This is a genomic window from Bacillus sp. B1-b2, assembly GCF_009183415.1.
Taxonomy (GTDB): Bacteria; Bacillota; Bacilli; order Bacillales; family Cytobacillaceae; genus Niallia.
Genome location: NZ_WEHU01000001.1, coordinates 114910 through 172580, shown reverse-complemented (window position 1 = coordinate 172580; position 57671 = coordinate 114910). Strand labels below are relative to the sequence as shown.

53 protein-coding genes and 1 other RNA gene (1 of these 54 running past the window's edge) are annotated in these 57671 nt (G+C 33.0%); 11 read left to right on the top strand and 43 right to left on the bottom strand.

The features are described from left to right. Positions 1 to 29: 29 nt before the first annotated feature. The 9 genes from F9279_RS00875 to F9279_RS00835 form a co-directional block, all read right to left on the bottom strand. Positions 30 to 611, bottom strand: coding sequence for a TerD family protein (locus tag F9279_RS00875; protein ID WP_152110748.1), 582 nt, complete (start codon positions 609 to 611; stop codon positions 30 to 32). Positions 612 to 690: 79 nt separating this feature from the next. Beyond that, positions 691 to 1290, bottom strand: a complete 600-nt coding sequence (locus tag F9279_RS00870) for a YpjP family protein (protein WP_152110747.1) — start codon at positions 1288 to 1290, stop codon at positions 691 to 693. A 145-nt stretch (positions 1291 to 1435) separates the two neighbouring features. Continuing rightward, a complete protein-coding gene (locus F9279_RS00865) occupies positions 1436 to 2212 on the bottom strand; it encodes a class I SAM-dependent methyltransferase (protein ID WP_152110746.1) in 777 nt (258 codons plus the stop codon). Positions 2213 to 2313: 101 nt separating this feature from the next. Further along, positions 2314 to 2748, bottom strand: a complete 435-nt coding sequence (locus F9279_RS00860; protein WP_152110745.1) for a BrxA/BrxB family bacilliredoxin — start codon at positions 2746 to 2748, stop codon at positions 2314 to 2316. Positions 2749 to 2822: 74 nt separating this feature from the next. Then, positions 2823 to 3950, bottom strand: a complete 1128-nt coding sequence (locus F9279_RS00855) for a conserved virulence factor C family protein (RefSeq protein ID WP_152110744.1) — start codon at positions 3948 to 3950, stop codon at positions 2823 to 2825. A 70-nt stretch (positions 3951 to 4020) separates the two neighbouring features. Continuing rightward, positions 4021 to 5907, bottom strand: a complete 1887-nt coding sequence (locus F9279_RS00850; RefSeq protein ID WP_152110743.1) for an ABC-F family ATP-binding cassette domain-containing protein — start codon at positions 5905 to 5907, stop codon at positions 4021 to 4023. Continuing rightward, a complete protein-coding gene (locus tag F9279_RS00845; RefSeq protein WP_152110742.1) occupies positions 5888 to 6544 on the bottom strand; it encodes an HD domain-containing protein in 657 nt (218 codons plus the stop codon). Before F9279_RS00845 ends, F9279_RS00850 begins: the two co-directional genes overlap by 20 nt. Positions 6545 to 6892: 348 nt before the next feature. After that, positions 6893 to 7744, bottom strand: a complete 852-nt coding sequence (locus tag F9279_RS00840) for an amidohydrolase family protein (RefSeq protein ID WP_152110741.1) — start codon at positions 7742 to 7744, stop codon at positions 6893 to 6895. A 15-nt stretch (positions 7745 to 7759) separates the two neighbouring features. Then, positions 7760 to 10831: a GNAT family N-acetyltransferase gene (locus F9279_RS00835; protein WP_152110740.1), complete on the bottom strand. Its 3072-nt coding sequence runs from the start codon at positions 10829 to 10831 to the stop codon at positions 7760 to 7762. Positions 10832 to 11141: 310 nt separating this feature from the next. Between F9279_RS00835 and F9279_RS00830 the strand changes: the two genes are divergently transcribed. Continuing rightward, positions 11142 to 11702, top strand: coding sequence for a helix-turn-helix domain-containing protein (locus F9279_RS00830; RefSeq protein WP_152110739.1), 561 nt, complete (start codon positions 11142 to 11144; stop codon positions 11700 to 11702). A gap of 129 nt (positions 11703 to 11831) precedes the next feature. Here F9279_RS00830 and F9279_RS00825 read toward each other — a convergent pair whose 3' ends face one another. The 3 genes from F9279_RS00825 to F9279_RS00815 are packed head-to-tail and all read right to left on the bottom strand — an operon-like array spanning position 11832 to position 14561. Further along, entirely contained in the window at positions 11832 to 12308 is a 477-nt protein-coding gene (locus F9279_RS00825; protein ID WP_152110738.1) for a glutathione peroxidase, read from the bottom strand. Positions 12309 to 12315: 7 nt separating this feature from the next. After that, positions 12316 to 12858, bottom strand: a complete 543-nt coding sequence (locus tag F9279_RS00820) for a hypothetical protein (RefSeq protein WP_152110737.1) — start codon at positions 12856 to 12858, stop codon at positions 12316 to 12318. 32 nt (positions 12859 to 12890) lie between these two features. Continuing rightward, entirely contained in the window at positions 12891 to 14561 is a 1671-nt protein-coding gene (locus F9279_RS00815; RefSeq protein WP_152110736.1) for a formate--tetrahydrofolate ligase, read from the bottom strand. A 292-nt stretch (positions 14562 to 14853) separates the two neighbouring features. Here F9279_RS00815 and metA point away from each other — a divergent pair, with 292 nt between their 5' ends. Next, complete coding sequence (gene metA, locus F9279_RS00810; protein WP_152110735.1) at positions 14854 to 15762, top strand: homoserine O-acetyltransferase MetA; 909 nt, start codon at positions 14854 to 14856, stop codon at positions 15760 to 15762. A 388-nt stretch (positions 15763 to 16150) separates the two neighbouring features. Here the strand turns inward: metA and metE are convergent, their stop codons facing one another. The 4 genes from metE to F9279_RS00790 all read right to left on the bottom strand — a co-directional run bounded on the left by metE (position 16151) and on the right by F9279_RS00790 (position 23661). Beyond that, positions 16151 to 18436 carry a 5-methyltetrahydropteroyltriglutamate--homocysteine S-methyltransferase gene (metE, locus tag F9279_RS00805; RefSeq protein ID WP_152110734.1) on the bottom strand — a complete coding sequence of 762 codons (2286 nt, stop codon included), beginning with the start codon at positions 18434 to 18436 and terminating at the stop codon, positions 16151 to 16153. Between the two features lie 61 nt (positions 18437 to 18497). Continuing rightward, on the bottom strand, positions 18498 to 20348 hold the full coding sequence (locus F9279_RS00800; protein WP_152110733.1) for a bifunctional homocysteine S-methyltransferase/methylenetetrahydrofolate reductase: 1851 nt from the start codon (positions 20346 to 20348) through the stop codon (positions 18498 to 18500). A gap of 581 nt (positions 20349 to 20929) precedes the next feature. Next, on the bottom strand, positions 20930 to 21634 hold the full coding sequence (locus F9279_RS00795; protein ID WP_152110732.1) for an AIM24 family protein: 705 nt from the start codon (positions 21632 to 21634) through the stop codon (positions 20930 to 20932). 86 nt (positions 21635 to 21720) lie between these two features. Beyond that, entirely contained in the window at positions 21721 to 23661 is a 1941-nt protein-coding gene (locus F9279_RS00790) for an NAD(P)/FAD-dependent oxidoreductase (protein WP_152110731.1), read from the bottom strand. Between the two features lie 312 nt (positions 23662 to 23973). On the opposite strand from F9279_RS00790, the gene F9279_RS00785 reads away from it, so the two are divergent. After that, positions 23974 to 24186, top strand: coding sequence for a DUF3892 domain-containing protein (locus tag F9279_RS00785; RefSeq protein WP_152110730.1), 213 nt, complete (start codon positions 23974 to 23976; stop codon positions 24184 to 24186). Between the two features lie 107 nt (positions 24187 to 24293). Here the strand turns inward: F9279_RS00785 and mntR are convergent, their stop codons facing one another. The 5 genes from mntR to F9279_RS00760 form a co-directional block, all read right to left on the bottom strand. Next, the gene (gene mntR / locus F9279_RS00780) at positions 24294 to 24719 is read right to left on the bottom strand and encodes a transcriptional regulator MntR (protein WP_152110729.1); all 426 of its coding nucleotides are present in this window, start codon (positions 24717 to 24719) and stop codon (positions 24294 to 24296) included. 209 nt (positions 24720 to 24928) lie between these two features. After that, a complete protein-coding gene (locus tag F9279_RS00775; protein ID WP_152110728.1) occupies positions 24929 to 27076 on the bottom strand; it encodes a type IA DNA topoisomerase in 2148 nt (715 codons plus the stop codon). 175 nt (positions 27077 to 27251) lie between these two features. Further along, complete coding sequence (locus F9279_RS00770) at positions 27252 to 28229, bottom strand: aromatic acid exporter family protein (RefSeq protein WP_152110727.1); 978 nt, start codon at positions 28227 to 28229, stop codon at positions 27252 to 27254. A 1-nt stretch (position 28230) separates the two neighbouring features. After that, positions 28231 to 28530 (bottom strand): hypothetical protein, encoded by a 300-nt coding sequence (locus tag F9279_RS00765; RefSeq protein WP_152110726.1) that lies wholly within the window; start codon positions 28528 to 28530, stop codon positions 28231 to 28233. Between the two features lie 303 nt (positions 28531 to 28833). Beyond that, on the bottom strand, positions 28834 to 29118 hold the full coding sequence (locus F9279_RS00760; protein WP_152110725.1) for a hypothetical protein: 285 nt from the start codon (positions 29116 to 29118) through the stop codon (positions 28834 to 28836). 594 nt (positions 29119 to 29712) lie between these two features. On the opposite strand from F9279_RS00760, the gene cspD reads away from it, so the two are divergent. Further along, the gene (gene cspD, locus F9279_RS00755; protein ID WP_009791749.1) at positions 29713 to 29913 is read left to right on the top strand and encodes a cold-shock protein CspD; all 201 of its coding nucleotides are present in this window, start codon (positions 29713 to 29715) and stop codon (positions 29911 to 29913) included. A gap of 69 nt (positions 29914 to 29982) precedes the next feature. Here cspD and F9279_RS00750 read toward each other — a convergent pair whose 3' ends face one another. Both F9279_RS00750 and F9279_RS00745 read right to left on the bottom strand, forming a co-directional pair. Beyond that, a complete protein-coding gene (locus F9279_RS00750) occupies positions 29983 to 30180 on the bottom strand; it encodes a zinc-finger domain-containing protein (RefSeq protein ID WP_152110724.1) in 198 nt (65 codons plus the stop codon). Between the two features lie 25 nt (positions 30181 to 30205). After that, a complete protein-coding gene (locus F9279_RS00745; RefSeq protein WP_152110723.1) occupies positions 30206 to 30865 on the bottom strand; it encodes a reverse transcriptase-like protein in 660 nt (219 codons plus the stop codon). A 143-nt stretch (positions 30866 to 31008) separates the two neighbouring features. Here F9279_RS00745 and F9279_RS00740 point away from each other — a divergent pair, with 143 nt between their 5' ends. Further along, complete coding sequence (locus F9279_RS00740) at positions 31009 to 31401, top strand: reverse transcriptase-like protein (protein WP_152110722.1); 393 nt, start codon at positions 31009 to 31011, stop codon at positions 31399 to 31401. A gap of 95 nt (positions 31402 to 31496) precedes the next feature. Here the strand turns inward: F9279_RS00740 and F9279_RS00735 are convergent, their stop codons facing one another. Further along, positions 31497 to 31766, bottom strand: a complete 270-nt coding sequence (locus F9279_RS00735; RefSeq protein WP_152110721.1) for a DUF6123 family protein — start codon at positions 31764 to 31766, stop codon at positions 31497 to 31499. A 70-nt stretch (positions 31767 to 31836) separates the two neighbouring features. Continuing rightward, positions 31837 to 32319 (bottom strand): divergent PAP2 family protein, encoded by a 483-nt coding sequence (locus F9279_RS00730; RefSeq protein WP_152110720.1) that lies wholly within the window; start codon positions 32317 to 32319, stop codon positions 31837 to 31839. A 107-nt stretch (positions 32320 to 32426) separates the two neighbouring features. Between F9279_RS00730 and sspL the strand changes: the two genes are divergently transcribed. After that, a complete protein-coding gene (gene sspL, locus F9279_RS00725; protein ID WP_193224374.1) occupies positions 32427 to 32573 on the top strand; it encodes a small, acid-soluble spore protein L in 147 nt (48 codons plus the stop codon). 315 nt (positions 32574 to 32888) lie between these two features. On the opposite strand, the gene F9279_RS00720 is transcribed toward sspL, so the two are convergent. Beyond that, positions 32889 to 33761, bottom strand: coding sequence for a 5'-3' exonuclease (locus tag F9279_RS00720; RefSeq protein WP_413463182.1), 873 nt, complete (start codon positions 33759 to 33761; stop codon positions 32889 to 32891). A 164-nt stretch (positions 33762 to 33925) separates the two neighbouring features. Then, a complete protein-coding gene (locus F9279_RS00715) occupies positions 33926 to 37489 on the bottom strand; it encodes a dynamin family protein (RefSeq protein WP_152110717.1) in 3564 nt (1187 codons plus the stop codon). Between the two features lie 1383 nt (positions 37490 to 38872). Between F9279_RS00715 and F9279_RS00710 the strand changes: the two genes are divergently transcribed. Continuing rightward, positions 38873 to 39328, top strand: a complete 456-nt coding sequence (locus tag F9279_RS00710; protein ID WP_152110716.1) for a chemotaxis protein CheX — start codon at positions 38873 to 38875, stop codon at positions 39326 to 39328. A 271-nt stretch (positions 39329 to 39599) separates the two neighbouring features. Here F9279_RS00710 and F9279_RS00705 read toward each other — a convergent pair whose 3' ends face one another. The 12 genes from F9279_RS00705 to F9279_RS00655 form a co-directional block, all read right to left on the bottom strand. Beyond that, on the bottom strand, positions 39600 to 41123 hold the full coding sequence (locus F9279_RS00705; protein WP_152110715.1) for a carboxypeptidase M32: 1524 nt from the start codon (positions 41121 to 41123) through the stop codon (positions 39600 to 39602). Positions 41124 to 41246: 123 nt separating this feature from the next. After that, a complete protein-coding gene (locus F9279_RS00700; protein WP_152110714.1) occupies positions 41247 to 43157 on the bottom strand; it encodes an ATP-dependent DNA helicase in 1911 nt (636 codons plus the stop codon). A 310-nt stretch (positions 43158 to 43467) separates the two neighbouring features. Then, positions 43468 to 43638: a hypothetical protein gene (locus F9279_RS24795; RefSeq protein ID WP_193224372.1), complete on the bottom strand. Its 171-nt coding sequence runs from the start codon at positions 43636 to 43638 to the stop codon at positions 43468 to 43470. A gap of 563 nt (positions 43639 to 44201) precedes the next feature. Then, positions 44202 to 44486 carry a hypothetical protein gene (locus F9279_RS00695; RefSeq protein ID WP_152110713.1) on the bottom strand — a complete coding sequence of 95 codons (285 nt, stop codon included), beginning with the start codon at positions 44484 to 44486 and terminating at the stop codon, positions 44202 to 44204. A 383-nt stretch (positions 44487 to 44869) separates the two neighbouring features. Further along, positions 44870 to 46003: a THUMP domain-containing class I SAM-dependent RNA methyltransferase gene (locus F9279_RS00690; protein ID WP_152110712.1), complete on the bottom strand. Its 1134-nt coding sequence runs from the start codon at positions 46001 to 46003 to the stop codon at positions 44870 to 44872. A gap of 213 nt (positions 46004 to 46216) precedes the next feature. After that, an RNA gene (gene rnpB, locus F9279_RS00685) (RNase P RNA component class B) lies at positions 46217 to 46596 on the bottom strand. Between the two features lie 105 nt (positions 46597 to 46701). Then, the gene (gene gpsB, locus F9279_RS00680; RefSeq protein WP_152110711.1) at positions 46702 to 47007 is read right to left on the bottom strand and encodes a cell division regulator GpsB; all 306 of its coding nucleotides are present in this window, start codon (positions 47005 to 47007) and stop codon (positions 46702 to 46704) included. Between the two features lie 68 nt (positions 47008 to 47075). Further along, entirely contained in the window at positions 47076 to 47633 is a 558-nt protein-coding gene (locus tag F9279_RS00675) for a DUF1273 domain-containing protein (RefSeq protein ID WP_152110710.1), read from the bottom strand. A 222-nt stretch (positions 47634 to 47855) separates the two neighbouring features. Next, complete coding sequence (locus F9279_RS00670; protein ID WP_152110709.1) at positions 47856 to 48209, bottom strand: CotD family spore coat protein; 354 nt, start codon at positions 48207 to 48209, stop codon at positions 47856 to 47858. Positions 48210 to 48529: 320 nt separating this feature from the next. Beyond that, positions 48530 to 49780 carry a ribonuclease H-like domain-containing protein gene (locus F9279_RS00665; protein WP_226793074.1) on the bottom strand — a complete coding sequence of 417 codons (1251 nt, stop codon included), beginning with the start codon at positions 49778 to 49780 and terminating at the stop codon, positions 48530 to 48532. A gap of 48 nt (positions 49781 to 49828) precedes the next feature. Further along, positions 49829 to 52102, bottom strand: coding sequence for a DEAD/DEAH box helicase (locus tag F9279_RS00660; RefSeq protein ID WP_152110707.1), 2274 nt, complete (start codon positions 52100 to 52102; stop codon positions 49829 to 49831). 82 nt (positions 52103 to 52184) lie between these two features. Beyond that, a complete protein-coding gene (locus tag F9279_RS00655; protein WP_152110706.1) occupies positions 52185 to 52973 on the bottom strand; it encodes an alpha/beta fold hydrolase in 789 nt (262 codons plus the stop codon). A 194-nt stretch (positions 52974 to 53167) separates the two neighbouring features. Here F9279_RS00655 and F9279_RS00650 point away from each other — a divergent pair, with 194 nt between their 5' ends. Together F9279_RS00650 and F9279_RS00645 are read left to right on the top strand one after the other, a co-directional pair. Next, positions 53168 to 53647: an Hsp20/alpha crystallin family protein gene (locus F9279_RS00650; protein ID WP_152110705.1), complete on the top strand. Its 480-nt coding sequence runs from the start codon at positions 53168 to 53170 to the stop codon at positions 53645 to 53647. 104 nt (positions 53648 to 53751) lie between these two features. Further along, positions 53752 to 53904 (top strand): YpzG family protein, encoded by a 153-nt coding sequence (locus tag F9279_RS00645; protein WP_152110704.1) that lies wholly within the window; start codon positions 53752 to 53754, stop codon positions 53902 to 53904. A 76-nt stretch (positions 53905 to 53980) separates the two neighbouring features. Here F9279_RS00645 and F9279_RS00640 read toward each other — a convergent pair whose 3' ends face one another. The 4 genes from F9279_RS00640 to F9279_RS00625 all read right to left on the bottom strand — a co-directional run bounded on the left by F9279_RS00640 (position 53981) and on the right by F9279_RS00625 (position 56522). Beyond that, on the bottom strand, positions 53981 to 54514 hold the full coding sequence (locus F9279_RS00640) for a YppG family protein (protein WP_152110703.1): 534 nt from the start codon (positions 54512 to 54514) through the stop codon (positions 53981 to 53983). Positions 54515 to 54724: 210 nt separating this feature from the next. Continuing rightward, positions 54725 to 55099 (bottom strand): YppE family protein, encoded by a 375-nt coding sequence (locus F9279_RS00635; RefSeq protein WP_193224371.1) that lies wholly within the window; start codon positions 55097 to 55099, stop codon positions 54725 to 54727. 50 nt (positions 55100 to 55149) lie between these two features. After that, positions 55150 to 55410, bottom strand: a complete 261-nt coding sequence (locus F9279_RS00630; protein ID WP_152110701.1) for a hypothetical protein — start codon at positions 55408 to 55410, stop codon at positions 55150 to 55152. Positions 55411 to 55547: 137 nt separating this feature from the next. Continuing rightward, positions 55548 to 56522 carry a DUF2515 family protein gene (locus F9279_RS00625; RefSeq protein ID WP_226793072.1) on the bottom strand — a complete coding sequence of 325 codons (975 nt, stop codon included), beginning with the start codon at positions 56520 to 56522 and terminating at the stop codon, positions 55548 to 55550. Positions 56523 to 56611: 89 nt separating this feature from the next. Here F9279_RS00625 and recU point away from each other — a divergent pair, with 89 nt between their 5' ends. Together recU and F9279_RS00615 are read left to right on the top strand one after the other, a co-directional pair. Beyond that, on the top strand, positions 56612 to 57220 hold the full coding sequence (gene recU, locus F9279_RS00620) for a Holliday junction resolvase RecU (protein ID WP_152110700.1): 609 nt from the start codon (positions 56612 to 56614) through the stop codon (positions 57218 to 57220). A gap of 40 nt (positions 57221 to 57260) precedes the next feature. After that, positions 57261 to 57671: the start of a penicillin-binding protein 1A gene (locus F9279_RS00615; RefSeq protein WP_152110699.1), read on the top strand. It continues 2238 nt past the right edge of the window; only the first 411 of its 2649 coding nucleotides appear in the window; the start codon lies at positions 57261 to 57263; its stop codon lies off the right edge, out of view.

The window sequence follows — 57671 nt, the reverse complement described above, 5'->3', positions numbered from 1 at the left end:
CCCCTAATGTGAAACGGACAACTCAAGCATTACCCAACGTCAAGACCAAAATCTTTCGCTAATGCAGCTAATCCACCTTGGTAGCCGCTACCAATTGCACTGAATTTCCATTCATTATTATGACGATATAATTCTCCTACAACTAAAGCTGTTTCAATTGAGAAATCTTCTCCTAAGTCATAGCGAATTAGTTCTTCATTTGTTTCTTCATTTAAAATACGAGCATATGAGTTAGATACTTGTCCAAAATTTTGATTTCGAGCATCACCATCATGAATAGTAATGGTAAAAGTAACTCGGTTAATATTAGAAGGAACAGACTTTAAGTCGATGACAACTTGCTCATCATCTCCATCACCAGCACCAGTTCTATTATCTCCATTATGAACTACAGCACCGTTACCACCTGTTGCATTATTATAAAATACAAAATCAGCGTCTGAGTTCACTTTACCATTTTCTCCAAGAAGAAAAACAGATGAATCTAAGTCAAAATCTTTTCCGCCATCGTATTTATTAACATCCCATCCTAGACCCACAACCACTTTTGATAATCCAGGATTACTCTTTGTTAAATCAACCTTTTGTCCTTTTGATAAACTAATAGCCATAATAATTCTACCTCCATAATATCTAGTATTTTTTATTTACGTCCTAGCATCAAAAAAAGTTTCAACTAAACTTAAAAAATTAGCTCATCCATTTAGGAGGAGTATTTTTGTCCCAGTATATGTCTCCAAGAACATAATGTGATTGAAACTCATCCTGATAGGTATGATAATGGAAGTTAAAATAATAACCTTCCTGAGGGGGACGATCCCTTCTCACATGAAAACGAATTATATCTTCATTTCCTTCTTTTGACACATGAAAGATTCTTTCACTTGTTCCTGCACTTGGTTGCTCTGTAATAGAAAGATAACTTAATTCTTCCTCTGGAAAAATACTAGTTACATCACTAATTGCTTTTTCTATTTCCGGTAGAATAAATAAACGAAATTCATCTTCAATTACAGGCTTAATTTTTGATCCAAACTTTAGATAGCTTTGTTCTTCTGCTTCTAACATCATTTTACTAATAAATTTTTCTCTATCAGTTAGCTCTTCTGTGTCTTCTGATATTGTATCTACTTCTGTTGCTTTGTTTAAAAATGATACTTCTCTTTCATCTCTTGGCTTTTTGTCATTATTATCATTGTTGTTGACAAAAGTTGTTGGTGATGGAGATACAAGACCAAATGTTAAAATAGATACAAAAACAACGAGACTTTTACGAATCCAATTAGGCATTATTTCACCTCTCTTTCTGAATCTCTAGTTGTTTTTTTAGAAAGTAATAACCTATTTTTTAAAAAACATGAAACCGATATAATAATTATATAATATTTCTGACTTATTCAACAGCAATATCCTATCAAATAAAGCTTAAATTTTCCTAAATTTCTTTCTCCCAGATTCCATAATGGAACTTTGCTGATTTACGTTTTAATTGTTTAAAACCAAATTCCTCAAATCTTTTACTTTTATAATGATCCTTTAATACAACCCTATTTTTTGTAACCCTTTTTGCATGAAAAATCATTTCTTTCGTCCACTCATCATATACAGCTAGTTGCTTTAAAGGCTGTAGTCCAACAGAATCTATGGATTCTTCAAACATTGGATCTATATATACACTATCAAAACTTCTATCACTCATACTTTTGAGCTCTTCTAGTGAATGATTATTTTTTACTGTGATCCTTCTCATTGCAGAGTCAATGGACTCTTCACCCGTATTCCACTCTTTTAAACCTGTTGCAACCAATGTAGCTATAATCGGATTTGCCTCTATTCCAATAACTTGACCCTTACTTCCAACGACAAAACTAGCAACAATACTATCAGATCCAAGCCCTAATGTACAATCAAGAAAACTACTTCCACTTCTTAAGTTAGTTGCTTCTACAAATGGATCAGACTCATTATTTAACAGTCTTTTTATACGAAACATGGCTGAATTTGGATGAAAGAAAAAAGGGGCGTTACTTTCGTATGAAAAAAACTCGAATTTTTCTTTCCCAATGACCAATACATCACTTTTAAATTTACTTTTTATAGCTTCTATGGATCTCTTATTACGTACCATATAAGTAGCTTGTAAATTGTTTGCAATTTCTTTTGCTAAATTTTGCATAAAATCATTCGTTCTATTTGATGTTGTAACAATCATAAATCTTCTCCCATTACATTACATTTTATCTACCCAATAAAAAATCTCTTAAGAAAGAATCAGAAATAAGTTTTCTCATTCTTTCTCTAAGAGATTTAATATTAACAATATAATTCAAAAGCAGAAACTAAGTTTTCCATAATTGCTTCCATCGAATTTCCTTCAATATCATAACGATGTATAAAATGAACTACTTTATTGTCCTTTATTAAAGCCATAGATGGTGAAGATGGCTCAATATCTCCAAAGAACTCTCTCATTTTTGCTGTTGCTTCTTTATCTTGACCAGCAAATACTGTTACTAATTGATCAGGCTTCTTATCTGCACCTAATACTGCTTGTGTTGCAGCAGGACGTGCTAAACCTGCAGCACAACCACACACTGAATTCACTACCACTAATGTCGTACCTTTATTTGTTTCAATAAATTGCTCTACATCTTCATCTGAAAGTAATTCTTGAAAACCTGCTTGTGTAAGTTCTGCTCTCATTGGTTTTACTACTTGTTTCATATATTCATCGTATGCCATTGACATAATAATTCCTCCTATTGCTGATTGATTTGCATTTACTATACCTAATTTTTTTACAGTCTGCAATGCTTTGAATTTTACTTACTTCTCGCTTCGGTCATTTGCTTCCAAACAGAACCCTTCGCTTCTTCGCCCAACTCTATTCTTTCCATCGCCATTTTCACCTGTAAGCTAACTTCGAATTCAGGATCATTCTCATGTTGTTTTAATGCAGTGAGTGCCGTTTCATCACCAACCTCATACAAAAACATAGCAGCTCTCCAGCGAACTAGTTTACTTTTATCTGATAAAGCTTCCATCATTTCATTCATAGCTTCAGGAAAACCTAAATCGGATAAGCAATCACCTGCAGTACGGCGAACCGTTACCGTTTTATCCTTTAATGCTTTATAAAGTGATGGAAGTACTCTAGTATCTTCAATCATTCCTAAATAAACAGTTGCTAGTCTTCTAATAGAAGGCTTTTCATCATCAAGCGCTTTCGTTAAGACAGGAATATCCTCTACTGTAGGATCTTCACTTTGTTCTAATCTTTGATATCTGATTTTCCAATCAGGAAAGTCAAGATCTTCTAGCTGAAGCTTTCTTTTTTCTCGCTTTAGTTTCGCTTCATCTTGTACATGGGGATTTTTCGCTTGGTTAATAATAGATTCTATTCTTGTATTTGGATAAGCAGCCGTTAACTCTTCTATCATATCACGGCCGATTTCTTCAAATTCTCCGTATCTAACACCAAAGTCCTTCCATTTTCTTGTCATAACCACATTATCTTCAGGAGTTCGTACAAGGGAGACTGCTTGTATAAAATGTTCTGGTAAACCAAAGCGTTTCTCCTCATTACTATCAGATAATTTAATCTGCATTGGAATTCCCTTGTACATTTGTACTTGTACCTTTATTTCTCCAAAGTGCTCGTTGACAAGTGATTCATTCTGTTTTTCGCTTTCATCCTCTCCGAAAGCGAGACGAACTTTAGATAGGAGCTCTTTCCAATCATATCGAGCATTTCGCTCTACAGCTAAAAAATCGGCTACATGGTACACACCCTTAATTCCTTCTATAGACAATATTCCTTGAATTAATTCTGGTGCTTCTTCTTTCTTCTCTACCTTATAGTTATTACTTTTTCCCATTGGTAGTTCTTGGTCTAAATTTATTTTCATGGTATTTGGACTTGGTGTAGGTTCAATTGATAGTATTTTCACTCTTTATACCCCCTTATATCTCCTTTTATCTTAACATGTCGTATTTCCAAAGGTATAGGAAGAAGTCTTCTTATTGATCTGCTATTTCAGAAAGATAACTCCATCTTTCAATTAAGTATTCTAATCTTTCATTTAACTCTTCCTGTTCTTTCATTAACGCATTTGCTTTTTCAAAATCACTACCTGACTGAGCTAACTCTCCTTCTATATCAGATAATCTTTGTTCTACTTTCTCTATATCTTCATCAATAGAAGCCCATTCTCTTTGTTCATTGTAGCTTAATTTGACCTTTTTTGTTTTCTCTTGAACGATTTCTTGTGGTTTTTCTTTTTTCACTTTCAATTGTTGTTGCTCTTCAGCACGCTCTACTTCAAGATATTCAGAGTAATTTCCATAATAGGAATCTATTACTCCATCTCCTTTTAAAATCAGCAGAGTTTGTGCCACTTTATCTAGGAAGTAACGATCATGAGAAACGGTAATAACAACTCCATTGAATTCTTCTAAATAATCCTCTAGCACCATTAATGTCTGTGTATCTAAATCATTTGTAGGTTCATCCAATAGCAATACATTCGGCTCACCCATTAAAATTTTTAATAAATAAAGCCTTCTTCTTTCTCCTCCAGAGAGCTTTCCAATAATAGTTCCGTGTGTATGCATAGGAAATAAGAAACGTTCGAGCATTTGAGCCGCTGATATTGTTTTTCCATCCGCTGTCTCTATTACTTCTGCTGTTTCTTTTAAATACTCTATCATTCTTTTGGTGAGATCCATTTCTTCATTCTCTTGTGTATAATAAGCAACCTTCACCGTTTGACCAATTATTCTTTCACCTGAATCAAGAGAAATGCTACCAGCCAAAATATTTAATAATGTAGACTTGCCTGTCCCATTTTTTCCAATGATGCCTATTCGATCTCCAGGCTTAACTAGTAAATCAAAGTTATTCAGAATGGTTTTGTCTTTAAAGTGTTTACTTGCATGAAGTAGCTCAAAAACTTGCTTCCCTAATCTACTGCCTTTTAGTGCCATATCAAGTTTTTCTTTTGATTTAACACTTGATAATTTCTCATCCAATGAATCAAAACGTTGAATGCGTGCTTTCTGTTTTGTTGACCGAGCCTTAGCACCCCTTCTCATCCATTCTAATTCTCTTCTGAATAAGTTTTGTTGTTTATCAATGGTTGCTGCTTCATTCTCTTCTCTTATAGCTTTCGCTTGCAAGAAATCAGCATAGTTCCCTTTATAGCTGTATAGATTACCACCATCTAATTCAAACATTCTATTTGTTACTTTATCTAAGAAATATCGATCATGTGTTACTAGTAAGAGAGCACCATTAAATCTTGTTAAATAGTCTTCTAGCCACTTAACCGCTTCAAAATCTAAGTGGTTGGTAGGCTCATCAAGTATTAGTAAATCTGGATCTTGAATAAGCACTTGTGCTAGTGCTACTCTTTTTTTCTGCCCTCCAGAAAGCTCTCCCATTTTCTTATCAAAGTTTTCAATACCAAGCTTCATTAAAATAGTTTTGGCGTTCGTATGTGCTTCCCAACCATTTAAGGCATCCATTCTTTTCTGGATAGAGAATAATGTTTCATGTAAGCTAGTATTTTCAGGATTGCTATTTACTTTCATTAATATTTCTTCATAATCTCTCATCAATGTAAGAACTGGAGCATCTCCTTCGAAAACTTGTTCTAGTACAGATAGGTCTTGATTCAATTCTGGACTTTGGGCAGAATAAGCAATTCGATAATCTTTAGGGGCGATAATTTCTCCTTCATCTGGTAAATCTAAACCTGCAACAATTTTTAAAAGAGAGGATTTTCCCGTTCCATTTATTCCAATTAACCCTACACGTTCTTTTTCGCTTATGGAAAAAGTAATATTTTGAAATAATTGTTTCTCTCCGTAGGTTTTTGTCATTTGTTCAATCGAAATACTTTTCATAATCCCCATTCCATTCCTTATAAAATTCTTCTAAATACATTTCCATGTATTGATGCCTTTTACTTGCTATCCTTTTAGCTGTTTCTGTATGTAAAAGATTTTGTAATTTTAATAATTTCTCGTAAAAATGATGAATAGAAGAAGACTTTTCGTTCCGATATTCTTCCACTGTCATGTTAGTTCTACTTTTTAATTCCGGGTCAAAGATTGGACTCCCTTTATGCCCGCCATAAGCAAACGTTCTAGCGATTCCAATTGCTCCAATGGCATCTAAGCGATCGGCATCTTGCACAATCTTTGCTTCTAGTGATTCTGGAGAGACTCCATTTCCACCTTTAAAACCTACTGTAGATATAATGGAAAGAATCTGTTCTTTTTCTTCCTTCCCTATAGAAAGTTGTTCTAGATATTGAATTAACTTTCTTTCTCCCGACTGCTTTGATTCGTTTAATTTTTCATCAGCAATATCATGTAACAATGCTGCTAGTTCTATCACTTTTATGTTTTCACTAGCTTCTTTCTCCCCGATAAAAATGGCAAGATTTCTTACTCTATTTATATGATACCAATCATGTCCAGTTGTATCGTGAGCTAATTGATTTTTAACAAATGCTTCCGTTTTTGCAATGATATTCATTTAATCACTTCCAATAGGTTCATTTACATATTGTAACATGAATTAGCAATTAGCCAACTATTTCGTTGTTTAGGTATAAAGCTTAATCATACAAAAAAGCCTCAAATTAGTAGGCGAAAGATATCATTGACATTCGCCTACTAATTTGAGGTTGTTATTGAAAGAATAATGTAAACTTTATTTCCTATTTATTTAGAAAACAGTAGTATTTGACTATCATTTAAACTCTTTCTTACATTTTCTCTTAAAAAATCAGGAGTGTTGGGCTCTGATTGGTGCTCTCTATTCCCTTTCCCTTTAAAAATCTGGCATAACTTGCTCTGAGTCTCCCAATTACAACCCTTTCTTCTATAAATAAGGTTTAATTTTAGGAAATACTTTCACAGCTGTGTTATAAAAAACGTCCTTGTGATATTCTTTTGGGATTAAATTTTTCACAAATTTAATATATGGTTTAAATGGGGCAAGGGGCCAGTCTGTTCCGAATATTAATTTATGATAAGAATTAGAATAGACAATGGCATGTCGTAAATGATTTAAAAAGACACCTTCTTGAGCTTCTTCTAATTCTTTTTTCGTTCCGACAATTAATCCAGAAAGATCCGCATATACATTGGAGTTTTTATAGATAATCTCCGCTCCTGTTAATGTCCACGGGTCACCGAAATGAGCCATCATAAAATTCACCTTGCGATATTTCACAGCAACCTCATCAATGGCAAGGGGATGAGAATATTTTAATAGTCCTCTTTCTGAATAGGTATCTCCTGTATGAAATACCACTGGCAGCTGATATTTTTCTGCTAATTGGTAAACAGGCTCATACACTTTGTCATAAGCATAAAATGGATAATATCCTAAATATATCTTCATTCCAACTACTTCTGGCTTTTGTATTTCCTCTTCTAATCTATTTATGGCTTCTTCATCCATATTATAGGGATTGATCCCTGCACAGTATACGACATTTTTCGGAAGATTATTAGAAAGATCTAAGCCCATTGGCGTTTGTGCTTCATTATCTGGAAAGCCCATTTTTGGTGTTTCCGTAACTCCCATTCCTATAGCTAAAACAATATTTGCTTTATTCATCTCTGCTACAAGTCCCTCATAACTATAATCTACATAGGAAAGATTTTTTCCCGTGTCTTTAAATGTTTCTATATTAGAGAAATGAATATGTGCATCAATAACCTTCATAAATACTCCTTGACTTTAGAATTTTATTCTTCTTAGTTTTCTTAAAGTAGCTGCATTAAATTCTTGATTATTAAATAATAAAAAATTAGGTTTCGTGTATATCCGATCATTATCTCTCACGCATTTCTCCATCGTAATCATTTGAATCGTCTCTTTGTTACTATAATATTCTGTGTTTTCCGCAGATTCATTTGTCATATAATACATTTTTTCTTGCTGAAGAGAAATAAAGTAGTCTGTTTCATCAGAAAAGTGCAGAGATTGCTCTTTCTCTGACGACAAATAAACTTGATTAATCATGCCATTTTTTAAATGCAACTCACATTTTTCATGGTCATTGCTAGTAAGGAAGAAATTAGTATGCCAAAGCTCTTCACTCATTCTTTTACCAGCATTTTCAATGACCTCTACATATGTGACGAAAACAGGCAGTCCTGGTAATGCTAAGAAATATTGTGCAAACCTTAGTCCCTTCCAGATTGGATGACTTTCAATGGTTGTTTCAATTCTTAGTCCAGACCAGATATTTTGGTGATTGTCTTTCCTTTCTACAAAATCACATGTACTAGTTTCTTTCAATAAGGAAAAAACATTTAAATCAGGCGGCCCCATTTTAATTCCACCACACCAAGGATTCCACCAGCTTTTAGCAGTCGGCTCTGGAAAAGCATGATCAAGCCATTCCATTCCATTTACCTGAAGAGAATAGACTCCAGGATAATAATCTGGTGAACCTTTAAAGGTCAATACTCCGTTGGATACAGAATAAACTTTCTTATTTTTCAGCTCAGAAATTTCTGTTTTGATTTGTCCTGATGGAACTAATATCAGATCTTCCGTCATTACTTTTTTTGTCGATAATAGCAGTTCTGTTCTCCACTTATTGACTGATTGTAATGGAAGCGAATTTTTATTAATAGAATAGGATGATGATCCATCTTCCATAGAAACAGAATGACGATCATTGACTTTCACATTATTTACATAATAATGTATCTCCCCATTTAATGATGTCTGTTTATGATGAAGCAGTTCAACATCTAAATTAGTTTCCTCCTGATAAATACAGTTATTATTATTCAAAGAAAGTGCAAGCTCATCTCTTAATTCCCTGTTACTCTTTTTTCCCTTATTAGCAAAGTGTTGGAAATCTTCCCATTTGCGGTATGCACCAATAGAAATATAAACAGGTGAATAGTTTTTCTCTCGCTTTTCAGGTTCCACATCTTCTTCTGAAACAATGTGAATACTCCATCTATCCATACTACATTTGCTATTTTCGTTCCAAGTAAAGCCAATCGGTTGTTTCACATCTTCAGAAAAGTACCAATTTCCATTGATGCTTCCTGATTGGATCTCTACAGGCTCTACTACATTCCATTTATCAAATGTCACAATATGATCATTCATTGGCATCACTACTTTTTTCCAATCATGATAGATGGTTTCCTGTAGGGAAAAATCTTGCTTTAAGGTCGTTTCACTCACTATTGTGATCCATCTCTTAATAAAACCTTCTGCATACAACTCCATATGTACAATAATATCTATACCTGCTAGTTCACTAGAGTGAAAGAATAATTTCATGGTAATGGTAGTATCTCCAGGTACTGCTTCTACTTTACAAGGCTTCAATTTTGATAATTCATTAGAATAAGGTTTCCCAAAAGATGGAGCATACATAACGAAAGACTCATCTAAGAGTGTCATCGAATTATCCCCTTTATCTACTGAAAGGGTATGAGTGCCATTGTATAAATTCCAATGTGTTTCATTTTCAACCATAAATCGATAGCCAATACCACTTAAGCCTATTGTTATTTGTTTTTGATAAGTTATTGCTGATTTACCTTCTCTTGCAATATCACATGCTAGCACAGCATCAAATTTTCCTAATTCCACCACAGTAGCAGGTATTCTCACCCATTTTTTTTCGTCTTTTGCTAGAGATATACTTATTTGTTCTTCATGAAAAGCTAGTTTATCGCTTTTCGGAAGACTTACGTTTAAATGAATGGCTTCCTCTAAGTTATTTTCTAATTCTAAATCTAAGTATGTGTTCATCTCTTTTGCAAGTATATGTTCCGGTTCTTTCACTGCCATAGAGACTGGTGATTTTGGTGATATCCCTAATTGTAACGGTGTTTTCACTCCATTTATCTCCACTTCTATTTGGATAAATGGATAGGTTTTTCCCTTTATCGGTTTATCGCCTTTTTGAATAGTAAATGGTTTTTCAAGTGTATATTTTTCCTCTATTAAGATAGACTCCGAAAAGTGGCATAAAACTCTATCTTGATTGTCGGCATCTATTTTGACTTGTAATGGCTCTGATGTTTTATTTTGTACTTGAACATAGACAAGTTGCTCAGTTTCTTCAATAAGCTCATGATTTTCTAGCAATAGCTCTAGTATAAAGTCCTTAGTCTCTATATAGCTAATGCCTCTTCCCGTTTTTTCAAATTTCACCGAAATTATATCTTGATCTTTCTTCCACCTATATGAATAGAATGTAAAGTTATTTTTTAATTCTCCATCGGGTTTTACTTCTATTTCTAATTGTAGATCACGATACCAATCTATGTTTTTTAAGTATTTCTTCAATAATGGATTTTTTAATACACTTGGCATAAAATTCATAAGATGCGTATACTGGTCGTCATCTTCCCAAAAGAAACCACATCTTTTATATAACGGAACTGCTTTTAAATTTCCAGCCCATGTGTATAAATCTAATCTCGGCCATTCTGAATGAATCGCTTGCTCAATTGCGTGTAATAAAAGTAGCTTCCCGACTTTTTTCCCATGATAATCTGGACGTACATTCAATAATGGAATATAAAGTGCACCGATATCTTCTTTATAGACAGCAAAACCGCAATAGCCTACAACTTCATTGCCTACCATAGCTAGAAATGTATCTAAATTGCCTGAAGCTTGTTGTTGATCTATTACTTGTTGCTTTGTTCTTCCCGTTCCACCCCATGCCTCTTTACTATCTGACCACATTTTTGCAACCGAATTTGCTAATCTGTCATGGTAGCTTACAATTTCAATAGTTTGTAATTCTTCTATTTTTGTTGACACTATGAACCATCTTCTCTCTTAATTTGATTTTGTTGTTCTTTCTTACTAAGAAACATTGAAAACATCTTTCCCCCTCCTTCATTCTTAAAAAAGGAATGTTTTTCCACATCCCTTTTTCATCGTATAACTATTAAGAATTTTTGTAAAGTTTCCTGTGTCTATTTTTAGAAATTTATACTATTTAACAAAACTAGACAAAGCTCGTCAAAGGAAATTGGGAATTTATATAGAAATGTAAAGAACAAGTAATGGAAAAACGTCCTTCTTGCCAATGGTAGATTGTAATAATTTCATGAGGGGTGTGTAAAAAATGGAAATGCAAGTGAAAGAAGCTTCTGTAATAGTAGAAGATAAATTAATGACGGTGAAAGAAGCTGCGGAGTTCATTAATGAAAGCCCAGGGGTTTTAAGGAATTGGTTAAGAGAATTAAAATCATTAATTCCTATTGTAATTGGGGAAAATGGGTATCGTTATTTTCACCAAGATGGTCTACAAATGCTAGTTCAAGTAAAAGAAATGCGAAATGCTAAGCAAATGTCCCTTAAACAAATTGAAGATGAATTAACAAACCCTCCAATTACTTCTCATTCTTCTGAAAACGATGCCACAGAAAAGATACTTTATGATTTAGAAAGTTTAAAAAAAGATTTGGAATTGCAGAAGAACTTCAATCAAGTGCTAGTTCAGCAAATAAAAAAACAACAAGAGCAAATGGACATACAAATAACAAAAATTCAGGAACAGCAAGCATACATTGCAAAATTGGAGTATACTTCTCAACAAGCCTTACTAGAAGAAGAATATAGGAATGTGATCAAACAACAGAAACAAAAAAGAACGAACTTCCTTCGCTTTCTATCTTATAGGTAAATATATTAAAAGTCAGGGAGGTAATTACTTCATCCCTGACTTTTTCATATTGCTAAATGGTGTGACACTTTTGTCGTAAAAAGTGTCTATAAAGAGTGTGCTGGTATTCAACCTTATTAGATGAAAGGTTTATAGTAATTTCTCTAAATCTTCTTTAATCTCTAAAGGATTGGTATTAGGAGCATATCTTTCTACTACATTACCTTCTCTGTCAATTAAAAATTTAGTGAAATTCCATTTAATTGCCTTCATCCCTAAGGCTCCTGGTGCTTCGCTAGTTAAATATTGATACAGTGGATCTGCATCTTTTCCATTCACATCTATTTTTGCAAACATAGGAAAAGTTATTCCAAAATTAATTTCACAAAAGGATTGGATTTCTTCATTAGATCCAGGATCTTGGTTCATAAATTGATTACTCGGAAATCCTAATACAGTAAAGCCTTTATCTTCGTACTCTTGATATAAAGCTTGTAGCTCTTTAAATTGGGGAGTAAATCCACATTTACTGGCAGTATTGACAATTAATAAAACCTTTCCTTCAAAATTTCTCAAAGGTTGCTTTTCATTGTTCATTGTTTGGACTTCAAAATCGTAAACACTCATACTTAACTCACCCTTCTATATGTAATAATGAATCCATTGTTGAAAGCTGTCTCAACGTGTCTTCCATATAATCTACCATTGTCAATAAATCCTCTAGCTGATCTTCATTGACAACTCGATTAAAATCAATAACAATATGATTTCTTATAATTTTATCAGATTGAAGGGGATTAGAGCGAACTTCTTGTACTATTTTCACCCCATCTCCCCATAATTCTTTTAACAATCTATTTATGCTTATATATATTTCTTGCTTATTAATATGACGCAAATTTAATTGTATTTTAATGGTTGCACCCATTGCTGAATTGCTATTTGGTAGTTCTAAAAGTTCAGAAGCAAGATTTTTTACATCAGCTGTTAAAATCAGTGTTAATTTAGCATTTTTTTGGTCCTTTAATGACATAGAAATGGTATATTCTCTTGCTAATTTAGAGCTATTAAAAAGATCATTTCGATCTAGTATATTTAAGTCACCCTCTAAATCCTTGTCATAAATTTGTCCCTCTAAAACCATTCTCATATTCTCAAATGCAGTTGGATCAAACATCGTACGTAATTTCCCCTTTTTTACCGAATTCTTTAAAATAAACCAACTGCTTTTCCCTGATCATCAACATCCATGTTCAATGCAGCAGGTTTTTTTGGAAGTCCAGGCATTGTCATCACATCATTTGTTAATGCAACTATAAATCCTGCTCCGATAGATGGCTTAAACTCCCGTATAGTAATACAAAATCCTTTTGGTCTACCAAGAAGAGATGGATCATCTGATAAAGAGTATTGTGTTTTAGCCATGCATATAGGTAAATTACCCCAACCAAAATGATTAAAATCGCTCATTTGTTTTTTAGCTTTTGTTGAAAATTCAACGGAGTCTGCACCATAAATCTTCCTTGCGATTGTCTGAATTTTATCTTCTATAGTATCTGTTAATTCATATAAAGGACGAAATTCGCTATCTTTTTCTTCTAGAATTTGCAAGACTTTTTCTGCTAATTCTATACCACCTTCTCCACCCTTTTCCCAAACTTCTGTTAATGCTACAGGCAAATTCTCTTCTTCACAAAGCGCGTGTAAAGCTGCTACTTCTTCTTCTGTATCCGTAACAAATTTATTGGTGGCTATTACAAAAGGCAGACCAAAATGTTTAATGTTTTCAATATGCTTCTTAAGGTTAGCAAATCCCGTTTTTAATGCATCGATATTTTCTTCTGCTAAGTTTGTTTTGGAAACTCCACCATGCATCTTTAATGCTCGAATGGTTGCGACAATTACTACTATCTCTGGATTAATATCTTCATTCCTAGATTTAATATTTAAAAATTTCTCTGCTCCTAAATCAGCTCCAAAGCCAGCTTCTGTTACTACATAATCAGCAAGCTTAGTAGCTGCAGTTGTTGCAATAACACTATTACATCCATGAGCAATATTTGCAAAAGGTCCACCGTGAATAATAGCAGGTGTATGTTCTATTGTTTGTACCAAATTTGGTTTAATCGCATCTTTTAGTAATAAAGTTAACGCACCTTCTACTTTAAGATCAGATACTGTTAATGGTTCTTTATGTATGTCGTAAGCAATTACCATTTTAGCTAAGCGTCTCTTTAAATCTGTAAGATCTGATGCAAGGCATAATACTGCCATAATTTCTGACGCAACTGTAATATCAAAACCATCTTCTCGAGGAACACCTTGAATTGGTCCACCTAATCCAATAATGACATTTCTTAATGCTCTGTCATTTAAATCAACTGCCCTTTTCCAGACAATTCTTCTGGAATCTATTTGACATTCATTTCCTTGCTGTATATGGTTATCAATTAAAGCAGCAAGTGCATTATTAGCAGTAGTAATAGCATGTAAGTCTCCAGTAAAGTGAAGATTTATATCCTCCATCGGTAGTATTTGAGCATGTCCACCACCACATGCTCCTCCCTTAATACCCATAGTTGGCCCTAAAGATGGTTCTCGCATTGCAATGATTGCTTTTTTGTTCAATTTATTAAGTGCATCACCTAAACCTACTGTTACTGTTGATTTTCCTTCTCCAGCGGGAGTTGGATTAATGGCAGTCACAAGAATTAATTTTCCAGACTTATTTTTCTTTAATTCCTTTAGCTTATCATTACTAATCTTAGCTTTATATTTTCCGTATAATTCTATATCATCTTCTGTTAAATTTAATTTATTTGCTATATGTATAATAGGTTTCATTTGTGCTTCTTGCGCTATTTGAATGTCAGATTTCATGTGATAACCTCCTTATTATCTCTATTTATGATGAATTTCCCCATCTATTGTACACTATTATTGATACAAAGGAATACAAGTATCACTTTTAAAAAGTCACTCAATCTAGGCATAAATTTTGAAATACTGCTAAAAAATCATTATCTTTTCATTATTCTAAACATTATAATTGCGACAAGGCTAAATCAACTTTATAATAACTGTATTATTGTAAGTTTTTTTGACAAGTCTACATACAACATAATTAAAATGGCGTTCATTATGCCATTTGATCAGGAGGAGATTTATTTTTATGCCTATTAAGATTCCTCATCTACTTCCAGCGAGAGAAATTTTAGAAGAAGAAAATATTTTTATTATGGACGAAGGAAGAGCTAAATCACAAGATATTCGCCCCTTAAATATCCTTATACTTAACCTCATGCCAGAAAAACAAAAAACAGAAGTACAAATACTACGATTATTAGGAAATACGCCATTACAAGTGAATATTTCTTTCCTGAGAACCGCGACCTACGAATCAAAAAATACTAGTCCTTTTCATTTGGAGCAGTTCTACACTAATTTTGAACAAGTTAAGAAAAATAAGTATGATGGTTTAATTATTACAGGAGCACCTGTTGAATTATTTGCTTTCGAAGAGGTGGACTATTGGAACGAACTGAAGGAGATTATGGAGTGGTCCAAATCTAATGTTACATCTACTTTACATATTTGCTGGGGTGCTCAGGCGGCTTTATATCATCATTATCAAATTGATAAACATGAGCTATATCAGAAATGCCATGGAATCTTTAAGCATTATGTTCTAAATGCCTCTGATAAATTAATGAGAGGTTTTGATGATACCTTTTTAGCACCACATTCTAGACATACTAATGTAGAATTAGAAGAAATTAACAATCATCCTAATTTAGAGATTCTTGCTGCTTCTGAGGATGCAGGTGCATTAATTATTTCAGGAAATAATGGTCGTCAAATCATGGTAACAGGACATTTGGAATATGATTCCACTACACTAGGCGAGGAATATAAACGAGATAGTGAAAAAGGATTGAAAGTTCATCTTCCACTTGATTATTTTCCTAATAACGATCCAAGTAATTTACCATTAAATAATTGGCGATCACATGCCCATTTATTATTTTCTAACTGGTTAAATTATTATGTATATCAAGAAACTCCATTTGAATGGAAATGAAGGAGGAAAGAAATAAAAATTCTTGAGGCTATTCTAAGGAATGAATAGAATGACTTCATGACCCAATCAAGTTTTCTCTGTGTCCATTCATGTGTATACTTTGCCTTGAATGAAAGGGCATTATAGCAAACCACACCATTTAATTAGTTTTTTTGAGGCTTACTATTCGCTTATCAAAGCCATTTCCTTTTAGCGAATAGTAAGCCTCTTCAAATGAATGAATTATTTTCTGATAAAAACAGGTGTTATTAGCTTTTTTTCCTTTTGTTCTGGGTAATTCTATGACCACCCAATTTCTTATGCATTTTTAGCAATCTTGCTAACGGTGTCTACTATAGTAACCTTTCACATGAGGGCATAGAACTTCTACTCTATGACAATAGAAAGATTATGTATTTAATACTTTAAGTTGAAACTCTCTAACTTCCGTCGCGACTTCAACCATTCGTTTTAAAGCAGCAATTGTTTCTGTTTCTTGTCTCGTCTTTAATCCGCAATCTGGATTGATCCAGAACTGATTAGCAGGGATTATTTTTAATGCTCGATTAATATTATCTGTTATTTCCTTTTTACTAGGAATGCGTGGACTATGAATATCATAAACACCCAGTCCAATTTCCTTGTTATACGTATATTCTTCGAAAGTAGAAATAAGTTCACCATGACTTCTTGATGTTTCAATAGAAATAACGTCTGCATCTAAACAACTGATAGCATGGAAGATATCTCCGAAACTGGAGTAGCACATATGGGTATGGATTTGCGTACTATTTTCCACAGATGAGGTAGAAAGTTTAAATGCAAGCACTGCCGCATCTAAGTATTCATCCCATTTTTCTTGTTTAAGTGGAAGCCCTTCTCGAAGTGCTGGTTCATCCACTTGAATTATTTTTATTCCATTTCTCTCTAATTCTTCTACTTCTTTTCGTAAGGCAATAGCTATTTGATTTAATACCTCAACTCTTGGTATATCATCCCTAACAAATGACCAATTTAATATGGTAACAGGACCTGTCAGCATTCCTTTAACGTGTTTGCTTGTTAGAGATTGTGCGTATACACTTTCCTTTACTGTCATTGGTTTATCAAATGAAACTTCCCCAAATATTAATGGTGGTTTTACACAACGAGAGCCATATGATTGAACCCAACCAAATTTCGTTACTAAAAAGCCATTTAGCTTCTCTCCAAAGTATTCGACCATATCCGTCCGTTCAAATTCTCCATGAACTAGTACATCCATTCCAATTTCCTCTTGAATGCTAATCCATTTCTCAATCTCCTTTTCAATGTATTGTTCATATTGTTGATCAGAAAGTTCTCCTTTCCTCCATTTCAACCTTTTATTTCTTATTTCTGTTGTTTGTGGCAAACTTCCAATGGTAGTAGTTGGTAATAATGGAAGTCCTAGTAGATTTTTTTGAATAATGTTTCTTTTTTCAAATGGTAATGTTCGGTCAGGATTTAGGCCCTCTGTACTCACTAGATTCTGTGTTTTTTTTCGGTATTTAGAATGATTTAGAACCTCAATGGCCTGTTTACTTTCTTGGATTTTATCAGCAATACTTTCTTTACCATTCCGGAGACCCTTTACAATGGTTGCAATTTCCTCTAATTTTTCATCTGCAAAAGATAATACATCTTTTATAATTGAATGTAATGTCTCTTCTGTTTTTTTCGTCACAGGAACATGGAGCAAGGAACAGGAAGATTGTACAATTAACCTATCATTATCAACGAATTGCTGAATGGTCTCTAATAAACGGAGCTGACTCTCCAAATCTTGACGCCATACATTTCGACCATCAATAACACCAACAGCAAGAACCTTATTTTTAGGGAACCCATATTTTCGCAGAATGTTAAGTGAATCTTCATGAACAAAATCAATACCTATTCCATCTACAGGTAATTGAATGACATTCTCATAAGAACTTATTGATTCAAAATATGTTTGGATAATAATTTTTATTTCTGGTACAGCAGCAGCTATTAACTCATAGGCCTGACTAATTGCTTGATAGTCCCCTTCAGATAAATCCTTTACAAAAATTGGCTCATCCACTTGAACCCAATTAACACCAGCCTCTTGTAATTCTTTCAATACTTGAATATATACTGGAAGAAATTTCTTAATTAAAAGAGCAAATTCTTCCTGTTCATAACCCTTTCCTAGCTTTAAGAAGGTAGCGATTCCTAACAAAACTGGTTTCCCTTCTATTCCGAGTTCATCTTTTGCTTCTTTATAAAAAGTTAGAGGACGATTTTCTACAAGAAACGGCTTTGCATCGTCTAATTCAGGAACAATATAGTGATAGTTCGTGTTAAACCATTTTGTCATCTCTGAAGCTACAGCATTCTTTGTTCCACGAGCAATGGAAAAATAGGTTTCTAAAGATGTATTGCCATCGTTGTTTTGAAATCGCTTTGGTACAATACCAAACATAACAGAAGTATCCAATACATGATCATATAAAGAAAAATCACCAACTGGAATTAAATCTATTCCTATTTCCTGTTGTTTCCTTAACCCCTCTAAACGTATTTTCTTTGTTTCTTTTAACAATTCTATTTCTGTGATTTCTCCACTCCAAAACTTTTCCAATGCTTTTTTCCATTCACGTTTCTCCCCAATTCTTGGATATCCAACATTTGAACTTAGTAGATTCTTCATTTTCATTCCTTCTTTCTATTATTTTTGATTAATAATCACTCACTGATAAAGATATCGTTTTCTAGGAAAAATCTGCTCTTACCAATTTTTCTATCTTAGTTGTTTTTTCTTGTGCATATTTAGCTAATTCAACTGTTAAGTCATAGCGCATAAAAGGCGTAATTAAATAAATTCCATTAAAAAATTCTATTGCTGTATTAATTAATTCCTTTGCAATCAATAATCCTTCCTGTACAGCTTGTTCTGGATTATTCGCAGTAGCTGCCATTCTTTTCCTAACATCATCTGTCAATTTGATACCAGGAACCTCATTGTGTAGAAACTCTGCGTTTCTTGTTGAAGTGAGCGGCATAATACCAATATATATAGGTGCGTTAATATGCTGAATGGCTTTTGCTATCTCCATTAACTTCTCTCTGCAAAAAATCGGTTGTGTAAGAATATAATCTGCCCCATATTCTATTTTTTTCTCCAGACGCTCAATACCTTTCTGAATATTGCGAATATTAGGATTGAAAGCTGTTGCTACATGGAAGTTTGTTTTTTGCTTCAATGACTTTCCAGAAAAAGAAATTCCTTCATTAAATTGTTTAATTAACTTAATTAGTTCAAAAGAGGTTACATCAAAAACGGATGTAGCTCCAGGAAAATCTCCTACTTTTGTTGGATCGCCTGTTATAGCCAATAAATCTCGTATCCCTAATGTATGTAATCCCATTAAATGGGATTGCAAGCCAATCAAATTGCGGTCTCTACATGTAACATGAACGATAGATGACAACCCAATTTCTCTTTTAACAGCTGCTGCCATTGTCAGATTACATATCCTTGGTGATGCAAGAGAATTATCCGCTAGTGTTAGCCCGTCAATTCCAGCATCTTTCAATGCTTTTGCTCCCTCAAAGAATTTATTCGTATTCAAATCTCTAGGTGTATCCAATTCAACGATGATTGATTTCTGCCCTTTAACTTTCTCAAATAATGTTCGTTCATTCTGTTGTTTTGTTTCAGTTATCACTAATTTCGGCCGTTTTTTTACTATCTTTTCCTTTATCGGGACTAATCCATTCACTCCTTCCGCTAGTGCTCTAATATGTTCTGGTGTCGTACCACAGCATCCCCCTATTAACCGAACACCCTCATTTCGAAAATGAAGAGCAAATTTTTCAAAATAATCAGGTTCTGATTTGTATTGAAGTCTGCCTTCTCTGTATTCCGGTAAGCTTGCATTAGGATATGCAGACAAATAAGCTTTTTTAGGAATCGGGACAGACTCTAGCGCTTTCAACACATGGTTCGGACCTAATCTACAATTCACTCCCACCACATCTGCACCAAGGTTTTCTAAACGTTCTAAAACGACTGATAACTCTAACCCGTTTTCTAATACTCCAGGTTCATGCATCGACACATTTGTGATAATAGGAATGTCTGTCTCTTCTCTAGCAATTCTTAAAACCGTTTCAAGCTCATTTATATCGTAATATGTTTCTAACAAAAGCCCGTCAACACCTTCAAGTAATAAACAATATAATTGTTCTCGGAAACTACGTTTAATTTCTTCGTTCATGTCAACACCCATGCCAGATCCATGAATACCACCAATCGTTCCCACCACATATGCATCTTTTTGCGCTGCTTTTCGAGCAATGCGAACTGCTTCACTATTAATTTTTTTCACACTATCTTCTAAACCATATCTTGCAAGTTTTATATAGTTTGCACCATACGTATTTGTCTGAATAACCGTTGAACCTGCTGAAAGATAAGATTGATGAACACGGAAAACCTCTTCAGGATGAGAGATATTCATCTTTTCAAAGCTACTATTAATCCCATATGAATATAGCAAAGTTCCCATGGCGCCATCACCAATCAAAATTCGTGTTTTCAAATCCTCTAATAATGTCATATACCTTTTCACCTTATTATTCATATTTTTATAACAATAAGCGGTCATCTCCGTAAGAAGATACTTCTAAAAGTTTCCATAAATCCCTCCCTTTAGAAATAGTGGTTTAAAAGCAGTGAGCGTAGGAATACATAGAGAACAAACCCTTTACCCTCCTTGTTAACATTCTGAGATAATATGAAATTCATTGTTTGGTATTTTTGTTATATTTAGGTAGTTGCTCGTTGTAGGTTAAGTATATCATTGAAAAATTGGTAAAGTGTAACACTTAATATTCATCACATGATATAGTTTTTTTCTATACCCTAAGTGAAGTTTAAAAATGTGAAGATACTATTCTACTTAAATTCTATGGGAAACTTAGTAACTATTTTATTATCTAGAGTTTTTTCACAATAGTACTTGACAGTATCTAGACACAAAAAAAGCGTTAGTCCTATTCGGATTAACGCTCTCCAATTCCTCTTATCCCCTTGAATGCACTTAGATTAAAGAGATCTACTTCTGTAATTAATATGTATTTCAGTAGGGATACTTTTCAAGGTTAAAGATAGGCTACATTCTAATCATTTATGATTACATTACCCGTTACTCGAACCATTATTACTGAAGTATACTTCTTCGAACGGTTGAATAATAACAAATCCTTCTCCCGCAAACTTCATTTGAATAGATTCTCCACTACTTCTACCAAAGAAGGATTTTAAGGTAACATCTGTTACAAACTCAGGTTGTAAATTTCCTGACCAAGCTACTGTTGCATTAGGATCTGTATATACTGGGTTAGATGAAGTTACTCTTAATGTTAGTGGCTCATAATGAGAAGTTATCGCAATCATACCTGTTCCAGATAGATGCACATTAAATAATCCTCCAGAAAGAATACCAGTAATTCTCTTCATTAATTTTATATCCCAATTAATAGAAGGTTCAAATGCTAATAAATCATTACCATTGACAAATAGGGATTCACCTTGTAATTGTAAAATAGAGATTTTCTTTCCTTGATCTGCAAGATACAGTTTTCCTTGTCCTTCTGCTTTCATTAAGGAAGTACCTTCTCCAGTAAATGCTTTCTTAAACATTTTGCCTATTCCATGTTCTAAGATACCTTCTCTTGTAAATTTTATCTTCCCTCTGTAAGAAACCATACTTCCAGCTTTTGCCCATATTGTTTTATCTAAATTAATTTCTAGTAATCTTTCTGTTTCGAGTTCAAAAAGGCCTTCCCCTTTATCCTGCTGCTCCGTCTTTTCAATGAAATCACTTAGCGAATATCTTCCCATTTAGCACTCCACCTTCCTTTTCCCTATATTATATATAGTATATTTAAGAAAATGAATACATCAAATATTAAAAAACTCCGAAAATTCTATAAAGACATTGCTGCGTAAAAACCAGTTCGCACTGCTTGACCTACTTTACCAATCGAAACTCCGTCGCCAATGCATCGTGTTTTTAATGGATAGAGTCTACTTATTTCGTCTACTACTCTTGTGTTTGGTTTCATTCCAAATGCATTTATAATAGTATCTGCTTTGATAAGTTGTTGCTCTCCTTCTTTTGTTTCTACCATGACTCCATTATCTTCAAATGCTAATACTTTATGGTTTGTTAACTGTTTAACACCAAACTCATCAAGCATTCTATTTAAGGATACAGCATTGATATATAAAATACCTGGTGCTAATGTGTCACCCATTTCAATAATACTTACATCTTTCCCTTCCATTGCCAGTTCTAATGCAAGATCACAACCAGTTAAGCCACCACCTGTGATAATAATATGATTTCCTTTTATTAGGTCTTTATCTAAATGAGATTCAATTGCTCCAACGACATTCTTTCTATTAATGCCAGGTATAGGTGGTACAATTGCTTCTGCACCAGGACCCACGATTATATGATCTGCTTCTTTTAATATGGGATGGTAACTTTCTATAATTGTATTGCGAACTAATTCTACACCTAATTTCTCTAATTGGATTTCATACCAACCTACTAATTCTCTTAATTTACTTTTAAATGGAGGCGTAGCAGCACTTGTTAGCTGTCCCCCTAAATTGGTTTCTTTTTCAAAAAGAGTTACTGAATGACCTTTTAAAGCCGCTACCCTAGCAGCTTCCATGCCTGAAGGTCCACCACCTACAATAACTAATTTTTTTGTATTATTTGTTTTATGTATAGCAAAACGATGTTCGAATCCAACTTGTGGATTAACAGAACAACTTATCTTTGTATTTCTCCCTATAATTCTACCAATACAATCTTCATTGCACCGAATACATGGACGGATATCTTCTCTCTGATTTAATAGTAATTTATTTGGTAAATCTGGATCAGCAATCAAAGGTCTTCCTAACATAGCAAAATCGGCATGACCAGATTCAATTAATTGAACCGCTGTTTCTGGTGTATGATTTCCAGCATTCATAATAGGAATAGAAACTGCTTTTCTAGCAGGCTCACAAACATATTCCATGCAAGCGTCTCCTAAGTATGCAGGTGGAAATATGTAATCAATTGTCTCATATGACCCTGCATCAATATCAAGGGCATCTACACCTGCTTTCTCTAATATTTTTAACATTTGCATACTCTCTTCTAATCCTCTACCACCTTCAAAACGATGATCTACTGAGATTCGGAATAAAATCGGCATATTAGGTCCAACTGCTTTGCGAATAGCCTTCACTATTTCTACTGGGAATCTCATTCTATTTTCCATGGAACCACCATATTCATCCTCCCTTTTGTTCCAAAGTGGGGACATAAATTGGTCAATTAAATATCCTGCATGTGCATGAACTTCAATTCCATCAAATCCAGATCTTTTTAATATTCCAGCTGAATGAGAGAATTGATCCATAATGATACTTATTTCTTCTTTTGTTAATGGATGACAAAGTAAAGTAGGATCCATTGTAGTTGGAATAGCAGATGCGGATACTGGTGGTTTACCAGCTCGATCTAATAAAGCATTTCTACCAGTACCACAGCTTAATTGACCTATTATTTTTGTTCCATATTTTTGAACAGATTCTGTTAATTCTGTTAACATAGGAATGACATAATCTTTTTCGACGACACCTTCTAATACACCCTGAGCAAGATCTTGTGTTAGAAATTGTGTTCCTGTAATAATTAAACCTACTCCTCCACGTGCTCTAGCTTCAAAGTAGTCTACTTCATCCATACTAATTCTTCCATCTGGTCCAGCAGAATTGGTTCCCATCGGAGACATTACCAGTCTGTTTTTCACTTTCAGATTACCGATCATAAAAGGGGTAAATAACACTTCGAATTTTTTCATCTTCCTATCCACTCCATACTTTCAGAAATTATAATTAATTTGCCAGTCATTCATTTTGTGATTAAATTCACATATTTACGCACCATTCTAATATAACACTTACCAAAATGATCACAATGCTTTTCACACAATCTTCTTAAACAGCATTCTAAGCTTGTTTATAATGACTTTTAAGACTCTTAGAAATTCAATGCTGTCTTTTTAAAACATTTCCGACCTATTTTCAGCATATTTTCAAACGGATGATATAGCTTCTTTTGGTAGATACTAATTTATAATTAAATATAGGAATAATAAAAAGGAGACTTTTAAATGGAACAAATTGTTGCTGTTGAAAGAAATATTTCAGGAGATATTATTAGTTTGAAAACATCTAATGGAAGAGTTATTTCTTATAGAAAAGCAATAATGGAGATTCAAACAGGAATGATCGAAGGAGTACAAGTGGAGGAAAATATTGATCAAGAAGGAATCTCACTAGCTATCATTGATACTTTCGAGAGCTTACCCACGATTTATAATTAAGTTTCATTAAAGAAATAAAATAAGAAGGATGAGGGTTTTTTTACAAATGATCTGCACTCAAATGATACAATTTCAGTGTATAACATTTGAAAAGAACCCTATTTACATTAATCTACTGTATCATTTTTTTGCTGAATTAATTTTAATTTCTTTGGAAGTTCTGGGTTCTCTTCAAAAAATTGAACTAAATCTCCAATTCTGTCTATAGAATCCCAGCTTAAATGATGTTCTATTCCTTCTACATCATTGTAGATATTTTCTTCCTTTACCCCAATTAGCCTTAATAGCTGCTCTAAAAGCTCATGGCGATAAACTAGACGCTTACCGATTTTTTTTCCTTTCGGAGTTAAGATTAACCCTCTATATTTTTCATAAACAAGGTATTCATCTTTGTCTAATTTTTGGACCATTTTTGTTACTGAGGAGGGATGAACAGATAAACTTTCTGCAATATCTGAAACACGTGCATATCCTTTATCTTCAATTAGGTTGTAAATACGTTCTATATAATCTTCCATACTTGGTGTCGGCAATCCAACCCCTCCTTTTCGGATTTTCTCTCTATTCTTTCCTCATAAGAGTAGATAAATGATAGATTTTCATTCTTTTGTGATAAAAAATGAAATAATTGCCATAAAGCATTTTACTATAATAAAAATAAGGAAACAAGACTTTTCATTTATCTAGCTCATTATATGCTTACTGTTATTTTTAATAGTTATTCTTTCATTTTAGCATATAATCAGTTAAATTCCATTTTCCAACTAAAATAATCATTTTCCTTATTTTTTTCATAAGTTAACATAGCATCAAACTTATTACCTTTCTTACTAACTAAACCTTTTACACTAGCTTTTCCATTTTTCAATAATGCTTTTACCATTGTTTTGGTAGGCTTCTTTTTCATCGTAGCTAAAAATTTATCATTTTTCCAGATCACATAGTTACAACCGTTTTTCCAGTTACTGCAGCCAAATCCCTTCAAGCCTTCTACAACCGCATGACCACAAAGGGGACACTTACCTAAAACTTCAGTAGTTTTTCTTTCTCTTACAACCTCTTGAATAATAACCTCTTGCTCTTGTTTAATGGTCTGCACAGACTTTGTTGTAAAATCAAAGATGATATTCATAAATTCTTGCTTCGTAAAGTTTCCTTTTTCCATATCAAAAAGCGCCTTTTCTAAACGACCAGTAAATTCTAAGTTAAATAAGTCCTTAATAGGAAAGGTTTGCACTAATTTTTTCCCTAGTTCTGTACAAACTAAGTTCTTATTTTGTGCTTCAATATAACCAATATCTTTTAATTTCTTAATTGTTTCTGCTCTGGTTGCTGGTGTTCCGATACTAAATCCACTTAAAATGGATATAACATCTTCTTCATTATCTAACTCCATATTTTTCCCACATGTTTCCATAAGTCGTAATAATGTTTTCTCAGTATGCTCTTTTGGAGGTTGAGTAGTATGAGATGTTACTTCTAATTGCTTACTGTACACTTCTTCATGTAAGGAAACTTCTGGTAGCAAAACATCTTTGGATTGAACATTCTCTATTTTCTTCCAGCCCTCTATTAATTGTACTTTTCCCTTTGTAGTAAATAAGTAATTTTCCCCTTCAAAAAGAATAATTGTTTCTAGTTTCGTTTCTTCATATTCTGCGATGGGCATGAATTGCATCAGTAGACGATTTTTTATAGCATCATACACCTGTTTTTCATCTTGTGTTAATTTCTTTGGAATAACATATGTAGGTATAATAGCACTATGACTTTCTACCTTCTTGTTATCAAACACTCTTTTGGAGGAAAAAAATTTAATTTCTTCTTTAAATGGGACAGTAGAAGACAAGAGATTAACAACTTTTTCCGTCTTAGAGATTAAACTCTCCTCTAAAGCAATACTGGCGGTCCTTGGATAGGTAATATATTTTTTTTCATATAAACTTTGAGCAACCTTTAATACCTTATCTGCTGTCCAGCCTTTATACTTACTTGTAATATACCCTTGTAGGTTAGAAAGATTGAAAAGAAAAGGAGGATATTCTTTCTTTTTTTGAACCTTTTTATCCGTAATCTTTGCAGTATGACCAACTAATTTTTCTTTTAGATCATTTAAATAAGCTTCATCTTTAAATTTTTCTTCCTTTTCCTCTACATACATTCCAGAATAAGTTTCCCCATTTTGAGTAAGAAAGCTTGCTTGTAATTTATAGTACGTTTCAGGAACAAAATGTTTAATTTCTTCGTCTCTATCATATATTATTTTTAATGTCGGCAGCAAAACACGCCCAATGTTCAGTGCTTTCCCACTACCTTTTTGGTATTTGAGTGTTGCCACTGAGGTTAAATTAATTCCAATCAGCCAATCCGCCCATTGTCTACTAACCCCTGCATCTTGCAGTGGGCGCAATTCTTGATTAAGTCTTACATGTTTTAGACCATTAATCACTTCTGTAGGTGTCCATTCATTTAGTAGTAAACGATAGACAGCCTTCTCTGTTCGTAAATTATAGATAATACTATCACCTATAAGTTGTCCCTCACGATCAAAATCACAAGCAGAAATAATGGTATCCACGTCTTTTCTCTTCATTAAACGATGGATAATTTTTAATTGTTTCTCAGCTCCTCTATCTGGTTTATCTCTATTTTTCGGGTCGCTTTTTACTTTATATTGAAATTTTTCTGGTATAAATGGAAAGTTATCCATCTTCCATTTTTGCATCTTTTCATCATATTCTTTTGCGTCTTTTAATTGAAGAAGATGACCAAATGCCCAAGTTACAATATAACCATTTCCTTCATAATAGCCATCTTGACGTTCTCTTATTTTCAATGCATCTGCAATATTTTTGGATACAGACGGTTTTTCAGCTAATATCAATTTCATCTATATCACCTATATTTTCATTTTTTTGTTCTACTTATTCTTTTTCAAATAACCATTATAATAGGAATTTATTGAAATGTATAGAAAACTTGTAAGGGGAATATAAGTCTAGAAGGAAAAATAAAACGAAGGTGGCTGTCCATTTTTCGTTCAGTCACCTTCGTAAGTCGGAGTGTTATGCCACTTTTAACGATTTCTTAATTCTTAAGTACTGCTCTATCTCTTTTATAACATAATAAATATGAGCTTGCTCTTCAAAGGCATTCCAATTAGTAGGTAATGACTCTTGCTTGATTGTATTCTCTAGATTTTGCAATTTATTCAAAAACAACATAGCAGTGTTTCCTGAGTGAACACATAAAGACAATTCCTCTAGAAAATCAGCCACCAATTTCTTTTGATTATCTAAGCCATGCACATGAACCATTTCATCAAACAATCTAGAAATAATCTCTAGTTGCTTTTCTCTAATCGTAAAATATTTATAATAATAATTTTCTTTTCGAATAAAATGGTTTTCAACATCTCTGAATGCTAGTGTTTTGGCAAACTGAACTTCTTTTGCTGTTCTCTTTAATTTGCTACCATAGTCTTCTTTCATTTCTTCTGTTCGAAGGATATAAACCATATCCATTAATAATTCTTGAAAATATCCTTCAATTTTCTTTTGATGATGCTTCATTTCTTTATCTAAGCTTGGCATATAGCTATTTACAAGAAGTGCTGCTCCAATCCCAATTACAATTAAGCCTAATTCATTCCAGACTACGGGCCATGTTAAAGAACTAGTTGAATAGATATGCAGAATGATAACTGTGCTTGTTACGACACCTTCGTTAACCTTTAATAACACAGTTGTTGGAATAAATAATAGCAATAACAATCCAATAGAGATAGGATTATACCCTATCACTTCAAAAAAAAGATAGGAAAAAGGAATCGCTAGCATACAAGCGACAAAACGTGATATGGCACTATGAATTGATTTTTTCTTAGAATTTTGTACACATAAAATGGTAATAATGGCTGAAGAAACAAAAAAATCTAACCGAAAAAACTGTGCAGCAGTAATACCAATACATACTGCTACAGCCGTTTTCACTGTTCGATAACCTATTTTATATTTTTTGATGTTATGCAGATACTGCTGCATATCAATCACAACCAGTAACTAATAAATCATCCTGTAAAGAAACCAACCTCGTATTAATAGAAATACTTTCACCAGGTTTTACCAACATTGATACAACTGAACCACTAAAAGGAACACTAAATTCTATAAGTTCTCCATGCTTTGTTCTAATTGTCATAATTGGTTCCCATTCATAGAAATAAGACTTCTCTGGAACAAAGATCTCATCTATTACTCCTTCAAAACTACTAAGAATCACTTGATCTTCTCTGGAAATTTCATAATACGGACTTTGACTGGGCTTTACAATGGTTTCGATCATTTTAAAAAATCTTCCCTTTTATATAGTTTTATTTTTAACCGATCCTTTGATCTTCAATTAATATTACTCGGCTAAATTTATAATCATGTTAATAAAAACACATTTTCTTCTATTTTTCAATGATTTATAGAGATCTTTTTTATATTTTTTCATTAGTACATTTCACAAAATATTTTCATTTACTTGCTTTTCCTTAAAAAAGGAAATAATAGTTGATAATTCTTCTCTTTTTAGCTTATTAAGTGAACTCCACTTCCCACTTCACTATCCTTCATACAATTTGACTAGCTTTTGGTCATAAGCTTAGAAATATTTAGTAATTTTATTTTCTTTTTGTATATACCATCTTTCTTTTTCAATAATATTAGAAACGGTTAATATAAGTGATGGAATTTTTTCTACATTAAATACAATTAATCCAATACTTTTTACTAAGATAACAAATGGTTCACCGTGTTTAAAGGTTGATAGCTCTTTTCCTAATTGTAGAATGCTTTTCACAATTGCCTGTTTACTTCCATCCTCTAACATAACATTTGGTGTAAAGCGTAAGATCCAATTTTCACTTTCAATCGAAAATCGATACATTTAGCCACCCTCTTATTTTCGTCACTATAAAGCGGTTCATTTCTATCTAATAAGTATGTTTCTTTGAACCTTTTTATGAAATATCTTATTGGAAGGATATTATTATATCCTCAGGCTGTCGAGAAACCCCTCTATGGAGTAAGGGAGAATACAAAGTTGTATATTTAAACACACTGCTGAATAAGGGGATGATTTCCGTTACAGGGGTTCGCTTTCCGTGGGGCTCGCGCTGATCCCACAGGAGTCTACCCCTTCCACTACAATCATCTGGATAAAAATTCTATTTCATCTTTCTAAATTACTTTTTCTACAAGCTGAGGATATTATTATACCCTCCAAGTTATACAATCTTTTATGTAAGTAATAAATGCGCTTTCTAAAATACAATCAATCTATGAAAACGGTTTATAAGTGATGATTTTTTTCTTGAAAAACGGAGTTGAAACCTTGACTCTATTGGGGTTATCGTGTATATTATAGACATCATTTAACAAAATTCAGAATAATTACTTTCTATTATTATTTTGTTCTATGAGAATATTTATTTTAGAGGCACGTTAGCTGTGTCTTGAAAGGTTTAGGAGGATATATAATATGCAAAACGGTAAAGTAAAATGGTTTAATAACGAAAAAGGCTTTGGATTTATTGAAGTAGAAGGTGGAGACGATGTATTCGTACATTTCACTGCTATTCAAGGTGATGGCTTCAAGTCATTAGAAGAAGGTCAAGAAGTTTCTTTCGAAATCGTTGAAGGAAATCGTGGACCTCAAGCAGCTAATGTTGTAAAGCTATAATATATACTTACTAATGTTCAGAGAATCTTTCTAGCTTCGTCTAGAAAGATTCTCTTTTATTTTTTGTCATTATTTCTTTTCTTTATAGGTTCCAGTTAATCGTTCACCATATTCTCTTAACTTAATTCCCACAGTACACTGAGAAATGCAAAAACGATGTGCATTTCTTTTACCAATATCTTCTTTATTTTGTTTATATAAGAAACAGTCATTACAGTAGTCCTTCATTAATTCATCTGCTTCATGAATTAGCTTTTTTCTTTCCAAACCGACCTCCCCCTTACCATACAAACTATATTAGTTGCATTTTACTATACATTCTTTTTCCTTCGAGAGCTTGTGTAGCAAGCTTATCAGCTTCTTTATTATCGTTCCTTCCAATCGCTGTATAAACCATGTTTAATTTCAATGCTTTAATTTTTTCTTCCATACGATCTAACCATCTATTCAAATCTTCTTCATAGCAGGGCCATTCGCCTTCTAATTGCTTTAGCACCACTTGTGAATCTCCCTTTACTTCACAAGTTATTCCGCGAACATTTAACTCTTCTAATAAGTTTAATGCATGGTACAAAGCAGCATACTCTGCTTCATTGTTCGAAATTATATCATGAAATAATTCATTAGCTCGAATTCGATATTTCTTTTTTCCTTGATTAAAGAAAAGGACAACACCTATTCCAGCAGTTTTTGTTTCTTTATGATAGCCTCCATCAAAATAAATCGTAAAATCATGAGGTTCTTCTTCTATTTCTTCATTCAGTTTCTTAAGCTCTTTTAAGCTCCAACTAACACCTTTTTCATCATAATAATTAATGTCTGTTCCTATATTTCTTTTTTCCAAATCATCGCCAACCAAAATAGCTATATCAGCTTGTAACCAATCAGATGTAAAATAAGTACTTTCTTTTGCTTTGTTTAATTTATACTTATATTCCAGTTTATACTTCATCTTAAACAACTCCTCTTGCCATAAGATTGTTAGAACATATAAAATGTAATGGATATATTATGGTTACCTAATAGTATTTTATATATATACATGAAGAAAGATTGTAATCACATTATTCTACCAGAATTTATTGGAGGTATAAAATGATTGAAGTTTACATAGATGGTGCAAGTGCTGGAAACCCTGGATTAAGTGGTGCAGGTATATTTATAAAAGGCCATGGTTCTGCTGAAAAATACTCTATCCCATTAGAAGAAATGAGCAATCATGAAGCAGAATATCATGCATTTATTAAAGGACTTGAAATCTGTTCATCAAAAGGCTATCGCACAGTTAGCTTTCGTACAGATTCCGAATTGGTTAATCGTGCAGTTGAAAAAGAATTTGTTAAAAATAAAAAATTCGCACCTTTATTGAAAGAAGCTTTAAATTTAATTCAGGAATTTGATTTATTTTTTATAAAATGGATTCCTAGCAGTGAAAATAAAACAGCTGATGATCTAGCAAGACAAGCTATCCAACAACAAAAAAAGTAAGATATATTAATATTCTTTCCAACCTAAAACAAAAATATCTCCATCCTTTTTTTAGTGCACTTAAACATAAAAATCCGCTTTACCGGAAAGCCACGTTAAAGCGGAAATAATGTATTTTTTTTTATGAATTTTATCGCTTCTTTTCTTGAAGTAAGTTTATGTTCAACAAAGGTCTCTAATAAGGAAACAAAAAAACTTCCATCAAAGCTTTGCTGTAACTTAAGTGTATACTCAATTGCTGTAACTATTATTTCATCAGAGGCATTTGTGTAAGCTCTACCGAAATAAATAAATCCAATCGCATCTTCACCTAATAAAAATCCTTTACTTTTTAGAAAGATGAGATATTCTTCTAGTTTATTCACGTTTCCCCTACATTCCCCTCTACCCTTTTACCTTAATGTTACTTTAACTTTGGAAGATTTACTACCATTTTTATTTAAAAAAGGAATGGTATTTGCTTTTTGGCTTTGTTAATAGATGGCCGATTAATCCAATAATAATCCCTAGAATGGCTCCTCCGAATACTTCTTCTGGCTGATGACCTAACATCTGCTTTAGTTTTTTAGGTTTTTCCGTATATTGAATGTTTTTATCTTTGTTAATTTTATCAACTAAGTCCCCCAGATTATTTACTTTTAATGTTAATTCTCCTGTTTGTCTTCTAATTCCTTGAGCATCATACATAACGATTAATCCAAATATTAACGATAGTGCAAAGTCGATTGTTGGTAGCCCTCTTTTTAATGCCACAAAGGTAGTTAAAGATGAAACTCCAGCAGAATGGGAGCTTGGCATGCCACCTGTTTGGAAAAATAAGCTGTTATCCCATTTTTTTGTTTTAAAAAAATGGAGTGGAATCTTAAAAAATTGCGCCAATCCAATACTAATTAGGGCAATATAAACACCTTTATTCATTTTATCACTCCTTATGAAATAGTGTTTTTCTGTTGGGATGATTTTATTCTTTTTTACTCATACTATCATTGACTCATTTTTTACCAATATGAATACATTAGAAAGGGATGATTTCTGTGAGCATTAAACATCATACTAACAAAGGAAAAGCAGCTGGAGGGGTTAACCCACAAGGCTATGGACAAGATGCTGATATTACGCCAGATCCTAAAAGCAAATTAGAGAATGCAGCTAAGAAGAAGAATACTAAATAATAATTATTTTTCTGTCCAGATAAAAGAGCCTAATGGATATTAGGCTCTCAGGCTGTCGAGAAAACCCTCTATGGAGTAAAGGGAGAATATAAAGTTGTATATTTAAACACGCTGCTGAATAGGGGGATGATTTCCGTTACAGGGGTTCGATTTCCGTGGGGCTCGAGCTGAACCGCGGTCTACACATGCGCTGTAGGGTCTCAGCTGTCTCGCAGATCCCACAGGAGTCTCTCCCCTGAAACGTAGATCATCTGGAAAAAAATTCTATTTGATCTTTCTAAATTACTTTTCCCACAAGTTTTCTATTAGTAAAAACTAAATCAAGCTTAGTTTTTCTTGTTTCTCTACGTAATGGTTAAAGTTTTTGAATTCTAATTCTACAAATTTTTCTTTTGCTTTTGTTGCATCTATCTCGAATAGGCTTGTTTCTAATAGATATTCAAGTGGAACATCGCATTTTATTTCTGCCAGTTGTCTACATAAATGTAACATTTCGAGATCAGTGGCTATTTTTGCTTGCTGTCCTTTTGTTAATAAGGACAGATTCTCTAGGATACCTTCTATGTCTTGATGTGCTTGTAATAGTTTTAGGGCTGTTTTTTCTCCTATTCCTTTTACTCCAGGATAATTATCGCTAGGATCACCCATTAATGCTTTTAGGTCGATCATTTGTTTCGCTGTAATTCCTTTTTCTTCTAAGAAACTAGTAGGAGTATGAACTAAATAATTACCATATCCCTTTTTTAATATAGCAACCGAGATATGATTATCTAATAATTGGAGAATATCTTGATCTCCTGTTAATATGGTTACATTTGCTTGCTCTTTCATCTTTTTAGCAATTGTACCAATACAATCATCTGCTTCAAAGCCTGACAACCCAATATTTGGTATTCCAAAACTTGTTACTACTTCTTTTACTAGCTCAAATTGCGGAATTAATTCTAATGGTGCATCTTGACGATTTGCTTTATATTGATCATACATACTTGTACGGAAAGTAGTACTTCCCATATCCCAACATACTGTAACATGTGTTGGATTAAAGTGATCTATTGCCGTAAAAAAATGCTTTACGAAGCCATGAATAGCATTTGTAGGTTGACCTTTTGAGTTAATCATAAACTGCCCTGTAACTGCAGTCGCAAAAAAAGCGCGAAATAATAGGGCCATTCCATCCACTAACATTAAATGTGCTTGTTCTTTTTGATTCAATTGTTTCTCCCCTTCCATAATCCACCCTCTATTATAGCAAAATTTTTCTCATTATTCGTTGGTAGCTTTTGCAACTTACCCATTTCTATATAATTTATTTCCTAATAAAATAACAATAATCCCCAGAGCATAACTTTCTATCTATACGATTCTATATTAGAAATAACATTTTCAAGTATGAGTATATTTTCTTCATCAGTAAATAAAGCCATTTTCCCTTCATAATAGTATTCTATTTGATTATTTAGCTTTTGAAGAATAGCAACCTTATTTTCTTGCACATATGATTGATAGATATCTTCCATTTTTAAGCTTATTTCTCTCATGTATTCTTTAGAATGTTCGTCTATAAGCCTTTCTAGATCTTCTATTAATATTTTTCGACCTTGTTGTTCAAAGAAGTTTTTTGGATTTTTAAAATGTTTATTTCCAAGCCTATAAACTTGCTCATCAAGCTGTTTAAATGGTGCATGATATTTAATTGAAAGATCCTGTTGGAAAGAATACCCTCTATGCAGTTTCATTTCAGTATTGACCTCTTCTAATATCTCCACAAGTTCATTCATCTCTTCATTAACAATTTTTTGTAAGAATTGATTAAGTCGAAGGGTAACCACGCGCAATTCTTGTTCAAATTCATAGTTTACTTGAATAAGGAAAGAAGTAATAGCATTAGACATTTCCTTTTTCTTATTCTCCCCTCTTAAAATGGATGGATGAAAGGCTTCTTTTATAATTTCTGTTAACCGGAAAAAAATTCTTTGTTTCACATAATAGAGTTGTTCTTCTACTTCTCTTTTTTGCTTTCCTTCTATACCAGATAACGGATTTTGATTAAGTAATGCCAAGATTGTTTTTTTCTCTTTATATATTCTGATTAATTCCTGCTTACTTTCATGCTTTTTAGTATGAACAGAGGAAAGCAGCTTATGTAATAACTCCACTGTATCAGAATAATCTCTAGAGGCTGAGCGAAGCATGAATTCCAGCCATTCATGTTCGATAAAATTAGATAATTCCTCTTTTGTCTTATCCATCCATTTACCATATATACTATGGTTATAGTAGAGACTTGACACAGGTAATATCCTTGGGCTATGAATACCATAGATTTGTAATTGTTCTCGTAAATACTGGATAACTGCAGATTGTTCCATCTCATTTTTCGCTAAATCAATAGCATTAATGACAAAGAAGATTTTGTCTTTTTCAAATGCTTCTTTTAGTCTTCCCAATTGTTGCAAAAATGCTTGGTCCGCTTTTGCAAATGCATGATTATAGTAGCTTACGTAGAAAATACAATCTGCTTTTTTCATAAATTCAAAGCTTAATTCTGTATGTCTACTATTAATGGAGTCCCCTCCAGGTGTATCAATTAAAGTGATCCCTTTTCTAGTGAGAGAACAATCATAATATACATCGATAGAAGCAATGAAACAGGAAGTTTGCTCAACTGAAACATAATCTGCTAATTTTTCTAAAGAGACTGTCCTTTCTGTTCCCAGTGATTTCCCATTAATGGAATAACCCGCTGAAAATGCTTGTAAATAGCGAAATTCATTTGCATATTTTTCAATGGGTTGTTGTTCACTAGTTTGAATAATTTGAATTGCTTCCTCTAAAGTGACGGCTTTTTTCTTTATCAACTGAAGATAGTCATTAATTTCATGAAGCATTTCTTCTTCCGATTTCCAATTAATAACAACAGTTTTATTAGGATGATCTATATCTACTGGGAGAATTCGATTAATGGTAGCAGTTGTTGGATTTGGTGATACTGGCAACAATGGAAACTCTAACAAAGCATTTGCAAAAGAAGATTTTCCTGCACTAAATGCACCAAATAAACAAATGGTATAAGAGCGATTCCTTATATCCTGAGCTTTGCTAGAAAGTTGATCAGCCACTTGGGCAAATCCTTTTAAAGGCGTAATTTGTTGGCTTAAGAACTGTAGTTTTTCGATAATATTATCTACACTTCCACTATGTTCAATAAACTGTTTCCTACCTTCTAACTCCCTTTTCTCTTCCTCTTTATTTTTACTCCTTTCTTTGTCAGCTTTACTTATACACTTATAGCTAATTTCTTCCTCTATTTCAAATAACTCCTCAACATATGGTTCTTCATCCAGAGCTTCTGTTTCATGCAACTTTTCAAGATTAATTTTCCAAGTAGAAAATTTGTCCAGAAGCTGTTCTCTTCTAATTTTAATAGCTACATAGAGTGAGACCTCTTCTTTTTCCTTTTCTATCTCCTTTTTATCTAAAGCCGCATTCTTTTGTCTTTTCTCTGTCCATTCTGAAAATATAGGCTGCATTTCTCTTTTGATTGATTGCTTTATTTTATTTTCAACTGATTCACAGTATAAGAGGACATAGTTTTCTGAAAATTGAGCATCCTTATTTACTAAATCTTTCAAGGTATGTACTTGAACAATAGAATCCAATTGCTGAAAATATTCCGCTCCTTGTTTGTTCCCATTTTTCTCTAAGAATTGGATAAGTGGAGATATTAACTGAAGGCGAACGATTTCTTTCAAGTGCTCAATAAACGTCGCCGTTCTTTTCTCTTTCTCTCTTACTACTTTTTGTTTAGAAGTAAAAATGCCTATTTTTACATTTTTTTGTTCGACTTCTAAATAAGCTTTTGCTACTTCACGCATTTGATATGGCATAATGTATGCATTCTTAATAATAGTATTCCACTCATCATCCAAGTTCTTTATGTATTGATTTTCCTCTTTATCTAACATTTCAAGACGTTGATTTAACATGTGTAGACGCTCTTCTAAAGAATTATATTGGTCCTGAGATAATTCCTGTAATTCAGAATCTTCATTAGCTATCTTGCCTTCGAATCTTTTCGTTAAAGTACGTTGATGATCTTTATAAATTTTTTGAAAAGAAGCTGCTAGAGTATGCACATAGATTTTCTCTTTATTTTTTCTTTTATCTTCCATATACGCTCTTATAGAATTCATTTCCTTGTTAAATGGACTTTCCACCATTGTGCTAGTGTAAATAATATCCTCTGGAAAGATTTCATAAGATGAGAAGGCATGATTAACACTTTCTTTGAAAGCAGATAGCGTAATTTCCTCTTCTCTATGCTTATCCATTTGATTAACAACTAATATAAACTTTTTTCCCGCAGCACTTAATTCCTTAGTAAATTGAAAATTAACCTCTGACTGAACATGATTATAATCCACTACATAGAAAATAAAATCTGCTAAATGAATACTTGATTCAGTCGCAAGTTCATGTGCGGAATCTGTACTATCTATCCCAGGTGTATCCATTAAAATGGAATCAACACTTAATGGAATATCCTCCAGCTGGATTTCTATTTGTCTTATATCTTCTGTATTATGTAATTCATTTATAACCGCATCCACATCCTTGCAGTTGGAAAAAACACTTGCTTTTCTATTTGGGAAAGATACTTTGATTTGGTTTTTTCCTTTTTTAATCTTAAAGATATTAGCTGTTGTTGGAATAGGACTTGTCGGCATAATGATTTGTTCTAAAAGTGCATTGATCATACTTGATTTTCCAGCAGAATAATGTCCAGTAAAGGTAAAAATCATTTCATCTTTTCTTGCTTTTTCATAAAGCTCTTTAAGTCTATTAGCTGATTGTAAATCTTCATACTTCTTGTAATAATGATAGAAATTGGACCACTTATTTGTAGATAACATATTAGAGGTTGATCTCCTTTTTTATGGGATAATACTATTTTAACTATTTTCTTAGTTTCTATAAAGAATAATTAACTGAAAAATGAAAGGGTTTTATATGTAATGACTTTTAAAAAGGACTATTATTTAAAACTCATATCAAATATTCCTTTTTGTTCGTCTTTTATATGAGGTTTATTATTTGCTGTTCTTAGGATGAAAGACCTGCCCCTTGTGTACCTGTAATTAAATGTAATTCATAATTCTTATAAATAGGGCGAGATAAATAGGAAGAGATTTATTCCTATTTCATTAATTACTTTTACTTTTCTATTATCTTCTTATTCACAAAGGGTCGAAGAAGATACTCAAGAATATTCAGGAATTATTGGAGATGGGAATATTCTGGGCTATGAGTATACAATGATTAAAAAAGAAGATTCTTATAATTGGAAGATTGGCTATCAAGGTGATTGTATCACTATCAAAGAAAATAAGGATAATAGAGAGGAATTAAGAAGTTATATGTTGGCAATAAATAATAATATAGCATTGTTTTTTCAACTAATCATATCGTCCTTCTTCTTAATAATTGTAATAGTTCTTTCTTTTTTCTTTATAGAAAAAAAGAAAGTTATTAAAAGATGGTGCCATTGTAGTGGAACTAGCCATATTAATTGCTACTTATTTAATTGTTGAAACATCTCTAGATATAAATGTTGCATGTAAAGAAATGAAGCTTTTCTATCTAAGGCTTATTAATAATAGTCTGAATAACAATATGTCTATAAAAAGCAAAAAAGCTGATTACCTTAGAACCTAAGTTCTTCTTCTCGGTAGTCAGCTTTTCTTGTTAGTCCTTATTTATGTGCGGAATTAGTTGTATGTTTTAATATGTAATTCATTACCAGAAAATAGCCAATTATCGTTAAACCTATTGGAATTGCGATCATTCTTAACACCAACCTTTGGATGAGAATAATTTTCAACCTCAATTATATATTATCATGAACGATAATCATTTTCAATGATAACAAAAAAACCTCTTCTAATGTTGCTGTTGACTCAAAATCATAGCAACATTAGAAGAGGGATAAGTTTTGAAGTTTGTTGTGCTACTTCATTATAATTCATAAATGAAAGAAATTCATTATCAATAATTACCAACAAATACGCCGTTACATATGGATACCAAAATTTTTTGAACTGTAAAATGTTATGTTTTCACTAAGATAGGAAAGAATGAATGTAAGTATTATTTTATACAATTACCCGTTATATTCACTCCTATTCATTTAGGAATTATTAACCATGTAAATTATCCCTATTTATTTCAAATTTATTTCCTAAATGGGTCTATTATATGATAAGATGTTTTTAAAGATAGGGATGGGGGAATGAAAGTTGACACTGACAAAAAGTACGACAGATATATTGAATGGAACTATCGAATCAGTAAAAAGTGTTATTCCATGCGAACTTCAAATAGATCAACCAATCTTAATTGCAGAACCATTTATGCAAAAATCAATCGGAGTATTAATAGGTCTCACAGGTGATTTCCGAGGAAGAATCATAATAGATGGTAGTGAGCAAGTTTTCGGTAAGATTGGAGAATTAATGTTTGGTATGTTTTTAGAAGGTGAAATGCTTGATTCCTTCTCAGGTGAATTAGGTAATATGATTGCAGGAAATCTTTCTACATTTGTTTCGCAAAATGGTGTTGATATTGATATAACACCACCAACTGTTTTAGTTGGTGAAACAAAAATGTACGGATTTGATAAAGCACTGTGCTTACCTGTTTCCCTTCAAAATATTGGATTACTATCAATTATTCTTATGCTTGAAAGAATTTAATGCTATTATATTTTTATTTTTATATAAAAACAGGCAAGAAGAACCAAATTGGCTCTTCTTACCTGTTTTATTTTATTTCTTCTCATTTTGACTTTGTACTTCAATTTTTATTTTATTTTCTACCTTCTTACCACACACTTCACAAATCATTACTTCCTTATACATTGTCAGACAATGACTGCAATAATAACTTTCCATATTCCATCACACCCACTTCTAAATAAACATATATTAGTATATTTAAAAAGGAGGATTTGGTGAAAAATTTTTATTAATCATTCAAATGGTAAACACCATTATATTTTTCTGTCAGATAGTCAATTAAATACTGAGCATTTAGTCCTTCTCCTGTTACCTCTGTTAGAATTTCAAGCGGTTTCTTCATTTTTCCATACTGATGCACTTTTTCATTAAACCACTGCTTTATTGGTAACAAATCTCCCTTTTCTAATAACTCTTGAAAAAGAGGAAGATCTTTCATAAGTGTTTGTTTAAATTGTGCAGCATACATATATCCTAATGCGTAGGAAGGGAAATATCCAAAGCTTCCTCCTGCCCAGTGAACATCTTGAAGCACTCCTTCCCCATCATGCTCTGGTTTAATACCTAAATATGCTTCATATTTCTCATTCCAAATTTGTGGCAAGTCCTTTACTTGATACTCTCCGTCAAATAATCCTTTTTCTATTTCATAACGAATCATGATATGTAATGGATAAGTAAGTTCATCAGCTTCTATACGGATAAGAGAAGGCTTCGATTCATTTATTGCTCGATAAAAATTCTCTACAGAAACAGTATCAAATTGACCATTACTATAGGATTTTAAAAGTTTGTAATTTTGTTCCCAGAATGCTTGATTTCTTCCTACAAAGTTTTCATAGAATAACGATTGTGATTCATGTATCCCCATAGAAGTTCCAGTTGCTAGTGGTGTTCCTACTAAATCAGCAGAAATATTTTGTTCATATAATGCATGACCAACTTCATGTATTGTTCCAAATACAGCTACTCTAAAATCCGACTCATCGTATTTGGTAGTAATACGCACATCTCCTGGATTAATACCTGTTGCGAATGGATGGACTGTTTCATCTAATCTGCCTGCTTGAAAATCATAACCTATTTGTTTTAAGACATCTAAGCTAAAGTTTTTTTGATTTTCTTTAGAAAAATGTTCATATAAAAAGGCAGTTTCCGGTTTATCAGATGACTTCGAAATCTTTTGTACTAATGGAACAATAGCTTCTCTAACCTTAGTAAAAACTTCATCTAGGATATCTACTGTAACACCTGGCTCATACATATCTAATAAAACATCATATTTTTTATCTTTATAGCCCCAATATTCAATAAATTGTTTTGTCATTTCTACTAGCTTTTCTAAATACGGCTGAAATAAAGAAAAATCAGCTTTTTCTTTTGCTTCTTCCCAAACACTTTCTGCCTTGGACTGAAGCATAACATATTCCTTATGTAGTGAAGCAGGTATTTTTTTATTTCTTGCAAAGTCCTTGCTCATTTCTTCAACTGTTTTTTTTGTGATTGCAGATAACTCAGTATTTATAGTAGGCTTTGAAAGCAATGTTAAAAAGGACTCTAATTCATCTGAAGTAGACATTGCAAACAACTCTGCTGATAATACACCAATAACTTCTGTTCGTTGATCCATACCTTTTTTTGGTGCACCCGTTCTTAAATCCCAATAAATAAGCGCTAATGCTTCGTTATATGCACCAATTTTCTTTACATACTCTAAAAAGTTCTGTTCCACTTCTTGAATATTCGTTGTCAATAAATTCACTCTCCTTTTTTCATTATCATACCATAATTAATTTCGTTTCATCATACAAAAATACCTCCCGATGATAGAAGGTATTTTCGAATAAATAATATTTCACTAAAACTCCTTTACTTGTTAAGGAGTAACTGGTATTGCATTAATTACAGCTTCTTTCACTATCTCTTGTTCCTCTTTATTCAATAACAAATGAATCGTCCCTTTGTCTTCATGTGTACGAATTAAACGGCCAATTCCCTGGCGTAATCTTAGAATCATGTAAGGCAAATCTACTTCCATAAAAGCATCTTTTGCATTCTCTCGTTTTGATTTATATACCGGATCATTCGGAGGGAATGGTAAAGAATAAATGAACACATTCTCTAATGAGCGACCTGGAACATCTAATCCTTCCCATAAATTCACTGCACAAAGAATAGACTCCTCTTCATTTTGAAACTTAGATACTAAAGTACTTATTTCTCCTTCTCCTTCAAAATAAATAGAGTATGGGAAGTCAGAAGGTAATTTATTTTTAAAGCTATTTAGATCTTCTTTACTATTGAACAGAACTAATGATCTTCCTTCAGCTGACAATAGGTTCTTGTAACAGTATTCTTGCTTTTCACTACTTGCATCTTTAGAGAAATAGTTTAGTTCTACTTTCATATTCTCTTCATAGTCAAATGGAGAATCTACAGAGCAAGATAAATAATCTTTGGCCCCAATACTATTCGCCATATAATCAAATGATTTGTTCTCAGAAAGTGTTGCAGAAGAGAAGATAATTGGTTTCTTTTGACTAAATACTTCATCTCTCATAATATCCTGAACTAATCTTGGCATGATGACAAGTGTTCTCTCACCTTTCTCTTCTTCAAACCAAGTAATTCCATTTGTGTCTTTTAGAAATAATCCTAGTGAATGAGAAATCTGTTCTAAATATTCTTCTACTACTTTTAAATCATACTCATTAATAACATACATTTCACTTTCGAAAACTAGTTCTTCTTCTAAATCAGAGATATAGCCTGCAAGTCTTTTCCCAGCAAGTATTACTTTGTCCGTTTTTGTAATTTCCTGCTTATCAGAGCCTTCTGTCTTATAAGAAGCAGTTGTTAATTCTGCAAAGAACTGTTCATTTTGATAAATCGTTTCTTCGATAATATTTAATGTTTTTTCTCTTACATCATTAGCCATTAAGCGGGTTAATAAATGTTCAAGGTTTTGTTCTGTTAAACGATACGTTAAGGCTTTTTGTGCCGCATATTCTAATAAATGCCCTTCATCAAAAACTACACATGCACTATCTGGTAATAACGGTAGTTGACCTTCTCTTTTTCTTGCATCCTTTGTCCATATATGCTCCATATAGAAATCGTGTGAGCAGATGATAAGATCCTTTGCATTACGGTAGTAATCTCGATGCAAGGTTTGACCACAACGGTGTCTTTTGTCACAAGTAAAGCAATCTTGTAGAGAATCCCATGCAACGCCTTCCCAATCCTCATCCTTTAAATTAGGATAATCTTTTCTGTCTCCGTATGGAGAAAAAGATTGCATAGATCCAGTTCCATGAACAAATTCAGGAAGACTATCATAAATTTCATTATATGTGTCTTCAAAAGTGATCTTTTGATCCAATTTTGTTAAACACACATATTGATTTCGTGATTTGGCTAAACGGACATCAATGTTTAAACCTAATGCTTTTTCCAGTTTAGCAATATCCCCTTCTTTTTTTACAAGCTGCTCAATTAATGTTTCATCTGAACAAGCAATAATAGCAGGCTTGTTCACATAGCGAGCATAACAAATGCTGTACAGTAAATACACAAATGTTTTTCCTGTACCAACACCAGCTTCAGCAAAAATTGTTTGCTTCTCTTTAAAAGCTTTCTCTAATTGATAAGCCATATAAACTTGCTCATCTCTTAGTTCATACCCTGCTTCTGGAAGGATATCGTAAAACACATCTCCTATCCATTCCCCTAATTTATCATAAAATGATTCTGTTTTTGATACTTCAAATGGCATGCTATTTTGCATGTTACCCCTCCGACTTTTAAAATAGATGACCACACTTCTAATCATTTTCAACTAATTCTATGGTTCACTGTAAATATCTATCATAGTCAATTTTCAACTTTTATTCAAGGAAAAAAGAAAATCCATAATGAAAAGTAGTAGCTTTTATTCCTTTTACCTATAAAATGTATAGTATTTAGTTGGATATGCTAGGGGGCTATTGAGTTTGGAGGAAAGAAGAGGTGACTTTTAGCTCCCGAGTGTCAGGAGCATAATCTCTTATCAGTCTAGAATTTTACATATTTTAATACAGGTTTTCATACCATTCATACTAGTATATCTTTTTAGAAAGTGAATATGTCATTGCCTGCTGTACGTTTTGCTGAGCAGAAAATAATTGTTCTCTTACATTGTCATTTGCATGTATGTCTGCGTTCACTAAGTTTAAGGAATTATTCAATGCATCCAGTATTTTAGAATAATCTATTGTATTATCTTTCATGTAACTTCCCCCCTAAAAATTAATTCATATTCATTATTTATATACAAAACCTAGTATTTTATGTTCCTAACTAATATATACTTCATAAAAAAATTATCTTTTCTACGTGTTCATGTGATACTTGTTTATTTCTACAAGAAGCAGAGTAACTTCCTATTTTTTTCTGTTGGTATTAATTAGTATGATATAAAAATAAAACCCTGCACTATGTGGGCGCAGGATGGAAAAATGTCTCCCTATAGTCCAGGGGTTCTCATTAGCTAAAATGGTCTGATCTAGTCTCTGTATTCTTTATAATTCTTTACCATTTGTTTGAATGACTTTCTTAAACTATTCAGCTTTTCTTTTCTTTCTGTGCATGGTTCCATTTCCACTATTAATTCCTGTACCTATACGTATGATCCGACATATCTGCAATCTTCAAATCCGAATTTATATTCCAATTTTTATAGATACACAATAGAAATTACCAATTATTTTTACTTTAATTACCTTTAAATCAACGTATATTAAAAAAAGACTATTCCTGTTTTTAGGATTAGTCTTTAAATAATTTAAGTTACTTAAGCGGTTAAATATTTCTTATCCATTTTAGCTGCTATAATAGCTAAAAACTTCTGAACTGTCATATTTTCTACCGCTTTTGTATACCAAGATAATTTAGATTCATAATTTTTCCCATCGAAGTGAACCCTTCGCGGTGTGTAGCTTTTCGTATTAGATGTTTCGTCGTATTCAAAATCAATAATTAAAAACTTCCCATCAATTGTTTCAAGTTTAACAACATATCTAGGGCGTGTGTAGTCCGGCTTATACTTAGTTCCAATAATTTTAGCTTTAGTTTTCATATCGTTCTCCTTTTTCGGTATTAACACCTACCATAAGTAATAGTAGAGATACAAAAAAATAACTAAAATTATTTAAAGTGTTAAAGATAAGTATATCACAGTCAATCTAATAAGTACATTTAGGCTAAATAATGGGTTTTATTATAATAAACACCCTATTCAAGTTGTATAAATTTATTACCTTAGTTTCTTTTATTAGTTTCTTATAATATTTTCTAAATCTTCATCTCTAAAGTTAACTCAAACATATATTTCATCCTCTGATTCTTTGAGGAACCCTATTAGATGGAATGGCACTTAAGGAATATTAGTACTCCCCAAGACTTTTTGCCAATCTTACTGCTACAAAAAACATCTAATTTCAAACTCTTGCTACACTAGGATTAATCCCTCTTCCTTCTACCCCAATACTGATAATAATCTGTACGAATAAAGCCATTAAATAGCTTACGTTTTTTGGTAGCGGGCTTGCCATAATGCGTCTCAAACTCTTCATCAGAAGTAAGCATGTAAATGGACCATGTATCTAAAGCTTCAAAAGCCTGTCCCATTTCCTTGTACATTCTTTGAACAGATGGCTTGTCTCCTAGGCGTTCTCCGTATGGAGGATTTCCAACGATTACACCATTTTCTCTCATAGTAGTAAAGTCTCTTACTTGCATTTGTTTAAATGTAATAATATCGCCTAATCCTGCTTCAAAAGCATTCTCTTCCGCAATTTTCACCATGCGATGATCAATATCAGAACCAATTATCTCTATAGGTTGGTCATAATTCGCCAAATCTTCAGCCTCTGTTCTTACTTGATCCCATATAGAGCTTGGCATCCAATCCCACTCTTCTGAAATAAATTCTCTATTGAAGCCTGGAGCAATATTTTGGCCAATTAGAGCTGCTTCAATTGGCAATGTACCAGAGCCACAGAAAGGGTCTACAAAAGGTCGATCTGCAGTCCAATTTGTTAACAAAATTAAGGATGCTGCAAGCGTCTCTTTAATTGGAGCTTCACCTTGTCCTACACGATATCCTCTTCGATGTAAGCCATGACCTGATGTATCAATGGTTAATGTCACGATATCTTTTAAGATAGAAACCTCAATTTTAAAACGAGCTCCGTTTTCTTCTAACCATCCTGATTTCTTATAATATGAGCTAACTCTATTTACAATTGCCTTTTTAACAATAGCTTGACAATCTGATACACTGAATAATTTTGATTTCACTGATTTACCTGATACAGGAAATTCTGCATTTTCTGGTAAAAAATCCTCCCAGTGGACTGCCTTTGTTTTTTCAAATAACTCATCAAAAGTGGTTGCTTTAAATTCTGCTACCTTAATTTTTATTCGGTCTGCTGTACGTAACCACATATTACTTCTAGCAATAGCAAGCTCGTCTCCCTTAAAATGAACTTTTCCATTATCAACCGTACATTCATACCCAAGTGATCTTACTTCCTTCGCAACAATTGCCTCAAGTCCCATTGCAGCTGTAGCGATTAGCTCAAACTTTTTCATATAATCTCCTTTTTCTTCCAATATCGTATTCTCATTGTAACCTTTTTTTCTTTGTACCATTCAGTATGTAACTACATAAAAAGGATGACTCAAAAAGTATGATGAATGACAGGATTATCAGAAATGGATCTTCTTGATCTTGTCAGACACTACCTTCCGTGCCACCCTTATATCGTTTAGATTAATTTAATTATCATGTTATAATCAAATACACTTTATAAGCCATGTTCTGTTCCTACGTACTCATGCGACCGAAGTCTCGTACAAAGGCGGTAACCATCTATCTACAGAATATTATTCTGTCCTTCTCTTCCGTTCATTTCCTCAGAGAAAGTTCCCCTACCATAATTTGGGTTTCTCGCTCGTGGGGTTTACCTCGTTCCACCCTTTTCATTTCTGAAAAGGCTCCGTCACTGTGGCACTTTCAAGGTATTCATACCATATCACAAGGACTTAGGTATTTTCCCTGCCGTCAGCATCACTGCTGCCCTAGCTTATTTTTTAACTAGGCACGAACACTACAAGCATCTCAGCTTGTGCGAGCATGGACTTTCCTCTACAAAACCAAAGTTTTGCAGCGATTACCAAAGTGTTATTTGATACAAAAATTATTATAATCGTTTTCCTTATGTATTGCAATGGTTAAATTAGGTAATGTTTAATAGAGCACCATCATTTTCTATTAGTTATAGGTTCACTTATTCGTAAAGTTTGCTTCCAAAAACATGTTTTTCTAAATTGGATAATCTTTTTAAGATATCAAAATTAGTTGTTCCAGCAGTATTAGTTGGAGCTGCTTGTCTACGAGTAGCTTCTTCTACTTGCTTCTTAAGTCGTAAATTCTCTTGTTGTAATTCTTCCACTTCTTGGTGAAAGGTTTCATAATCTTTAATAACCAAATCTAAAAATTTGTCTACTTCCTCTGGCTTATATCCTCTTACACCTGTCTTAAACTCTTTTTCCAATATATCCTTAGCTGTTAATTTAATTTTATCTGATAGCATTTCGCTCACCTCAGTCTATTCCCATTTCTTCATTTATTTTTTCAAAAATCAACGTTTTTGTCAATCATTCACTCATATTGATCTTTATAGGATTCTTCCTCGACAATATCCTGCAAATCAGAAAATTGTATTTTTCGAATGTCGTAAGGATAATTCTCCTTATATTTTTTTGCTAGATCATATAAATATTTAGGGCTTCCTACACTCTCTTCATCATAAAAGAGTAGCATAGCATCACTTTTTTTTACTAAAAAAACATTTTTATTTACAAATTGTTGTGGATTTTCATATGTTTTTTTCGAGATAGAGTCAACAAAGTCAGCTTGCATAAGAATTTCCTCATACCATTCCCTATTAGGCTCCTTCCAGGACTGTTCTTGCTCTAAAAAGGGTGTAACCACACCTAATTTGAGATTTGGATAAGCTTCTTGTAAATCAAAAACCACTTCTGCTGCCCATAGCTCCGTGCCAAGTTGGCCACTAATAATAACCCATTCTAATCCTTCTTCTATCATTTGCTCTAAATGTTTACGGATAGCTATTTTTATGTAAGTAACAGCTGGATCGTCTCTTTTAAATATTCCAATTTCAAAAGGCTTATATCCTGATATTACGGCCACTTTCATGTTTAGTAAATACTCCTTATTGGCACACTTTAGTTCATCTATTCACTCTATTACTAATGTATAGTATATGTTTAATAAGAGAAGAACATGAGTAACTTGTACCATTTTCTCTAACATATTGTAGCATAATTCATTCTTTATATCTCATATGAAGGTAATAGAGACAGTTAAAGTAGCTTCATATAAGAACAAGGACCTTCATAGAAGATCCTTGTTTTGTAGTTATCTTTTTCTAAAAGGCATTGCTCCTGGCATTCCAGGCATTCCAGTTTGGCCAGGGAAAATTTGTCCTGTTGCTGTGAATGGTGTACCACCAGTTGCTGGATACGGAGTTGGTGTAGGAGCAACTGGATATGGAGCTGGAGCTGGCCCCATATTTGCTTGTGTATTTGTTACCACATTTTCAACTGATTGAGTTTGTGGGAAGAAATGTTGGTGCTCATAATTCACATGATTAACTGTAGTTGTATGAGTTGGATGGATATGAGGCACGATATTGTTTGAAAAAGTATTATTCACACAACATTTTGTTGGATGAACCACTGCTGGTAAAACATTATTAGGTTTGCAATACATAAAGAAAATCTCCTCTCAAAATTTAGTTTAGTTATCTTACATTAACAACTTATGTTAGAAGAGATAATCTTGTACTAATACAAATACCTATTTTTCAAAGTTAACATTATTTTCCTATAAAAGGGCGTAGAAACTATCTTTTAATGTTGTAAATAAGACTATTGTTAAACACAGAAGCAAAAAAAACAAATACATTACTACCTTATACACGTAGTCCACTCCATTATAATAAATATATGATTTTGAACAAGATAGTCTACAACTCTTAATTATTCAAATTCATTCATTACTATTTTAATAGGGAACCATTAATTGTACAACTAGGTATTTATGGATATTGTTGCTCTTTTTATTAACTTTTTGTTATGAAGTCGTTCCATTCTTTTGTTTAACTCTAACATTTTCTTTTTATTTGGTGGTTGTCGTTCTAACAACTTTTGTGCTGCTAGGGTATAATCAAGGGCCTGTGCTATATTTTTCTCTTTATGTTCTGCAAACTTAGCAAGCTCGATATATGATTCTATAACAATAAAAGAATCCGTTTCAACCGTGTGATTCTTAACAATTCTTTTCCATGCTTCCACAGCATCTATTACATTTTTTTCTCTTTTAAACTGTTTAGCTAGTAAAAACTGTGCCATTAGCGTTTCTTCGGTATCTCTACTATTAATATTCAAAAAGGTTTCTTTTGCCATACCTACATTACCGGAATGAGAATACCACTTGCCGACCTCTAAGGCTTCTTTAGCACTCATAGCTTGGTCTTTGTGTAGCAATTGATAGCTAATATGTGTGTATAATGTGATTAAAGAAAGGATATCCCATTCATTATGCTTTAAAATTCCAATCATACCCTCCGTTTTCTTAGTCTCAACAAAATCATAATAAATCATAGGCGCTAAAAACCCTGGTATATCATCTATTCTCTTAACTTCTAAAATTTCTTCTTCTACTACTTGTAGCTTTACCCTTTCTAGTCGATGCTTCCACATCCGCCTTGCACCGTGATATAAATCAAAATGACCAAATTCGGGAAGCTTTGGTACATGTTCTTTGATTAAGGTGTGCCTTGTTCTCACTTGTGGCCAATCAAAAGCCTTTCCGTTATAGGTGACTAAAGTAGTATAATCTATGTTTTCTAAAAAGCTATGATATAAGGGTATCTCTGCTCCTGGATGTGGGAGTATATGCTGTTTAAGAACAATATGATCATCTATCAATTGTGCATAGCCTAAGATAAAGATAGAATTTCCTACTCCTCCTCCTAGACCCGTTGTTTCTGTATCAAAGAAAAATAGTTCTGATGCAGCATGACCTTTCGCAGATAGCGGATGCTCTCTTTTTTCAGCATTCCAATCTGTTACTACTTGACAAAATTCTCTTAACGGATATTTTCCATGTTTATAATCTAAAGGGTATTTGACTTCTCTTACAAGGCAATACTCCCCATCCAACCAATAGGGTATAACATTCTCTTTCTTCCATTCTTCTAAGAAAGGAATGTTCTTCGTTGTTTGTATATCTTCTACAATAGGCGGAAGAGATTCTTCTTTTTTTATATGATTTTTCATCCTATTTAATTTATTTTTAATAGACATCCTTGCTTGTCCCAACTTTCCTTATAGACTTACTTCTAGAAGTGAAAGGATTTTTAAACAATCTCGTTTACTGTTTACAGAATGACTTTCTGTTCCGATACAAGATGGGCAACCATGTTCACAGCTACAATGATTTATCATCTTTTTTGCTTCTCTTAGTACTACCGGCATTTCTTCATAGATTTTTTTACTAAGACCAATCCCTCCAGGATATTGATCATAGAAGAAGATGGTAGCTTTCTCATTATGCTCTGCCTTCACCTGTGGAACAACATGAATATCACTAGCATCCGCCATCACAAGTAACGGAGAAATATGTTTTAAAACATGTGCTGCTCCTACTAACCCTTGCTCTGTTTTTTCTTTGTCCCAATTTAAATCTTCTTGATTAAAGGATAACCATGCTGCGCTAGTATGAAGCTCTTCTTCTGGAAGTGTAATCGGTCCTGAGCCTATGTTTTCATGTGTCTCAAATTTGATTTTCTTAAAAATAGTACTCATTGCTATAATACTTACATCTCCAAAACCTGTCTCTATATGTCCATAACTTCTCTTATTATCCTCTTCTAGAACCTTAAGAGAAACAGCAAGATTTGCATCGGTATAGTAGTCTACACTAACTTCCCGAACATAAGCTTTTTTTTCTTCCCAATCCAGTTTTTCTACCTGATACTGCGTTCCTTGGTGTAAATAAATCGCCTCTTCATGAAGTAACGTCATTGCAGAGAAACGATCACTTTCACCTATTACTCTCGTTTTACTAACATCTGATATGTCTATAATAACGATATTTTCTTGTGAAGCGGAACGTAAGCTTATATTATGTGCTGGAAAGGAATCGTTCATCCAATACCATTTATCTCCATTTTGAAAGAGAATTCTTTCTTCTGATAAATATTCTAGGATTTCTGTAATTTCTACTGTTCCAAATAAGTCTCCTTCTTTAAATGGCAGCTCATATGCAGCACATTTCATATGATCTAGGAGAATGATTAAATTATCTGGATTAATACGGGCTGTTTCTGGATTTCTACTAAAGAAATAGTCAGGGTTAGATACCATATATTGATCAAGAGGGCTAGAGCTTGCTACCATAATGACAAGTGATTCATCATGACGTCTCCCAGCACGACCTGCTTGCTGCCAAGAGCTTGCAATACTTCCAGGATATCCTGTCATGACACAAGCTTGAAGTTGTCCAATGTCCACTCCTAACTCTAGAGCATTGGTGCTAACCACTCCATAAATATTCCCATTCCTTAAGCCTTGTTCAATTTCTCTTCTTTCCGTAGGTAAATAACCACCTCTATACCCTTTTATTGATTTGGAGCCAAGCTGAAATTTAACTAGTTCTTGCAAATAGGTTAAAAGTATTTCTACTCGAACTCGACTTTTAGCAAAAACAATTGTTTGGATTTTATTTTTCAATAAATCTCCAGCAATCTTTCTCACTTCAAGAGTAGCACTTCTTCTAATATTCAATGGTTTATTAATAATTGGTGGATTATAAAAAACAAAATGCTTTCTACCACTAGGAGCTCCATTATTATCTACTAGCTCAAACTGCATTTCTGTTAAATGTTCAGCAAGCTCTTTAGGATTGGCAATGGTTGCAGACGTACAAATAAAAGTAGGATTACTTCCATAAAATGCACATATTCTCTTTAATCTTCGTATAACATTTGCAACATGACTGCCGAACACCCCTCGATAAATATGCAGCTCATCAATAACAATATATTTTAGATTTTCAAATAAGGAGACCCACTTAGTATGGTGTGGAAGAATAGCTGAGTGAAGCATATCTGGATTTGTTATGACAATATGACCAGCTTTTCGTACTTTCTGACGAATAGATGCTGGCGTATCTCCATCATATGTATAGCTATTTATTTGTAGTTCCGCACTTTCAATCAGTTCATTTAACTCACTCTTTTGATCTTGTGCTAACGCTTTTGTTGGAAATATATATAATGCTCTTGCTAGATTATTTTCAGCTATTGTTTGTATGACAGGCAAGTTATAGCAAAGTGTCTTACCTGATGCTGTTGGTGTGACAGCAACAACACTTTTATTCTGTCTAATTGCTTTATATGACGTATATTGGTGTGTATATAAACTATTAATTCCTCTTTTTTGCAGAGCAGCTTTAATAGAAGCAGAAATATCATCTGGCAGAGGCACGTTTTTGGCTTCACGCTCTTCTATCGTATGCCAATAGGCTATCTGCTCTTTATATTCTTCTTTTTCCCGCCATTCGGTCATTAGTTGTTGAAGATTTTTACGCACTTTCAAATCAGTTCACCTCTTTAATATCTCCATTTTACCGAATGAACGTTCGATTTGAAAGGTTTTTTTCCTGATAATATTACCCAATTTACTTTATGTTTTTCTCAACAAAACTTTGTATAGTTCTTGCTAATTGTTCTGGTGCTTCTAGCATACTCATATGCCCTGCATCTAGCTCAACCTCTGTAATAGTACTTCCTGATGAAGATGTCACTCGATTAAGAGGAACAATTTTATCCTTTATTCCTTTTACTAATAATACGGGCACTTTAGAATCAGCAATTATTTTATTTCGATCAGGTCGTACTCTCATTGCAGCTTGTGTTTCCATTGCCGCTACCTGGTTCGTTTTGTACCCAATATCTTTCGCTTTTTCTATTTCTTTAGGTAATATGCTCTTGGAATCATCTGCAAATAAATTAGGAACTAAACCATCCACAAATGATTCTATACCGAAATCCTGTATTTTTTTAATCGCATGTAATCTTCCTTCTTTTCCTTCTTCTGTATCCTGAAATGCAGTGGAATGAATCAATCCAAAACCAGCTAGCTTTTCAGGATAAAGCTCTGCAAATGCTAACGATACATAACCACCTAATGAATGACCAAGCATCGTTACTTTTTCAATGGAAAGTTTCTCAAGTACTAAATGGATGTCTTTTGCTAAATCCTCTATTTTTATATCTCCTCCTTGAAAAGATGAATGTCCATGACCGCGCAGATCCATACAGAGTACATGATATTTCTCTGCTAACACTGGTACGATATAATCCCAGTAATCTACATTTCCACAGAATCCATGAAGCAATACAATAGTAGAGCCTTGTCCGCTTTCTTTATATGCTATGTGTTCTTTTCCTACTAATAATGTTTTCAATTCTCTTACCTCACTTTTATCTTATATCTTAATAGTTTAAAGGGAAGATAACCTAATGAGCAACTTTATTAAAGAAATAAGGATATAAAAAGAACAGAATACAAACACCTTCTTTCTTTATTGGGCATATAGTAAATCAAACTATCCTAGAAGCTTAGGTAATTTATTTAGTTTGTGTAAGGAGTGATTGTAGAATGTCATCAAATTTTCCGATAGACCCAAACAATAATAAGGAAAATAATCCTCAACCTTTCAATGGATTTATGCGACTAGTTAATCAGTTTTTTCAGGAAAAACCGGTTAAGAATTTTCTACAGCAAATGGACGAATTTTTTCAAAATCCTTTTCCTAATACGGGATTTCCAGTTACTGTTAATGAAACAGGAGATTTCACCATAATAAAAGCAGAACTAGCTGGGGTGAATAAGGAACAAATCCAATTAGATGTATATGACCATTACTTAACAATAAGTGTAAATTACCAGGAAGTAATGACAGAGGAAGATACCAATACTAATACTTTTCATACAAGTAAAACGTTCCGTAAAAACGCAAGAAGTATCTCCCTTTCTCATCGCATTGATGAAAAAAGTATAAAAGCTTCTTATCAAAATGGACTACTGACAATAATAATCCCTAGAGAAAAAGGCAAGAAAATTATCATAGAAGATTGATGGGTTTTGGCGAGTAATTTCTCTAAATATGAATATACTATGTAGTAGATGCTTTCATTGCATCTACTTTTTTCTTTTCAATCTTACGACTATGAGGTGATTAGATGAGTTATAAAGACCATTTAGATTCTCATTCTGAGCTATTCCATCACAATTGGACAAGACCGAAACGCTCAAAGTCACAGGTGAATGGGCATACACAAATTTCTAGGACAAATCTTATCCTTAGAAGTAATGCAAAAGCACATCGTTGGTAAGAAAAGAAAGAACCGAGACATATGCTAAAAAATGCACGGATTGAAAGCTCTATAGCTTCTAATCCGTGCATTTTTCTTATACTTTAAAGATTCCTCCAACACCCTTGACTAACCCAGTAACTTGATTCATTGCATTCATCATCATTCCTGCTGTATCCATCATTTTCGGAAAATCTAATGATCCATCCTGTGATTTAAAGGAATTCATAAAAGTTTTCATATTTCCTTGCTTTTTCGGCATAAATGACTGCTTAGGATAAGGATTCATATATCCTTGTTGCTGAGTATAGTTATGATTATATGTTGAATTCATTTGATCTGTCTGTTGGAAATTATTTAAAGGATTTTGAAATATGTTTTGTGAGCTACCTTTATAGGCATTTTGCGGATGAAAATAATTTCCTTCATAATTCCCTTGATATTGTTCCATGGACATACCGTATGGATATTGATGATTCATCCCCATTCCATTCCATTGCTGATGCTGTGGTTGCTGCATATAAGGATGGTATTGTCTATATTCAGCTATATTAGCTAATTGCGTATAGAATGGATGATAAGAATTCCTGTTATATCCTGGACTATGCGACTGAAAAGATGTTCTATACATGAAAAATCGATCCTCCTATAAATATGATCCTCCTTTATCCTATGAGAATAACGCCTATAGCGTGCTTTTCTACATGTATATTAAAATAACTTTTAAAATAGGGGCTTAGGAAAAGAAGAATTTTGGTTTTTATTGAAATGAAGGACTTTAAACAAAATGTTTGAAGCATTATTGTGAAAAAAGCAAAAAAAAAAGAGAAACTTTTCTCCTTTAGATTTCTTTTGTAGCTATTATTTCCTCTTGCAATGCATGTAAAATATAAACAACAGACTTATGAGCATCCAAAAATCTTTTTTTACTTGTTTGGGGAAAAAATGCTTGTATAGAGATAACCTCTATATGATCCGAAGCTGTATCAACTTGTTTATTGTTTAAATAAAAAGGTTTGTTCACTGATATCCATTGCTTTGCTAATTCATTCCATTGATCATTAAGTTGCTTTATATGATTAGCATAAGGTCTAACGGTCTGATAAAAATCTTCTTGTTCTCCTGTTTCTTTGGCTTTATGAAAAGCTTTAAGCAAGTATTCAGCTGCCTCCACTAATTCTTCCGTTAATTCTCTCAGTTCTGTACTCTCACTCAACGTATAAACACTCCATATACTTCATACTTATTAGATTTCATTCTATGCCATTATTTGGCTAAGTTCAAGTACAAGGTACATTTCTTTTGCTGGTTGGAAAAAGGATACATATCCTTTGAATCATTCTGTTTCTCCTTTTCCTGCAAAGATATCAATTTTAATTCTAGGTTATTTAGCTCCTCGACATGACTTTTGGCTATTTCTTGATAGCTCTGGGATTTCTCAAAAAGCAATGTATCAATTGCTAGTAAATCTTTGTTTATATCTTCTAAATACATTAACACAGATTCTTTTGAAAAGATGTTTTCCATTTTTCTCCCTCCAAGCTTTTATGATACTTACCAATTTCTCTATTTTTACTTACTATCCTGCACAGTTGACAAAACTAGAAGGAATTCGCCAAAGAAAGTATCATTTCTCTAAAAGCATGGTATTTTCGACATTAAGTTCAATGAAGCCACTTTAAATCCCATGTAATTAAGTGATGTAGCTGTTTTTGTTTATTTTCATACCATTTAGTAAGAAGAATAGGCTCCTCTCCTTTTTTCCTTTTTCTCCAGCAACTTTTAATTCTCCCTTTATACCAATCTTGACGTGTTACCACTTCATGATTGATAACTGGATATATCATTCTTAATATTGGTGTTCTATTATTGACCTTAAAATGAGTGAATTTTTCATAATCTCTCCGTGACCCAGTATGAATAACTTTTCTTGCAAAATCATAAAACTCTTGATATAAATTAGATTTAAATAAAATAGCTGCTAGGTTGTTTCCTAAGTTTATTCGTTGATCTATAGAGGTAAAATTAGAAACACTTGCACCGTATAAATTTCCGTTAAGATCAGGAAATAAAACAGAATTATAATGTAAAAGATCTTGAAACAAATATGGTATAGAGTGAAAAACATTTTTAATGATTCTCTTATTTTCAATAACAGGTGATTGTATAATATGCTGTTCATTAATAATGAGGCTATTCATGAGTCTTTTCTTATCTCCAGCTTCCCAAAAAAGCTTCCATTCTTCTTCCATAAAAGAAGAAACATGAAAATATTTTAATAAGTGAAACATTGGAGCATTAATTTTCGTCGAATAATCATAGATTAATAATTGTGGGAAGGCATCATTAAAAATAAGCCAGTTTGCTTTCTCATATGTCAAGAAAAGTTGCTGTATTTTCTTCTTACTTAAGATGCTTGAGAACATCGGACCTTGAAGATCACACATACACCAGCCAGCATTCCGCGAAACCTGGCTAGCTAGGAAAGCCCATTGAATTTCTTTATGTTTTTCGTAAAAAGCAAAATAGGCTTCGGTTCTTGAAATATTATCTAAGTTGAACTTATTAGTAATAAGCCTTATTCTATTAATAAGCTCTGCACTATCCATTTTTGAAAAAAAGAAAATGGGACCTAACAAATTGTTCACCTCTTTTTGAAACAATGTGTTATTATTGTTTGTTGATTGATTAAAGTTATACTCCTTAGGATCTTTGTGAGGTGAAAAAGATGAAGATTCATTACCCAAATGGAAGAAGATATGTACCAAACGGGGAAAATAAAGCTTTGCCTAAGAAGAAAGTGAATTACAGTAATCGTGGTATGACGCTTGAGGATGATTTAAATGAAACAAATAAATTTTATTTAGAAACTGGTAAAGCAGTCATACATAAGAAGCCAACTCCAGTCCAAATTGTGCAAGTGGATTATCCAAAAAGAAGTGCTGCAGTCATCAAAGAAGCTTATTTTAAGCAGGCTTCTACAACGGACTATAATGGGATTTACAAGGGTAAATATATTGATTTTGAAGCAAAAGAAACGAAGAATAGTACTTCATTTCCTTTAAACAATTTCCATGATCATCAAATAAAACATATGAAGCTCATAGTGGAACAAAAAGGAATTTGCTTTGTAATCATCTCCTTTTCGCATACAAATGAAATCTTTTATTTAGATGCAGAAATACTATTTACCTTTTGGGAAAGAATGATAAATGGTGGACGAAAATCAATTAAAAAAGAGGAATTACTGACTTCTGGTCATTCTATATCACTTGGTCTACAGCCTAGAATAGACTATATTAAGATTATTGATGCACTTTATCATTTAGATTATTAGTCCTTTTATTGTTGTTTTAATAGAAAGGTAGGAAATGTATATGTCTGATAATTATCAAACAAGAGAGGAGCGCAGAAAGCAACAAGATGCTGCTAAGAAAAAAGATCCATCTAATAAAAAGAAAAAAAGCGGCATGAAATTGTTTAAGCGCGTTCTTCTTATTTTATTATCACTTGGAATTATAGGTATTATAACTGGAGGAATTACATTTGCTGTAATGGTGAAAGATGCTCCTGAATTAGATCCAGAAATATTAAAGGATTCGATTTCATCCACTATTTATGATAAAAACGGGGAGGAAATCACAAAAATTGGTTCTGTCAATCGGGATTATGTTCAGTATGATGAGATACCTGAGTTAGTAAGAGATGCTTTTATCGCTACAGAAGACTCTCGCTTCTTCGATCACCATGGAATTGATCCAATTCGTCTAGGTGGAGCAGTAATCGCA

Bases quoted from the DNA above. Each gene is read 5' to 3' on its own strand.
- F9279_RS00875 (WP_152110748.1), bottom strand. From the start codon at position 611: ATGGCTATTAGTTTATCAAAAGGACAAAAGGTTGATTTAACAAAGAGT.
- F9279_RS00870 (WP_152110747.1), bottom strand. From the start codon at position 1,290: ATGCCTAATTGGATTCGTAAAAGTCTCGTTGTTTTTGTATCTATTTTA.
- F9279_RS00865 (WP_152110746.1), bottom strand. From the start codon at position 2,212: ATGATTGTTACAACATCAAATAGAACGAATGATTTTATGCAAAATTTA.
- F9279_RS00860 (WP_152110745.1), bottom strand. From the start codon at position 2,748: ATGTCAATGGCATACGATGAATATATGAAACAAGTAGTAAAACCAATG.
- F9279_RS00850 (WP_152110743.1), bottom strand. From the start codon at position 5,907: ATGAAAAGTATTTCGATTGAACAAATGACAAAAACCTACGGAGAGAAA.
- F9279_RS00845 (WP_152110742.1), bottom strand. From the start codon at position 6,544: ATGAATATCATTGCAAAAACGGAAGCATTTGTTAAAAATCAATTAGCT.
- F9279_RS00840 (WP_152110741.1), bottom strand. From the start codon at position 7,744: ATGAAGGTTATTGATGCACATATTCATTTCTCTAATATAGAAACATTT.
- F9279_RS00830 (WP_152110739.1), top strand. From the start codon at position 11,142: ATGGAAATGCAAGTGAAAGAAGCTTCTGTAATAGTAGAAGATAAATTA.
- F9279_RS00825 (WP_152110738.1), bottom strand. From the start codon at position 12,308: ATGAGTGTTTACGATTTTGAAGTCCAAACAATGAACAATGAAAAGCAA.
- F9279_RS00820 (WP_152110737.1), bottom strand. From the start codon at position 12,858: ATGTTTGATCCAACTGCATTTGAGAATATGAGAATGGTTTTAGAGGGA.
- F9279_RS00815 (WP_152110736.1), bottom strand. From the start codon at position 14,561: ATGAAATCTGACATTCAAATAGCGCAAGAAGCACAAATGAAACCTATT.
- metA (WP_152110735.1), top strand. From the start codon at position 14,854: ATGCCTATTAAGATTCCTCATCTACTTCCAGCGAGAGAAATTTTAGAA.
- metE (WP_152110734.1), bottom strand. From the start codon at position 18,436: ATGAAGAATCTACTAAGTTCAAATGTTGGATATCCAAGAATTGGGGAG.
- F9279_RS00800 (WP_152110733.1), bottom strand. From the start codon at position 20,348: ATGACATTATTAGAGGATTTGAAAACACGAATTTTGATTGGTGATGGC.
- F9279_RS00795 (WP_152110732.1), bottom strand. From the start codon at position 21,634: ATGGGAAGATATTCGCTAAGTGATTTCATTGAAAAGACGGAGCAGCAG.
- F9279_RS00790 (WP_152110731.1), bottom strand. From the start codon at position 23,661: ATGAAAAAATTCGAAGTGTTATTTACCCCTTTTATGATCGGTAATCTG.
- F9279_RS00785 (WP_152110730.1), top strand. From the start codon at position 23,974: ATGGAACAAATTGTTGCTGTTGAAAGAAATATTTCAGGAGATATTATT.
- F9279_RS00775 (WP_152110728.1), bottom strand. From the start codon at position 27,076: ATGAAATTGATATTAGCTGAAAAACCGTCTGTATCCAAAAATATTGCA.
- F9279_RS00770 (WP_152110727.1), bottom strand. From the start codon at position 28,229: ATGCAGCAGTATCTGCATAACATCAAAAAATATAAAATAGGTTATCGA.
- F9279_RS00765 (WP_152110726.1), bottom strand. From the start codon at position 28,530: ATGATCGAAACCATTGTAAAGCCCAGTCAAAGTCCGTATTATGAAATT.
- F9279_RS00760 (WP_152110725.1), bottom strand. From the start codon at position 29,118: ATGTATCGATTTTCGATTGAAAGTGAAAATTGGATCTTACGCTTTACA.
- cspD (WP_009791749.1), top strand. From the start codon at position 29,713: ATGCAAAACGGTAAAGTAAAATGGTTTAATAACGAAAAAGGCTTTGGA.
- F9279_RS00745 (WP_152110723.1), bottom strand. From the start codon at position 30,865: ATGAAGTATAAACTGGAATATAAGTATAAATTAAACAAAGCAAAAGAA.
- F9279_RS00740 (WP_152110722.1), top strand. From the start codon at position 31,009: ATGATTGAAGTTTACATAGATGGTGCAAGTGCTGGAAACCCTGGATTA.
- F9279_RS00730 (WP_152110720.1), bottom strand. From the start codon at position 32,319: ATGAATAAAGGTGTTTATATTGCCCTAATTAGTATTGGATTGGCGCAA.
- sspL (WP_193224374.1), top strand. From the start codon at position 32,427: ATGATTTCTGTGAGCATTAAACATCATACTAACAAAGGAAAAGCAGCT.
- F9279_RS00720 (WP_413463182.1), bottom strand. From the start codon at position 33,761: ATGTTAGTGGATGGAATGGCCCTATTATTTCGCGCTTTTTTTGCGACT.
- F9279_RS00715 (WP_152110717.1), bottom strand. From the start codon at position 37,489: ATGTTATCTACAAATAAGTGGTCCAATTTCTATCATTATTACAAGAAG.
- F9279_RS00700 (WP_152110714.1), bottom strand. From the start codon at position 43,157: ATGCAAAATAGCATGCCATTTGAAGTATCAAAAACAGAATCATTTTAT.
- F9279_RS24795 (WP_193224372.1), bottom strand. From the start codon at position 43,638: ATGAAAGATAATACAATAGATTATTCTAAAATACTGGATGCATTGAAT.
- F9279_RS00695 (WP_152110713.1), bottom strand. From the start codon at position 44,486: ATGAAAACTAAAGCTAAAATTATTGGAACTAAGTATAAGCCGGACTAC.
- F9279_RS00690 (WP_152110712.1), bottom strand. From the start codon at position 46,003: ATGAAAAAGTTTGAGCTAATCGCTACAGCTGCAATGGGACTTGAGGCA.
- gpsB (WP_152110711.1), bottom strand. From the start codon at position 47,007: ATGCTATCAGATAAAATTAAATTAACAGCTAAGGATATATTGGAAAAA.
- F9279_RS00675 (WP_152110710.1), bottom strand. From the start codon at position 47,633: ATGAAAGTGGCCGTAATATCAGGATATAAGCCTTTTGAAATTGGAATA.
- F9279_RS00670 (WP_152110709.1), bottom strand. From the start codon at position 48,209: ATGTATTGCAAACCTAATAATGTTTTACCAGCAGTGGTTCATCCAACA.
- F9279_RS00665 (WP_226793074.1), bottom strand. From the start codon at position 49,780: ATGAAAAATCATATAAAAAAAGAAGAATCTCTTCCGCCTATTGTAGAA.
- F9279_RS00650 (WP_152110705.1), top strand. From the start codon at position 53,168: ATGTCATCAAATTTTCCGATAGACCCAAACAATAATAAGGAAAATAAT.
- F9279_RS00645 (WP_152110704.1), top strand. From the start codon at position 53,752: ATGAGTTATAAAGACCATTTAGATTCTCATTCTGAGCTATTCCATCAC.
- F9279_RS00640 (WP_152110703.1), bottom strand. From the start codon at position 54,514: ATGTATAGAACATCTTTTCAGTCGCATAGTCCAGGATATAACAGGAAT.
- F9279_RS00630 (WP_152110701.1), bottom strand. From the start codon at position 55,410: ATGGAAAACATCTTTTCAAAAGAATCTGTGTTAATGTATTTAGAAGAT.
- recU (WP_152110700.1), top strand. From the start codon at position 56,612: ATGAAGATTCATTACCCAAATGGAAGAAGATATGTACCAAACGGGGAA.